General features: G+C 66.2%; 53 protein-coding genes. 26 read left to right on the forward strand and 27 right to left on the reverse strand.

What is annotated here, in order from left to right; all coding sequences use genetic code 11:
• Positions 1–256 precede the first annotated feature (256 nt).
• The 10 genes from NG696_RS08045 to NG696_RS08090 all read right to left on the reverse strand — a co-directional run bounded on the left by NG696_RS08045 (position 257) and on the right by NG696_RS08090 (position 12,816).
• Positions 257–721, reverse strand: a complete 465-nt coding sequence (locus NG696_RS08045) for a CPBP family intramembrane glutamic endopeptidase (RefSeq protein ID WP_252567898.1) — start codon at positions 719–721, stop codon at positions 257–259.
• Between the two features lie 353 nt (positions 722–1,074).
• Positions 1,075–2,346: an N-acetylglucosamine-6-phosphate deacetylase gene (gene nagA / locus NG696_RS08050; RefSeq protein ID WP_252575089.1), complete on the reverse strand. Its 1,272-nt coding sequence runs from the start codon at positions 2,344–2,346 to the stop codon at positions 1,075–1,077.
• Positions 2,343–3,026, reverse strand: coding sequence for an N-acetylmannosamine-6-phosphate 2-epimerase (locus NG696_RS08055; RefSeq protein ID WP_252575091.1), 684 nt, complete (start codon positions 3,024–3,026; stop codon positions 2,343–2,345). Before NG696_RS08055 ends, nagA begins: the two co-directional genes overlap by 4 nt.
• 85 nt (positions 3,027–3,111) lie before the next feature.
• Entirely contained in the window at positions 3,112–4,059 is a 948-nt protein-coding gene (locus NG696_RS08060) for an ROK family protein (RefSeq protein ID WP_252575093.1), read from the reverse strand.
• Between the two features lie 187 nt (positions 4,060–4,246).
• Positions 4,247–5,188 (reverse strand): dihydrodipicolinate synthase family protein, encoded by a 942-nt coding sequence (locus NG696_RS08065; protein ID WP_252575095.1) that lies wholly within the window; start codon positions 5,186–5,188, stop codon positions 4,247–4,249.
• 36 nt (positions 5,189–5,224) lie between these two features.
• Positions 5,225–6,040: an ATP-binding cassette domain-containing protein gene (locus NG696_RS08070; RefSeq protein ID WP_252575097.1), complete on the reverse strand. Its 816-nt coding sequence runs from the start codon at positions 6,038–6,040 to the stop codon at positions 5,225–5,227.
• Positions 6,037–8,172, reverse strand: coding sequence for a dipeptide/oligopeptide/nickel ABC transporter permease/ATP-binding protein (locus tag NG696_RS08075; protein WP_252575099.1), 2,136 nt, complete (start codon positions 8,170–8,172; stop codon positions 6,037–6,039). The genes NG696_RS08070 and NG696_RS08075 overlap by 4 nt, the downstream gene beginning before the upstream one ends.
• Before the next feature lie 3 nt (positions 8,173–8,175).
• On the reverse strand, positions 8,176–9,132 hold the full coding sequence (locus NG696_RS08080; protein ID WP_256472038.1) for an ABC transporter permease: 957 nt from the start codon (positions 9,130–9,132) through the stop codon (positions 8,176–8,178).
• A 164-nt stretch (positions 9,133–9,296) separates the two neighbouring features.
• On the reverse strand, positions 9,297–10,919 hold the full coding sequence (locus tag NG696_RS08085) for an ABC transporter substrate-binding protein (protein ID WP_252575101.1): 1,623 nt from the start codon (positions 10,917–10,919) through the stop codon (positions 9,297–9,299).
• Between the two features lie 142 nt (positions 10,920–11,061).
• Positions 11,062–12,816, reverse strand: coding sequence for a sialidase family protein (locus NG696_RS08090; protein WP_252575103.1), 1,755 nt, complete (start codon positions 12,814–12,816; stop codon positions 11,062–11,064).
• A gap of 66 nt (positions 12,817–12,882) precedes the next feature.
• Here NG696_RS08090 and NG696_RS08095 point away from each other — a divergent pair, with 66 nt between their 5' ends.
• On the forward strand, positions 12,883–13,821 hold the full coding sequence (locus tag NG696_RS08095; protein WP_252567916.1) for a PfkB family carbohydrate kinase: 939 nt from the start codon (positions 12,883–12,885) through the stop codon (positions 13,819–13,821).
• 45 nt (positions 13,822–13,866) lie between these two features.
• On the opposite strand, the gene NG696_RS08100 is transcribed toward NG696_RS08095, so the two are convergent.
• Positions 13,867–14,781 carry a DUF1905 domain-containing protein gene (locus tag NG696_RS08100; RefSeq protein ID WP_252575105.1) on the reverse strand — a complete coding sequence of 305 codons (915 nt, stop codon included), beginning with the start codon at positions 14,779–14,781 and terminating at the stop codon, positions 13,867–13,869.
• Positions 14,782–14,937: 156 nt separating this feature from the next.
• Positions 14,938–16,122 carry an ABC transporter substrate-binding protein gene (locus tag NG696_RS08105; protein WP_252567919.1) on the reverse strand — a complete coding sequence of 395 codons (1,185 nt, stop codon included), beginning with the start codon at positions 16,120–16,122 and terminating at the stop codon, positions 14,938–14,940.
• A 216-nt stretch (positions 16,123–16,338) separates the two neighbouring features.
• Here NG696_RS08105 and NG696_RS08110 point away from each other — a divergent pair, with 216 nt between their 5' ends.
• The 3 genes from NG696_RS08110 to NG696_RS08120 all read left to right on the forward strand — a co-directional run bounded on the left by NG696_RS08110 (position 16,339) and on the right by NG696_RS08120 (position 18,344).
• On the forward strand, positions 16,339–17,157 hold the full coding sequence (locus NG696_RS08110; RefSeq protein ID WP_252567921.1) for an HAD family hydrolase: 819 nt from the start codon (positions 16,339–16,341) through the stop codon (positions 17,155–17,157).
• A 104-nt stretch (positions 17,158–17,261) separates the two neighbouring features.
• Complete coding sequence (locus NG696_RS08115) at positions 17,262–17,510, forward strand: hypothetical protein (RefSeq protein ID WP_104060210.1); 249 nt, start codon at positions 17,262–17,264, stop codon at positions 17,508–17,510.
• A gap of 27 nt (positions 17,511–17,537) precedes the next feature.
• Positions 17,538–18,344, forward strand: coding sequence for a glycerophosphodiester phosphodiesterase family protein (locus NG696_RS08120; protein ID WP_374208686.1), 807 nt, complete (start codon positions 17,538–17,540; stop codon positions 18,342–18,344).
• 73 nt (positions 18,345–18,417) lie between these two features.
• Here NG696_RS08120 and NG696_RS08125 read toward each other — a convergent pair whose 3' ends face one another.
• The 3 genes from NG696_RS08125 to NG696_RS08135 form a co-directional block, all read right to left on the reverse strand.
• Positions 18,418–19,359 carry an EAL domain-containing protein gene (locus NG696_RS08125; protein ID WP_252575107.1) on the reverse strand — a complete coding sequence of 314 codons (942 nt, stop codon included), beginning with the start codon at positions 19,357–19,359 and terminating at the stop codon, positions 18,418–18,420.
• Positions 19,360–19,647: 288 nt separating this feature from the next.
• A complete protein-coding gene (locus NG696_RS08130; protein ID WP_252567925.1) occupies positions 19,648–21,186 on the reverse strand; it encodes a putative bifunctional diguanylate cyclase/phosphodiesterase in 1,539 nt (512 codons plus the stop codon).
• Positions 21,187–21,206: 20 nt separating this feature from the next.
• Positions 21,207–22,832 (reverse strand): sensor histidine kinase, encoded by a 1,626-nt coding sequence (locus NG696_RS08135; RefSeq protein WP_252567927.1) that lies wholly within the window; start codon positions 22,830–22,832, stop codon positions 21,207–21,209.
• Between the two features lie 134 nt (positions 22,833–22,966).
• Between NG696_RS08135 and NG696_RS08140 the strand changes: the two genes are divergently transcribed.
• The 3 genes from NG696_RS08140 (at position 22,967) to NG696_RS08150 (ending at position 25,429) form a co-directional block, all read left to right on the forward strand.
• The gene (locus NG696_RS08140) at positions 22,967–23,353 is read left to right on the forward strand and encodes a DUF7793 family protein (RefSeq protein ID WP_252567929.1); all 387 of its coding nucleotides are present in this window, start codon (positions 22,967–22,969) and stop codon (positions 23,351–23,353) included.
• A gap of 54 nt (positions 23,354–23,407) precedes the next feature.
• Positions 23,408–24,232, forward strand: coding sequence for a class I SAM-dependent methyltransferase (locus NG696_RS08145; RefSeq protein WP_252567931.1), 825 nt, complete (start codon positions 23,408–23,410; stop codon positions 24,230–24,232).
• 72 nt (positions 24,233–24,304) lie between these two features.
• On the forward strand, positions 24,305–25,429 hold the full coding sequence (locus NG696_RS08150) for a glycerate kinase (protein ID WP_252567933.1): 1,125 nt from the start codon (positions 24,305–24,307) through the stop codon (positions 25,427–25,429).
• 70 nt (positions 25,430–25,499) lie between these two features.
• Here NG696_RS08150 and NG696_RS08155 read toward each other — a convergent pair whose 3' ends face one another.
• Complete coding sequence (locus NG696_RS08155) at positions 25,500–26,162, reverse strand: DUF6766 family protein (protein ID WP_252567934.1); 663 nt, start codon at positions 26,160–26,162, stop codon at positions 25,500–25,502.
• A 50-nt stretch (positions 26,163–26,212) separates the two neighbouring features.
• A complete protein-coding gene (locus NG696_RS08160; RefSeq protein ID WP_252567936.1) occupies positions 26,213–26,707 on the reverse strand; it encodes a DUF6328 family protein in 495 nt (164 codons plus the stop codon).
• Between the two features lie 186 nt (positions 26,708–26,893).
• Here NG696_RS08160 and NG696_RS08165 point away from each other — a divergent pair, with 186 nt between their 5' ends.
• From NG696_RS08165 to NG696_RS08180, 4 genes are all read left to right on the forward strand, one after another.
• Positions 26,894–27,793, forward strand: coding sequence for an SDR family oxidoreductase (locus tag NG696_RS08165; RefSeq protein WP_252567938.1), 900 nt, complete (start codon positions 26,894–26,896; stop codon positions 27,791–27,793).
• Positions 27,794–27,835: 42 nt separating this feature from the next.
• Positions 27,836–28,351 (forward strand): hypothetical protein, encoded by a 516-nt coding sequence (locus tag NG696_RS08170; RefSeq protein ID WP_252567940.1) that lies wholly within the window; start codon positions 27,836–27,838, stop codon positions 28,349–28,351.
• Positions 28,352–28,473: 122 nt separating this feature from the next.
• The gene (locus tag NG696_RS08175; RefSeq protein WP_252575109.1) at positions 28,474–29,292 is read left to right on the forward strand and encodes a GAF domain-containing protein; all 819 of its coding nucleotides are present in this window, start codon (positions 28,474–28,476) and stop codon (positions 29,290–29,292) included.
• Complete coding sequence (locus NG696_RS08180) at positions 29,289–30,152, forward strand: SGNH/GDSL hydrolase family protein (RefSeq protein WP_252567944.1); 864 nt, start codon at positions 29,289–29,291, stop codon at positions 30,150–30,152. The genes NG696_RS08175 and NG696_RS08180 overlap by 4 nt, the downstream gene beginning before the upstream one ends.
• A 42-nt stretch (positions 30,153–30,194) precedes the next feature.
• On the opposite strand, the gene NG696_RS08185 is transcribed toward NG696_RS08180, so the two are convergent.
• Positions 30,195–31,547 (reverse strand): uracil-xanthine permease family protein, encoded by a 1,353-nt coding sequence (locus NG696_RS08185; RefSeq protein ID WP_252567946.1) that lies wholly within the window; start codon positions 31,545–31,547, stop codon positions 30,195–30,197.
• The gene (locus tag NG696_RS08190) at positions 31,544–32,545 is read right to left on the reverse strand and encodes a serine hydrolase domain-containing protein (RefSeq protein WP_252567948.1); all 1,002 of its coding nucleotides are present in this window, start codon (positions 32,543–32,545) and stop codon (positions 31,544–31,546) included. The genes NG696_RS08185 and NG696_RS08190 overlap by 4 nt, the downstream gene beginning before the upstream one ends.
• 233 nt (positions 32,546–32,778) lie before the next feature.
• On the opposite strand from NG696_RS08190, the gene NG696_RS08195 reads away from it, so the two are divergent.
• Positions 32,779–33,384: a malonic semialdehyde reductase gene (locus tag NG696_RS08195; RefSeq protein ID WP_056347654.1), complete on the forward strand. Its 606-nt coding sequence runs from the start codon at positions 32,779–32,781 to the stop codon at positions 33,382–33,384.
• A gap of 117 nt (positions 33,385–33,501) precedes the next feature.
• On the opposite strand, the gene pgm is transcribed toward NG696_RS08195, so the two are convergent.
• A complete protein-coding gene (pgm, locus tag NG696_RS08200) occupies positions 33,502–35,160 on the reverse strand; it encodes a phosphoglucomutase (alpha-D-glucose-1,6-bisphosphate-dependent) (RefSeq protein ID WP_252567950.1) in 1,659 nt (552 codons plus the stop codon).
• A gap of 287 nt (positions 35,161–35,447) precedes the next feature.
• Between pgm and NG696_RS08205 the strand changes: the two genes are divergently transcribed.
• Together NG696_RS08205 and NG696_RS08210 are read left to right on the forward strand one after the other, a co-directional pair.
• Positions 35,448–36,359 carry a nuclease-related domain-containing protein gene (locus NG696_RS08205; protein WP_252575111.1) on the forward strand — a complete coding sequence of 304 codons (912 nt, stop codon included), beginning with the start codon at positions 35,448–35,450 and terminating at the stop codon, positions 36,357–36,359.
• A 78-nt stretch (positions 36,360–36,437) separates the two neighbouring features.
• A complete protein-coding gene (locus NG696_RS08210; RefSeq protein ID WP_252575113.1) occupies positions 36,438–37,034 on the forward strand; it encodes a DUF4190 domain-containing protein in 597 nt (198 codons plus the stop codon).
• 91 nt (positions 37,035–37,125) lie between these two features.
• On the opposite strand, the gene NG696_RS08215 is transcribed toward NG696_RS08210, so the two are convergent.
• The 3 genes from NG696_RS08215 to NG696_RS08225 form a co-directional block, all read right to left on the reverse strand.
• A complete protein-coding gene (locus tag NG696_RS08215; protein ID WP_252567955.1) occupies positions 37,126–37,329 on the reverse strand; it encodes a hypothetical protein in 204 nt (67 codons plus the stop codon).
• Between the two features lie 83 nt (positions 37,330–37,412).
• A complete protein-coding gene (locus NG696_RS08220) occupies positions 37,413–38,867 on the reverse strand; it encodes an amidase (RefSeq protein WP_252575115.1) in 1,455 nt (484 codons plus the stop codon).
• A complete protein-coding gene (locus tag NG696_RS08225) occupies positions 38,860–39,603 on the reverse strand; it encodes a Type 1 glutamine amidotransferase-like domain-containing protein (protein WP_252567959.1) in 744 nt (247 codons plus the stop codon). Before NG696_RS08225 ends, NG696_RS08220 begins: the two co-directional genes overlap by 8 nt.
• A gap of 110 nt (positions 39,604–39,713) precedes the next feature.
• Here NG696_RS08225 and NG696_RS08230 point away from each other — a divergent pair, with 110 nt between their 5' ends.
• The 3 genes from NG696_RS08230 to NG696_RS08240 all read left to right on the forward strand — a co-directional run bounded on the left by NG696_RS08230 (position 39,714) and on the right by NG696_RS08240 (position 41,352).
• The gene (locus tag NG696_RS08230; RefSeq protein WP_056347663.1) at positions 39,714–40,040 is read left to right on the forward strand and encodes a rhodanese-like domain-containing protein; all 327 of its coding nucleotides are present in this window, start codon (positions 39,714–39,716) and stop codon (positions 40,038–40,040) included.
• A 39-nt stretch (positions 40,041–40,079) separates the two neighbouring features.
• A complete protein-coding gene (pheA, locus tag NG696_RS08235) occupies positions 40,080–41,018 on the forward strand; it encodes a prephenate dehydratase (RefSeq protein ID WP_252575117.1) in 939 nt (312 codons plus the stop codon).
• A gap of 124 nt (positions 41,019–41,142) precedes the next feature.
• Positions 41,143–41,352, forward strand: a complete 210-nt coding sequence (locus NG696_RS08240) for a hypothetical protein (RefSeq protein WP_252575120.1) — start codon at positions 41,143–41,145, stop codon at positions 41,350–41,352.
• A gap of 12 nt (positions 41,353–41,364) precedes the next feature.
• Here NG696_RS08240 and NG696_RS08245 read toward each other — a convergent pair whose 3' ends face one another.
• On the reverse strand, positions 41,365–42,423 hold the full coding sequence (locus NG696_RS08245) for a diacylglycerol/lipid kinase family protein (RefSeq protein WP_252567963.1): 1,059 nt from the start codon (positions 42,421–42,423) through the stop codon (positions 41,365–41,367).
• A gap of 90 nt (positions 42,424–42,513) precedes the next feature.
• On the opposite strand from NG696_RS08245, the gene serS reads away from it, so the two are divergent.
• The 5 genes from serS to NG696_RS08270 all read left to right on the forward strand — a co-directional run bounded on the left by serS (position 42,514) and on the right by NG696_RS08270 (position 46,633).
• Entirely contained in the window at positions 42,514–43,794 is a 1,281-nt protein-coding gene (gene serS / locus NG696_RS08250) for a serine--tRNA ligase (RefSeq protein WP_252567965.1), read from the forward strand.
• Between the two features lie 519 nt (positions 43,795–44,313).
• On the forward strand, positions 44,314–44,982 hold the full coding sequence (locus NG696_RS08255; protein ID WP_252575122.1) for a hypothetical protein: 669 nt from the start codon (positions 44,314–44,316) through the stop codon (positions 44,980–44,982).
• Between the two features lie 231 nt (positions 44,983–45,213).
• On the forward strand, positions 45,214–46,071 hold the full coding sequence (locus tag NG696_RS08260) for an HAD family hydrolase (RefSeq protein ID WP_252567969.1): 858 nt from the start codon (positions 45,214–45,216) through the stop codon (positions 46,069–46,071).
• A 53-nt stretch (positions 46,072–46,124) separates the two neighbouring features.
• Positions 46,125–46,481: a hypothetical protein gene (locus NG696_RS08265; RefSeq protein ID WP_252567971.1), complete on the forward strand. Its 357-nt coding sequence runs from the start codon at positions 46,125–46,127 to the stop codon at positions 46,479–46,481.
• A gap of 26 nt (positions 46,482–46,507) precedes the next feature.
• The gene (locus tag NG696_RS08270) at positions 46,508–46,633 is read left to right on the forward strand and encodes a DUF1761 domain-containing protein (RefSeq protein ID WP_252567973.1); all 126 of its coding nucleotides are present in this window, start codon (positions 46,508–46,510) and stop codon (positions 46,631–46,633) included.
• Positions 46,634–46,684: 51 nt separating this feature from the next.
• On the opposite strand, the gene NG696_RS08275 is transcribed toward NG696_RS08270, so the two are convergent.
• On the reverse strand, positions 46,685–47,284 hold the full coding sequence (locus NG696_RS08275) for a hypothetical protein (protein WP_252567975.1): 600 nt from the start codon (positions 47,282–47,284) through the stop codon (positions 46,685–46,687).
• 144 nt (positions 47,285–47,428) lie between these two features.
• Here NG696_RS08275 and NG696_RS08280 point away from each other — a divergent pair, with 144 nt between their 5' ends.
• Positions 47,429–49,864 (forward strand): phosphoketolase family protein, encoded by a 2,436-nt coding sequence (locus tag NG696_RS08280; RefSeq protein ID WP_252575170.1) that lies wholly within the window; start codon positions 47,429–47,431, stop codon positions 49,862–49,864.
• Positions 49,865–49,938: 74 nt separating this feature from the next.
• On the opposite strand, the gene NG696_RS08285 is transcribed toward NG696_RS08280, so the two are convergent.
• Entirely contained in the window at positions 49,939–51,264 is a 1,326-nt protein-coding gene (locus NG696_RS08285; protein WP_252567977.1) for a carboxylesterase family protein, read from the reverse strand.
• A gap of 107 nt (positions 51,265–51,371) precedes the next feature.
• A complete protein-coding gene (locus NG696_RS08290; RefSeq protein WP_056347687.1) occupies positions 51,372–51,860 on the reverse strand; it encodes an inorganic diphosphatase in 489 nt (162 codons plus the stop codon).
• 154 nt (positions 51,861–52,014) lie between these two features.
• Between NG696_RS08290 and dacB the strand changes: the two genes are divergently transcribed.
• The 3 genes from dacB to NG696_RS08305 all read left to right on the forward strand — a co-directional run bounded on the left by dacB (position 52,015) and on the right by NG696_RS08305 (position 56,254).
• Positions 52,015–53,499: a D-alanyl-D-alanine carboxypeptidase/D-alanyl-D-alanine endopeptidase gene (dacB, locus tag NG696_RS08295; protein WP_252575123.1), complete on the forward strand. Its 1,485-nt coding sequence runs from the start codon at positions 52,015–52,017 to the stop codon at positions 53,497–53,499.
• Between the two features lie 511 nt (positions 53,500–54,010).
• Positions 54,011–54,988, forward strand: a complete 978-nt coding sequence (locus NG696_RS08300) for a hypothetical protein (RefSeq protein WP_252567980.1) — start codon at positions 54,011–54,013, stop codon at positions 54,986–54,988.
• A 132-nt stretch (positions 54,989–55,120) separates the two neighbouring features.
• Positions 55,121–56,254 (forward strand): Rv3626c family coenzyme F420 biosynthesis-associated protein, encoded by a 1,134-nt coding sequence (locus NG696_RS08305; RefSeq protein WP_252567982.1) that lies wholly within the window; start codon positions 55,121–55,123, stop codon positions 56,252–56,254.
• Positions 56,255–56,345 lie beyond the last annotated feature (91 nt).

Below are 56,345 nucleotides of genomic sequence, written 5' to 3' on the forward strand. Positions count from 1 at the left end.
AAAAGGCCGGCACCTTTCCAAGACAAGGAAACCGGCCTCGGGCCATTACGGCTCAAACCTGAGGAACCCTCAAACAATTACCGACCCACGCACCTAGCGGTGAGGCCATTTTTCCTCCTTGCTTGAATGGGGTGGCCTGGTCCTGACCGGGACTATAGGCGCCGTTCGCAGGGCGACTGTTGCCCGCCGTCGTTCACCTGGGTCGCCTCCTGAGGGAGAAGCGCCCGACGGCGGTGGCCGGGCGGGGTGCCTTGCGCTAGGCCCGGCGATCCAGCGTCAAAGTGGCCAGAACCGCGAGAACAACGACCACGAAGTAGATCAGTTCCGCGCGGTCGGCACCGGCGCCGGTGAAGCCGAAGGAACCCGTCGTGAAGGTGCCCTGGCTGTTGTGGAACAGAAGCGTCAGCAGGACGCTGCCGCCTGTGCGGTTGAAAAGCCAGACGTAGAGGAAGGTGATGGCGAACGTCGTCGGCAGGCCGATCAGGCTTAGCCCGCCAAAGAGGACCAGCGGCAGGTGCCACAGAGCTACGAGGACGCCGAGAATGGCTGCGGACAGCAGCGGGGGACAGGACACCTGAAGCAGCGGGAGGGCGTAGCCGCGGAACCCGGGTTCTTCGCCCAGTGGTCCGTCCAGCGGATTGACCAGCCGGACGGCGAAGACAGTAAGCAGCCCGCTCCACGTCAGCTGTGCGAGGCCCGGAGCGGAGGCCCCGACTGCCATGGTGATGAGCCCCGCGACCAGGACAAGGACGGCGGGCAGGAGAAGCGCGACGGCGTACCAGATCCACCCGACGCGCCACCGGATGAGTCGCCGTCCCCAAGCACTGAAGCCAGGGAGGCCCTCGGCCAGGGCGATGACGATAACGGCCGCAGCAAGCGGGCCACGATGCCCAGGAAATCGCGTAGGTCAGGACAAAGAATGCCAAAAGCCTGTGGTGTTTTAGCCAGCCCGTGGAACGGCGCATGATGGCTCCAAACGGTCGCTGCAAGGTGCTCCAGTTGTCCGCCCCTGCCCGCGTGCGCGCCAGTGCTGGACGCTGGCCTTGACGGCGTTCCCGCAGTCCAGAGCCGGCGCTAAACTCCGACGGCGGGGCGGCCCAGGGTGCGCCCCTCGCGCAGGACCAGGACCCGGCGGAAGTCGTGGTCCACCACCACGACGTCGGCCCGCAGCCCCGCTCGGAGGCTTCCGATTTCCTGCTCCTGGCCAATGATGGCCGCCGGAACCGCGGTGGCTGAAAGGACGGCTGCGGCTGGCTCCACACCGGAGTTAATGGTCCGCCGCACCACGTCCAGCATTGTGGCCGTCCCGCCGGCGAGGGTGCCGTTGCTGAGCCGGGCCACAGCACCGCTGACAGAGACGGCGGCGGGACCCAGCTCGTAGTCGCCGTCCGGCAGTCCGGTGGCGGCCATGGAGTCGGTCACCAGGACCACGTTTTCTGCACCCACCAGCTCGAAGACCATCCGGACCGTTTCGGGGTCCAGGTGCGCGCCGTCGGCGATGAGTTCCACGGCAATCGTTCCGGCCCCGGCCAGCCGGAGGCACGCGGCGACGGGTCCGGGGCTGCGGTGATGCAGCGGCGGCATGCCGTTAAAGAGGTGTGTGACGGTGGGGCGCGATACGGTATCCAGGCCGGAGGCCGCCAGCAGCTCCGCCGCCGCGGTGAGGGAGGCCGCCGTCGTCCGCGCGTCCGCGTCAGTGTGGCCCAATGACGGCGTGACGCCGTGCTCGGCGAGGGTATGCACCACGGCGTCGGCGCCGGGAAGTTCGGGCGCGTAGGTCATGGTCCGCAGGTGGCCGCCGGCCGCGGCCAGCAGCTCGCCCAGCATGGGGAGGTCCGGCTCGCGCAGGTACCGCGGATCCTGCGCGCCGCAGCGCGCGTGGGACAGGAACGGGCCCTCGGAGTGGATGCCCGCGATGAGTCCTTCGTCGGCGAGCTGCCGCAGGGTTGCCAGGCCGTGCATCAGGTCCTCGCGGGACGCCGTGACCATGCTTGCCAGCAGTGTGGTGGTGCCGCTGCGGTGCAGGAAGTCCACGGCGGTCCTGGCAGCCTCCTTATCACCGCTGGGGAAGTCGCCGCCCACGGCCCCATGGCAGTGCAGGTCCACGAGGCCGGGCAGAATCATGCTTCCCGGTGGCAGTTCGAGTTCTTCAAGGCCGGTGAGCGCCGCCTTAGCCAGACCAGCGCGGGGCCCCACATACGCGATGCGGCCGTCCGCGACGGCCACCACGGCGTCGTCCTGGACCGAACCGTCGGTCAGGACTGTGCCGGCCAGCAGGTAGTTCCCGGACCCGGCGGCGGTGTGCTGTGTTTTTTCCGGCTGTGCTCGTTCCGGCGGCGGAGTCACTTCAGGGCCTCGGCGAACCAGCCGGTGATGGTGGCCGGGTGCGTGATCGCGGTACCGACGACGACGGCGAACGCGCCGGCGTCGAGGCACTGCCGGGCCTGGGCGGGGGAGTGGAGGCGGCCTTCGGCGATTAGCGGCACGCCGAAGCCGGCGGCCGCGATCTGCTCCAGCAGTTCCAGGTCGGGGCCGTGCGTCTTGGGGCGCTCGCCGGAGTAGCCGGACAGCGTGGTGCCGATCAGGTCGGCTCCGGCCTCGACAGCCGCGGCAGCGTCGTCGAACGAGCCGCAGTCCGCCATCACCAAGGCGTGGGAATCCTGGTGGATGCCCGCCACCATCTGGGCCAGGGTCAGGCCGTCCGGTCGCTCCCGGCGCGTGCCGTCGATCGCCACCACGTGGGCGCCCGCGTTGGCCACAGCCAAAGCGTGGCGGAGTGTGGGAGTGATGAAGACGCCGTCGTGCCCGTCCTTCCAGAGCCCGATCACCGGAACCTCAACGGCTGCACGCGTGAACTGAACATCGGCCAGGCCCTGGACACGGACAGCAGCGGCGCCGCCGATCACCGCGGAGGCGGCCATCTGCGCCGTGGTGCGCGGGTCCCGCAGGGGCTCGCCCGGAGACGCCTGGCAGGACACGATGAGTTGCCCGCGCAGGGCTTCGAGGGCTTCGGGGGTCAGAATCACGGTCGGTTCCTCTGGAAGGTTGGCGGAGCGGGCTGAAGATCGGGGTGGGGCGCGGTGGTCAGGCGAGGTGCTTGGGACGACGGTGTCAGGACGGAGTGGTGAGGACCAGGCGCGCGGCGCCCACCATTGCTGCTGCGTTGCCGAGTTTAGCGGGCAGGACGGGGAGGCCGAGCAGTGCCGGCAGGAGTTCGGCGCGCAGGGCGCGCTCCATGGGGCGCCACCAGGGGGCTCCGGCGTCGGAGAGCCCGCCGGAAACCACCACCACTTCGGGGTCCAGGATGTTGGCGAGTCCGCCCACGGCCTGGCCGGCCGCGGCGGCGCCCATGCTCACGGCTTTGATGGCTATGGCATCGCTGGCGCCGGCGAGGGCAAAGACGCCGCGGGCGTCCAGCACCGGCTGGTTGCCGCCCAGACGCACGTACGCCTCGCGGATGGCGGGTCCGGAGGCTATCGCCTCAACGTGCCCGGCCCCGCCGCAGACACAGGGGACAGCCTGGCCCTCGTGGAACGCATATGGGGAGGCGAAGTGGCCCACGTGGCCGCCCGCGTAGCGGTGTCCCAGGACCGGGTGCCCGGTCAGGACAAAACTGCCGCCGACGCCGGTGCCGAAGGCCACCAGGAGCGAACTTGCAGTCCCTGCGGCGGAACCCGTCCACGACTCACCCAGGGCGTGCGCGTGGACATCGTTCACCGCCCGCACAGCCGCCGGCGCCAGGCCCAGCCGGCGGGCCAACCCTGCGGTCAGCTCCGTCCCGGCCCACCCGAGGATGGCATCGGTAGCGGACACCACAACACCGTGAGCGGCGTCGATGACCCCTGCCGAGCCAACCCCGACCCCCACCACGTCCAGGCCCTCTGCTTGAGCCCGGGACATGAGGGAAGAAACCAGTGCCGCAGTAGCGTCCAGGATCGCGTCGCCACCATCCCGGTTCAGGGTAGGAATGGTCTCCGAAAACAAGACCTCCCCGTCCCCGGAAACAACCCCGGCAGCAGTCTTAGTACCCCCAAGGTCAACACCGATCGCGTACTGCATTTCTGTCCTTCTGTCCTGTCAGTTTCGTTGTGGCCGGGTCGGTGCCAGTCCGCGGCCTTGCCGGCGCTTAGACGCCTCCCGGCGTCGTCTTCCGGTCGCGGGGCGACCTGCAGACGACTCTGGTCGGCGATGCGCGCCTACGCAAGACCCCGGCCCGGCACCTAAGTGCCTCGCCCGGCAGCGATGACTAGACCAGGCCGTTGCGTTCGAGGATGACCTTGATCGCGGCGGTCTCGTCCTCGTCCAGGGAGAGCATGGGGGCGCTCATGACGTTCGTCTTGATGATGCCCATGAGCTGCAGGGCGGTCTTGAAGGCGCCCAGGCCCGCGGCGTTGCCGGACATGCGGCCGGCCTTGGGGGTGTAGACGATCTCGAAGACGTCAGCCAAGCGGTCCTGCTCGGCTGCGGCCTGGGCCCAGTCGCCGGCCTGTGCGGCGTCGAACAGGCGGCGGTAGCCGGCCGGGTCAACGTTGCCGAGGCCCGGAACAACACCCTGGGCGCCGCCCAGGAGGGCGCCGTCCACAACCACTTCGTGGCCGGTGAAGATGTCGAAGTTGGGGATGTCCTTGGCGGCCAGCAGCAGCTGGCGGAACGAGACGTCGTCGCCGGAGGAGTCCTTCACCCCGGCAATGACGCCCTCGCGGCCCAGCTCGACCAGAAGGTCTGTGGGCAGCTTGAAGTGGGTGCGCACCGGCACGTCGTAGGCGAAGACGGGAACGTCGACGGCGGCGGCGATGGAGCGGAAATGCGTGCCGTTCTCCTGGGCGTTGGAGATGGCGTAGTACAGGCTGGTGGCCACGATCGAGTCGGCACCCAGCGCGATGACGCGCTTGGCTTCTTCGATGACGCGGTTGGTGGTCTGCTCTACAGCGCCCACGATCACCGGCACCTGGCCCGCGTTCACGCCTGCCACGGTCTGCACGACAAGGTCGCGCTCGGTGTTGGTCATATGGGTGACCTCGCCGGAGGAACCCAGCACGAACAGGCCGCTGACGCCGCCGTCGAGCAGGTGCTTGGTGACGTTTTCCAGCGACGGTACGTCGATGGCGCCATCGACGGTGCGGGGGGTTACGACGGGCGGAATGACGCCCTGGAAACGGGAAGCGACGGTGGTCACAGTGTTCTCCAAATATTGATGGTTAGACGAAAATTTGAGGTGGGAAAGCTAGATGTGGAGCAGGCTCGGGGCGGCGCCCAGGAGCTTCTTGGTGTAGTCGTTGGTGGGGCTGTCGAAGACCTGGGTGGCGGTGCCCTGCTCGACGATCTTGCCGAAGTACATAACGCAGATGCGGTCCGAGACGTAGCGGACCGTCTGGATGTCATGCGAGATGAACACCATGCCGAGGTTCAGCTGGGTCTTCAGGTCCGAGAGCAGGTTCAGCACCTGGGCGCGGACGGAGACGTCCAGGGCCGACGTCGGCTCGTCTGCCACGATGATGTCCGGGTCCAGTGCCAGTGCGCGGGCGATTGCCACACGCTGGCGCTGGCCGCCGGAAACCTGCGACGGCGTGACCTCGGCCGCGGACTGCGGCAGGCCCACCAGGGCCAGGAGTTCCTTGACCTTTGCCGCGCGCGTTGCTGCGGTGCCGATGCCGTGGATCTGGAGGGGGTCCGTGAGGATGTCCTGGACGGTCATGCGCGGGTTCAGCGCCGTGGCCGGGTCCTGGAAGACCACGGACACGGACCGGCCGAATTCCTTGCGCATGGCGGCGTTCCGCTTGATGGCGGGCTTGCCGTGGAACAGCACCTCGCCCGACGTCGGCGTCTGCAGTCCCACGAGCACGGACGCGAGCGTGGACTTGCCGCAGCCGGACTCACCCACGATGCCCACGGTTTCGCCGCGGCTGATGCTGAAGTCGACGCCGTCGACCGCCTTGACGATGTTCGGGCGGAAGAGCCCGCCGCCACGTGCGTGGTGGTAGACCTTGACGTCCTTGAGCTCGATGACCGGCTTTGAGTCTTGCTGCATTGACTGACTCATTTTGCATCCTCCTTCAGGTGGCTCGCCCAGTAGTGGTCAGCGTCCCCGCCATTGGCGGCTCCCACTGACGTCAGGACCAGCTGCTGGTTGGGGTCGGCGTCGGACCGCAGTGAACGCGGGGCGAAGCGGTCGCCCGGGGCGAAGTCGCGCGGGGACGGGACGGTGCCGGGGATCTGGTGCAGGCGCACGGCGTCGGCCTCGATGGAGAGGACAGCGCCGAGCAGGCCGCGGGTGTACTCGTGCTTGGGGTTCTGCAGCAGCTCCGAAGCCTGCGCGGATTCCACCACCTGGCCGGCGTACATCACCGTGATGCGGTGGGCCAGGGAGGCCACCAGGGCGAGGTCGTGGCTGACGAAGACCATGGCGAAGCCGAGCTGTTCGCGCAGCTCGTTGAGCAGGTCCACTACCTGCTTCTGGACGGTGACGTCCAGGGCGGTGGTGGGCTCATCGGCAACCACGATCTTCGGCGAACGGGACAGGGCCATGGCGATCAGGACGCGCTGGCGCTGGCCGCCGGAGAGCTCGTGCGGGTAGCTGGCGAGCGTCCGGACGGGATCAAGCTTGACCAGTTCCAGCAGCTCGGTGGGGGTCTTGCGGCCGCCGCGCTTGGTCAGCTGCTCCATCTGGTCCTTGATCTTCATGGACGGGTTCAGGGAGCTCAGGGCGTCCTGGTAGACCATGGCGATCTGCTCGCCGCGCAGGCCTTCGTAGGCTTTGATGCTGCTGTGGCTGGTGGCCGGATCCAGCAGTTCCTTGCCGTCGAACTTGATGGAACCGGTGACCTGCGCGGTTTTGGGCAGCAGGCCCATGACCGCGAGGGACGTGATGGACTTGCCGCAGCCGGATTCGCCCACCAGGCCCATGGTTTCGCCTTCGCGGACCGTGAAGGAGACGTTGTCCACAATCGCGGTGTCGCCGAAGCGGCCCGGGAAGCGGATGGACAGGTTCCTGACCTCCAGGACGTTGCGGGCGCCGGCCGGTACCTGGGGGAGGCGGTCGGTGCGCGTGGCCTCGATGGCGGAGAGCAGTTCCAGTTCCTTGTCCAGCAGCAGGTGCGGGTTCGCCGCGGCCAGCTTCGGATCGGAGAGGATGGCTGCCTCGTTGTAGTGCTCCTCGGTGAGGACGTCGCCGTAGGCGGCGCGCACGCCGTCGAGCTCGTGCTCTTCCACCACTGACGGCTGGGCCACGGAGGTCCCGATCTGGGTGTCGACGCCGGCACCCACCGCTGCGCCGGCAACGACAGCTGCCGAGCCGTCGTCGTCCTTTACTACAGGTGCCTTGCGCAGTTTCGGGTTCACCATGGCGTCGGTGAGGCCCTCGGCGAGGATGTTCAGGGACAGCACGGTGAGCAGGATGGTCACACCGGCGAAGGTGGTGGCCCACCAGCCGCCGGACAGGACCAGGTTGCGGCCGTAGGAGATCACGTTGCCCCACGACGGGGCGGGGTCCTGGACGCCGGCGCCGAGGAAGGACAGCGAGGCTTCGAGGATGATGGCGTCAGCCACCATGACCGTGGCGAACACCAGCACGGGGGCGGCGGTGTTGCGGACGATGTGCTTGAGCAGGATGTAGAAGCGGCCTGCGCCGATCACACGCTCAGCGCGGACGTAGTCTTCGCCGTACTGGGAGAGCACGTTGGCGCGGACCACGCGGGCCAGTTGCGGGGTGTAGATGATGGCGATCGCGATGATGATGGTGGGAACCGAGTTGCCGAACGCGGCCAGCAGCACTGCGGCCAGGGCGATGCCCGGGAACGCCATCAGGATGTCCATGAGGCGCATGATCAGTTCGTTGACGGCCTTGCTGGACGTCGCGGCGAAGGAGCCCAGCAGGGCGCCTACCAGGATGGCCAGGATCACGGCGCCGAGGCCGATCATCAGCGAGGACTGGGCGCCGAAGAGCAGTCGGGAGAAGATGTCGCGGCCCAGCCGGTCCGTGCCGAAGAAGTGCTCGGCGCCCGGCGGGGTGGCGGGGATGAAGGTCTCCAGCGGATCGTGCGGCGCGATGACCGGCGCGAACACGGCGGAGAGGACGATCATGATGAGGAAGAGGAGGGCGATGCGGGAGCCCCAAGGCAGGGCCTTGAAACGGATGCCCGGGGCACTCAGCCGTTCAGCAAGCTTGCTACGCATGAGCTATACCGTCCTGATTCGGGGGTTGATGAGCAGGTACAGGAGGTCCACCACGATGTTCACCAGAACGAAGGTGACGGAGATGGTGAGCACCACGCCCTGGACCAGGTTGACGTCCAGATTGGTGATGCCGTTGAGGATCAGCTGGCCCATGCCGGGCAGGGCGAAGATCATTTCAATCACGACGGCGCCGCCGAGCAGGTAGCCCACGCGGAGTCCCAGCACGGTCACCGGAGTCACCAGCGCGTTGCGCAGGACGTTCTTGGAGACCACTTCGCGGTAGGGGACACCGTTGCCGATGGCGGTGCGGACGTAGTCGCGGTCCAGCTCCTCCACCATCGAGGTGCGGACCACGCGGATCAGCGAGGCGGAGACAGGGATGCCGAGGGCCAGGGCCGGGAGGGCCATCGAGTTGAGCCAGCCGCCGAAGCCGGATTCCGGCGTCGCGATTCCCCCGGAGGGGAACAGGGGGCTGGCGCCGAGGGCGAACCACTGGATCAGGAGGATGCCCAGCCAGAACGACGGCGTGGCGATCGCGGCGATCGAGAAAACGCGGACCAGCTGGTCCTGCCATTTGTCGCGGTAGAGGGCGCCGAGGATGCCGAAGGTCAGCGACAGGACCACGGCGACGATCACGCCGAGGAAGGTCAGCTGCAGCGTCAGGGGGAACGCGGAGCCGATCATGGAGGCCACCGACTTCGCCGGCGGGGTGGTGACGCCGAGGTCCAGCTGCAGGAGCTTGCCGAGGAAGCTGAAGTACTGGATGACCAGCGGATCGTTCAGGCCGTTTTCCTGGCGGTACTGCTGCTTCGCTTCTTCGCTGGCGCCGTCGCCGAGGGCGGAGCTTGCCTGGTCGCCGGGAGCGGCCTGCAGGACTAGGAAGACGAGCAGGGTGATGCCCAGGATCATCAATGGCAGTGCTGCGAGTCTGCGGCCAAGCAGACGCAATATCGTGACCAATTTGTTCTCCGGTTTGTTTGGTTGTGCCGCGGGGGGAGCGTCACGGGGTGGTGCTTCTCAGCCCAGAGGGGCCATGGCCAGCGGGCCACAGCCCCTCTGCTGCGTCGAGTTGGTGATGCCGTTTCCAGGGAAGTCCCGGGTGATGCGCTGGTTCTCAGCGCAGCTTAGGCGGTGCGGCCGACGTCGATGAACGACATGCCGGTGGTGGGCAGCGGCTTGAAGCCGTTGAGCTTCTTGTCGTCCCAGGCGGAGGGCAGCTGGCGGTGGAAGATCGGGTACAGGGGAACTTCGTCGGAGACGAGGTCCACGATTTCGCCGGTGATCTTCTTGGCGTCTTCCTTGGCGGACTGGGAGCCCTTGTTCATGAGTTCCTGCAGCTTGGCGCGTTCCGGTGCGGTCCAGTAGGCGCGCTTTTCCATCCAGGTGGCGCCCGAGTAGAACCAGCTCAGGAGCAGGTCCGCGTCGTTGCCGAAGACGGAGGGGTCGCCCGGGGCTGCGACCACGGTGTAGTCGCCCTTGCCGACGCGGTCGGCGTACAAGGCGCCGGACTGGATGCTCTTGACGGAGACCTTCACGCCCGGGATCTTGTTCCAGGATTCGAGGATCAGCGGGGCAACGTCCTTGACCCAGGCGGTGTCCGTGGTGAGCAGTTCGAATTCAAGGCTCGTGACGCCGGCCTGCTTCAGGAGGTCCGCGGCCTTTGCGGCGTCGTAGCCGTAGACGTTCTTGGCCTTGACGTAGTCCGGGTGGCCTTCCTGGAAGTAGGAGCTGGCGGCCTTGGCGTTGCCGAACAGGGCCTTCTTGATGATGGCTTCCTTGTCCAGGCCGTAGTGCAGGGCCTGGCGGACCAGCTTGTTGTTAAACGGCGCCTTGGCGCAGTTGAACATCAGGAACATCAGGCCGAAGGACTGGACTGATTCAACCTTGACCTTGGACTTGAGGCCGTCGATGTCCAGGTAGGGGACGTCCTCGATGGCCTGGACACGGCCGGACTGGACGGCGGTGACGCGGGCTGCGGCGTCGGAGAGCAGGAGCCAGGTCATGCCCTTGGCCAGTGCCGGCTTGGGGCCGTTGTAGTCTGCGAACGCTTCGAAGACGATCTTGTCGTCCTTGGCGGCGGAGATGAGCTTGTAGGGGCCGGTGCCGACGGGCTTGGCGTCGAAGGCCTTGAGGTCCGTGGCCAAGGCCTTGGGGACAACCTTGACCACGGAAATGCGCGGTCCGAAGCCGGGGAAGGCGTACTTGAGGGTGAACTCGACCGTCTTGGCGTCAATGGGCTTGACTTCCTTGATGAACGGGATGAACTGCGAGAAGAGGGACTTGTTCGCCGGGTCCATCACGCGGGTGAAGGAGAAGGCCACGTCTTCGGTGGTGACCGGGGTGCCGTCGTGGAACTTGGCGCCCTCGCGGATGGTCACCTGGTAGGTAGTGTCATTGACCTTCTTGGGGTCCGAGGCCGCCAGCGCGTTGTACGGCACGCGGGTGGCCGGGTGCAGCTCGATGAGGCCTTCGAAGATGTGCAGGTTGGCGGCCATCGGGGTGGCGCCTGAGGAGCTCAGCGGATCGAAGCCGGTGGAGAGGGCGTAGGAGATGCCCGCTTCGATGGTGAGGTCCTTGTTGACTGCCGCAGCGCTTGCCGAGCTGCCGGTGGTGGTAGCTGCCGGGCTGCCGCACGCGGCGACAGAGGCGGTGAATGCTGCAGCGGCGCCCATGGCACCGGTGAGCTTGAGGAAGTTCCGGCGGCTGGCGTCATTGACCAGCGGCAGGTTCTTGGTGATGTTGTTCATGAGGGCCTCGCCATTCCAGAAGGTTTATCGGATGTAGGACGTCCGAGCTCGTATGTCGACTGTAAGCGTCATCACAGGTTCACGTCAAGCGCCACTCTTGCAACGCTCTCTCACTTTCTGTGGGTTTTCGGCGAACGCTCTCTCACCCGGGCGCGCTGACGTCGCCGGAGACAGTGTCAAACCTGAAAGCACGACGGCGGCGCTCGGCAGTGCCGCAGCGCTCGCCGGTCATTTCAAATGCCACCTCGTAGGCCACCTCGGCGTAGCCGCGCGCCACATCGGCGGCGGTGACGGTGTAGCCGGGAGTGAAGTAGAGGGCTTCTTCCCCGGGGCCAAGATCCGCGACGGGGAAGGCGTCCGAGCCGGGACCGGACAGCTGGACCGAGGTTGCCGGCAGGGGGCCGTCATTGCGTGCCCGGCCCGTGAAGGCCAGGATGTCCCCGGCCTTGTAGCCGGGAATGGTGGGTCCGTAATTCAGGTCCTGCGCCTCCCGCGTGCCGATGACCTGTGCAGCTTCGGCCGAGTAGCCCTGGCCGATTTCCTTCCAGGTGTGCACGCCCCAGTCCCCACTGCCGGACTTCATGACGTGGAACTCGCCGGCGTTTTGCCAGGCCTTCGGGCGGCCGGGCGTGATGGAGCGCAGAACCATGTCGAATACAAGACCCGCGCCGGGCACGCGGGCTTCGCCGGCGGACTCAGGCGGGATAATCCCGGCGGCGCTCCCAGTGGCGGCGGGACGGGCGGTGAGCTGTTCGGTGAGTTGCTCCGCGGGCACGGAAACGAACACGATTTCCCGGTAGCCCTGGCGCTCGTAGAGGATGCCGATGTTGCCGTCGGGGAGCCGGGCGGCCGTCGAATATGCCGAGCTGCCCGGGCAGAGGACTATCTTCGCGGGCCAGCTGAGGCCGTTGTCTGTGGACAGGCTGATCGCCGTGTTCCGCCGCAGGGCCGTGTCCTGGTTGTTGGTGGCCAGAAGCCATGAGCCGGTGGACTCGTCGGCGAGGGAGGTCACGGACGGCAGGCCGTCGAAGCGGACCAGCGAGCCGTTGTCACCCGGGTCCGGGAGGTCCGCGACAGGTCGCAGTGCGTTCCAGGTGGCCCCGCCGTCGTCCGATATTGCGGCAAGGCGGCGCGGCGTGCCGCGGCTGTGCAGCAGGAGACGGCCATCCTGGAGGGCGGCAACCTTGTTTTCGTTGGGGGCGTGACCGTGCGTCCGGGCGCCGATGAGCTCCCCGAGGGTCCAGGTGTCGCCGTGGTCGTCACTGTACGCCGAGGCGGCCATGATCTCGCCGCCAGCCAGGACCACAAACTGCTGCACCAGCCGGCCGCGGTAAAGGCCGGCGTGGATCTGGATGCCCTGCCCGGCCGCGGCGAAGATTCCGGTGATGTCCGGCTCGCCCGTACTTGGCCCACGCGTGTGAACCGGCGGGCGGAGCTTGAGCTGGGCGGTGATCCTGCGGTGCTGCCAGGTCAGGCCGTCGTCGTCCGAGTAGCTGAGGTCGCAGTGCTGGACGTTGTCATCGGGTTCCAGCCCGGCCGCGGCTTCAAAGAATCCGGCGCGCGTTCCGGCGGCGTGGAACATCAGGATCCGGTCGGTCTCCACGTCCACCAGGAGGCTCGGATCGCCGTAGCCGTTGAGGCCGCTGCCCGTCCTTACTACCTGCTGCGCGCCCCACGTCCGGCCGTTGTCCGTGCTGCGGCGGAGCAGGAGGTCGATCGGGTTGGGCAGGTCATCAAGGTTAGGGCGGCCGTCGTAAGCGGCCAGCAGGGTGCCCCGGCGCGAGACGGCGAGGGCGGGGATCCTGTATTGCCGGTAGCCGCCAGTGCCGCGGACCGCGAGGACGTGTTCGACGTCGGGCATGGCAGCCGCCGTTGGCTGAAGGACATGGGATGTCATATCTCCATGGTAGGGGACACGTAACACGCGTGTGTAGGCGGGCGCATGTCTGGCAGAGTTATGACCATGCTCACAGTTATTGGCGAAGGCCTTGTTGACGTTGTCCAGCGCGCCTCCGGAATCGAAGCCCACGTGGGCGGCAGTCCGCTTAACGTCGCGGTGGGCCTGGCCCGCCTTGACCATCCCGTGCAGTTCGTTGGCCGCTACGGCCGTGATGCCTATGGGGATTCGGTGGCGGCGCACCTGCGCTCCAGTTCGGTCATGCTGCCGCTGGGCCCCGACGAGCTGCCTACCAGCGTGGCCACCGCCGTAATTGACGACGACGGCGCCGCCACCTACACGTTCGACCTCGCCTGGGAGCTTCCCGGCCTGGCGGACCGCCTCGCCTTTATGCTCCAGGGAACCACCCTGCTGCACACCGGCTCCATCGCCACGATGCTGGCGCCGGGCGCCGCGGCGGTGCTGGCCGCCGTCGAGCACGCCCACCCCGCCGCCACCATCAGCTTCGATCCCAACTGCCGGCCCAGCATCATCACCGACGTGGTTTATGCGCGGACGCAGGCGGAGAAGTTTGTCACCCTCTCGGACGTGGTCAAGGCCTCGGACGAGGACCTGGAGTGGCTGTACCCGGGTGTGGATGTGCTGGAATCGGCGCGGCGTTGGCTGTCGCTGGGCGGTTCCGAGGGGCCGGCTTTGGTGGTTGTCACGCGCGGTGCGGCCGGACCGTGGGGCATTACGGCCGCCGGTGAAGCTGCCATTGACGCGCCTCGCGTGGAAGTGGCTGACACCGTGGGTGCCGGTGACTCCTTTATGGCCGCGCTGCTATCGGGGATCGTGGACCGCGGCCTGGACGGCGCGCAGAACCGGAAGGACCTGCGCGAACTTCCGGCCGAGGGCCTGGCCGAACTCCTGGCCCACGCAGCCCGCGCGGCGGCCGTTACGGTTTCCCGCCCGGGCGCCAACCCGCCCACGCGTGCCGAACTGAACGCGGTCCCGGGGGAGTAACGCGGGACGCGACGCCCAGGCCCCGACGTCCAGGCCCCATGACCGCTAGGCCGTCGGGCTGCGCAGATGATCCTGGCAGCCCACCGCGTAGGCCTCACGGAGCCAGGCGGCCAGTTCGCCGGCGACGTCGGATGGCTCGGTCACCCGCACCGTGTAGAGATGCGTGTACGGAGACAGCATCTCGACCCGTCGGAATCTGGGCGACTCAACCCGGCGCGTGAGCCAGAACTCCACATCGAGCCACTTGTTCGCGGGTTTGACCCCGGCGAACCGGACCCGAACCATAAAGGCGACACGGTCCCTGTACGGAACCAGCGTTACCGGACCGATCGCCTCAACCGTCCGGCAAACCACCTCGAACAGCCGGTGAATGCTTTCTGGCCTGTCACGGAACGGCTCGTCGAGGGTGTGCTGTGAGCAGGAATGGTTCATGTTCCGCGTGACAAACTGCCGTCCGCAAGACGGGCAGGTCCACAAGGCGCCGCCGGTGCGCAGGCCCGGCGGCCGGACGTCCTGGCCCTGCACCAGGGCCACGAGCTGCTCAACCCGGCGTGCCCGCGTCGACGGGGTCCGGGCGTCCTCAAGGAAACGCGTCAGCTCCCGCCGGTGCGAAACGGGGAGCTGCCCCCAGCTGTCCGACGCTCCCACCGCTGCGTCCAAGGCGGCAGCCAAATCTCCGGGTGGGATGACCTCGTTGGCGTTGAGCGCTTGAACGTCCACTGTGACCGTTTCCCCGACGCGCACGCCCGTTGCCGTCCGCAGGCCGCCGGAAAGATACAGGACGTGCCGACCGGACCTGACTGGCGTCACCGTGGCATTGAACTCCGTGCCCCTGAGCGTGCCGGTCACCCTGATCCGGCCATGCTCGGCAAGCGGCAGCAGCTCAGCCGCAGCTGCCGTCGGGACGTCCACGAACGGATTGGGACCCCGCAGCCGAACGGTGGCGGTGAAGCGAACCATACGGTCATTATCGACCCGGCCGGTCGGCTCGAAAAGGAACCCCGCGGGTTGAACGCGGCCCCGGCGGAGTACGTGGGTTCTGCCTCATCGACTGCTCCGTAGGCGCCGTTTTGAGGGGTCAAAAGGGCGCCTACGGAGCAACCGATGAGGTCCTGGCTACTCCTTGCCGAGCCTGGCCGCGGACGTCTTCTGCCCGGTGACCTCGTTGAGGGCCGTCAGGTCAAAGATGCCGTTGATGTCCGCCTGCTTGGTGGTGCCGGCTTCCACGCCGTCCTTGAGCAGCTTGGGGTAGGTTCCGGCGAGCGGATCCACAGTGAAGACGATGTTCTTCAGGGAACGCTCGATCACGTCGGCCTTGAGTTCGGCGCCAGCCGCTTCCTTGAGGGCAGCGTTGATGACGCTGGCCTTCTCGGCTGCAGCCGCGCTGTTCAGCCAGTCAACGGACTTAGCATGGCCCTTAAGGAGCGCCTTTACGGTGTCCGGGTGCTCGGCAGCGAACTTCTTGTTCACAATCAGGATGGTGGTGGGGAACTCGCCCGCCTTGCCGGAGAGTGAGCCGTCCCAGAGGTCCTTTTCGTCCACCAGGACCTTGGCCCCGGCGGTCAGCACCAGGCGGGACGCCCACGGCTCAGGCAACCACGCGCCGTCGAGCTTTCCGTCCTGGAACAGTTTCAGCGTCTGGGCGTTTTCGGTGGGGTTGATGGCCACGTCGCCGCTGCCGTCCACGTTGGTTTTGTAGCCCCGGGTGGCGAGCCAGGCGCGGAGCGCCACGTCCTGCGTGCCGCCGAGCTGCGGCGAGGCGAGCGTCTTGCCCTTCAGGTCCGCGGCGGAGGTGATTTCCGGCTTGACCACCAGCTGCGCACCACCGGCGGCCGCTCCGGCAATGATGCTGATGGACTCCCCGCCGCTCTTGACGAACGAGTTGATGGCCGGGTTCGGGCCGATGTAGGTGGCGTCGATGGCTCCGGCGTTCAGGGCCTCAATCGCGGCGGGCCCGGCGTTGAAGACCTGCGTGCTCAGTTTGGTATCGCCCAGCTCCTTGGGGATGTAGCCCTGGCTGACACCCACCAACGCGGTTGCGTGCGTTACGTTGCCGAAATAGCCGAGCTTAAGCTCTGCTGCCGGGTTGCCGGCCGGGGCGGCAGAGGACGCTGCGGAGGTGCCGGCGTCGTTGCCGGAGAAGGCCGATGCCACGGCCACGCCGCCGCCGACCAAGGCCAGAATGCCAGCTACGATGCCGATCTTCAGGCCGAGCGGACGCTTCGGAGCGGAAGCCTGGCCGGCCACGATGCGGGTGGCGGCCGGTTGGTTTTGCGGAGTGTTATCCGGGGGAGTTGTCACGGTATTTCCTTTGCTTGCGGAAGATGTTGAAGATGAAGTTACGGACGGCCCCCACGCCCCACAACGGCACCGGACACGGACGTTCACGCAACGACGTGCAGGCTCAACAGAACGTAGCGCGGCGTCAAAAAACGTCGCCGGGCGACTCCAACAGGCCAGCCCCAGGGACGAAGCTTCACGGCCCGGGAAGCCTCCTGCCCCACGTAGACTGGCAGGATGCGGCTGGTAGCAAGTGATATTGACGGAACGATTCTTGGGCACGACGGAAAGATCAGCGACCGCACCGTCCGGGCCTTCCACGCCTGCCGGGACGCTGGCATCGAGCTCGTTTTTGTCACTGGCCGCCCGCCGCGCTGGCTCCACCCGCTGGAGGAACAGCTTGGCCACACCGGCACGGTCATCTGCTCCAACGGCGCCGTGGTGTGGGACCTCGAAGCGGACCGGCTGGTTTCCGCCCGGACGCTGGGCATGGACGCGGTGCTGGAACTGCGGCGGATCATCAAGGAACTGCGCCCGGCCGCTCTCTTCGCCGCGGAAACGCTGACCGGATTCCATCTCGAGCCCGGTTTCATCGAGAACGGTTCCAGCGAGCTGCTGGTCGAATTTACCCCCGCCCCGCTGGCCGAAACGCTCACCCCGGACGACGCCGTCGTGAAGTTCCTGGCGATTGTCAGGGATGGCACCGCGGACGACTTCCTGGCCGCGGTGCGGCCTGCCGTCGCCCATCTGGCGTCCGCCACGCACTCCGCGCCCACCGTGGCGATGCTGGAACTGTCCCTCCCCGGCGTCAACAAGGCCGTCACCCTGGCCGAATACGCCAACTCCCTGTCCATTGACGCGGCCGACGTCGTGGCGTTCGGGGACATGCCCAACGACGTCGAGATGCTGCGCTGGGCAGGCCACGGGTACGCCATGGCCAGCGGCCATCCGGACGCCATCAGCGCCGCCGGGCAGCAGGCACCCCACTTTGACGACGACGGCGTGGCCCAGGTTCTCGAGGCCAGGCTCGCGGCGCTGGGCGTAGAGCTGTCCTGACCCCCGGCTCTGTAGCCGGAAATTCACAGCTTCCGCTCACCTTCCGTTCACGTTTGCCGCCTACCGTGGGCTACGGATACACATCCGCGGCTAAAGGGGAAGTCATGGCAAGGAACGGCAACCAACGCGCGGCCGAAGCGCCGCTGCGCCCGGCAGAGCCGGCAGCGCACTGGAAGGCACTGAAAGAGGGCGACCGCGTGCGCGTCCGCCTCACCCAGGGATACGAAACCAGCGGTTTCGTGGACGCCATCACCTGGGACCACACCGCTGTGTGGGTGGATCTGGACAACGGCCACGGCCGCACACTGCTGCACTGCAGTGACGGCGTGGAGATTGTGCCGCAGGACACATAGCCCAGCGGCTCCGGTACGCTCGCAAACGTGACTGAGCCGTTTTTTGATGCTTCCGGCGGTGCTGCCCGTCCCTCGCATCCCATTGCCATGGCCCACCGCGGATTCTCGCGGGAGGGGCTGGAGAACTCGATGGCCGCCTTCCGGGCCGCCGCCGAACTTGGCTATGTGTACCTCGAGACGGATGTGCACACCACCTCCGATGGCGTGCTGCTGCTCTTCCACGACGACACCCTGGACCGGGTCACTGACGGCCGTGGCCGGATTTCCGAGCTGACCGCCACAGAGGTTTCCACCGCGCGGATCGGCGGGCGCGAGCCCGTGCCGCTCTTCGATGACCTGCTGATGGCCTTCCCGGCCGCCCGGCTGAACCTGGACGTCAAAGACTGGAACTCCGTGCAAAGCCTTGCCGCCGGCATCGAACGGCACGGCGCGCATGACCGGGTCCTGGTGGCCAGTTTTTCAGACCGCCGACGCCGGGCGGTGCTGAAGCTGCTGAGCCGTCCGGTGGTGTCGTCGGCAGGGATGGTGACGAACGCGCTGTTCGTCCTGTTGGGTCCGGTGCTTCCGGCCGCGTGGCTGCGCTATGTGCTGCGGGGTCCGTTGCGGGATATCCAGGCGCTGCAGGTTCCGGTCCGGTACGGGGCGATCCGCGTGGTGACGCCTGCCTATGTGCGGCGGGCGCACGCCCTGGGCCTGGTGGTCCATGTGTGGACCATCAACCATCCCGCTGAGATGCACCGGTTGCTGGACCTGGGCGTGGACGGGATCGTGACCGACCGCGCGGATCTGCTGAAGCAGGTCCTGCAGGAGCGAGGCGAGTGGCCCGGCAGCTGACCCGGATTCGAGCCTGCTGTTTTCGAGCGTGCCGGCACGCGCTGTGCCGCCGTATGCCGCCGCGTGGTCTACGTCAGTCGGAGCCGCCGGAACCGTCGGGACCGTGATCGGCTGCGGCGGCGAGGTGGCGGAACCCATCGGGGTCGAGCGGCGTATTCCATGCCGCCCAATCCTTCGGCCGCACTGAGGGCCGGCCCAGCAGGTAGCCCTGGCCGGCGCTGAAGCCCAACTCGGTGAGGACCATCAGTTCCTCGGTGGTTTCAACACCTTCGGCCACAAGAACACTGCCGATCTGCTCCGCGAAGTCCACCAGGCACGCGGCCAGGGCGTGCTGGGAGGTATCCGTGTCCACGCCGCTGATCACATTCCTGCCCAGCTTGATGAAGTCGGGCCGCAGATGGAGCATCCGGCTCAGGGCGCCGGCGCCGGGGTGTGAATCATCGATTGCAATGCGCAGCCCGCGTTCCCGGAGCGGCGTAATTGCGGAAACGAAATGCGAGTATTCCTCGTCCGGAATTCCGTCTGTTAATTCGAGCACAATGCGGTCTATTGGCAGCTCGATGTGGTCAAACAATTCGGGCAGCCGGGGATCCAGGCATGACGTGGGGGAGATGTTCAGGGAGACATAGAGATGCGGGGGGAGTTTCGCGGCAGCGGCGGCTGCGGATGCGAGGGCCGAGAATTCCAGGTTGGCGCCCAAGCCAACGGCGGCAGCCTCGGCGAACCAGAGTTCCGCGCTTGCGCCGTCGTCGCTGACAAAGCGCGACAACGCCTCTACGCCCACAACGGCCTTGGACTCGAGGCCGTAGATGGGCTGGAACGCGGTCATCAGCATCTGGTTTTCCAGCAGCGCGCTGATCCGTGACAGGCTGCGCAGGGAGTCCAGCTGCTCGGCCACCTGTGGCGGCATGGCGCTGAGAGGCTGCGGGAAGCGCGCGGTGTCGGGCGTATCCGCCTCGGTGGTGTCCTGTTGCCGGCGTTCCAGAAGATATTCGAGCAGGGCCCGTTCCGGCATGCCGGGGTTTTCCCCCAAGCGGTTGCTAAGGCGCTGACGTATTGCCGCCCCGGCAGGATCGGAATCCGCCAAAACCGCCGCAATAACTCCCCAAGCTTGTACCCGAACCGTCATTAGCAACGCCCCCAGTTGACGAAGTAATGGCTCCTTGGACCCTTTATTTTCAAATTTCCAGATGCCTTCGGAATTCGCTACTTCTGATTAATGCCGATCTTCCTGGCCTCGAAGAATCGGATACCGCAACTTGATGGTATATCGGGATGATCAAAAAGCGCAGCCCTTAATCGATCAACCTCTACTACTTTCGGAAGAAGTTTCCGCCAGCAGCGCAGGAATCCGTTCGGGCGGGACGGGTTTGCTGAAGAAATAGCCCTGTGCGCTGAGGCACCCGAGGTTCCGGAGATGCTCGGCCTGTTCCGCTGTTTCCACGCCTTCCCACACGGCTTCGAGCCCGCAGGCGCGCACCAACTGCAGGACTGCAGCCACCAGTGCCGGCTGGCTGGGGTCTGTGCCCAGGCCCTCGATCAGGGACCGGTCCACTTTGACCCGGTCCACGGGGAGCCGGCGCAGGTAGCTGATGGAGGAGTATCCGGTACCGAAGTCGTCGATCTCGATCCCGACCCCCAGCCCGCGCAGCCCGCCCAGGGAATACCGGTCCAGTTCGTTGCCCCTGACGATGGCCGCTTCGGTCAGCTCCAGGACAACCTGCTCGGGACGGACGCCTGTCTGCTTGAGCACGGCGCGGACGTCCTCGATGAACTGCAGGCTCTGCAGATCCGTTGCGGAGATGTTGATCCGGACGGAAAACCGGCTGTCCACCAGGTCGGCATCAATCCAGGTGCGTAGCTGGCCTACAGCGGTGCCGAGCACCCACAGACCCAGTTCGGAGATCAGGCCGGCATCTTCTGCCAGCGGGATGAACTCGTCCGGCATGATGCGGCCGCGGGTGGGGTGGTCCCAGCGGATCAGGGCTTCCACCCCTTCAATGCGGCCGGTGCCCAGTTCAACCACGGGCTGGTAGTGCAGTACCAGCCCGTTGCCCTTGATGGCGGCCCGGAGATCCTCCAGGAGTTGGCTGCGGAGCCTGCGGATGAGCAGGAGCCCGGGTTCGAAGACGTGGAGCCGGTTCTGGCCCTCGGCTTTGGAGGCGTACATGGCCACATCGGCCTCCATCAGCATGTCCTCGGCCCTCTGCCCGGCCGCCCCGACGCTGAGTCCTACGCTCGCCCCGCAGTGGACGGTCCGGTCAGGCAGGTCGATGGGTTCCTTGATGGCTGCCAGGATGCGCTGGCCTACGACGGCGGCCTGGTCGGCGCCCGTGGCCGGCATAACGATGGCGAACTCGTCCCCGCCCAGCCGGGCAACCACGTCGCTGGTCCGGACGGCGCTGCGGATGCGTTGCGCCACGGTGATCAGGACCTGATCGCCGGCAGTGTGACCGAGGGTGTCGTTGATGGATTTGAAGGCGTCAAGGTCAAGGAGGAGGATGACGGGCTGGCTGAGGGGATCGCCGTCGTGGTCCTGGGCGGACTTCAGCGCGGACAGAAGCGCCGAGCGGTTGGCGAGGCCGGTGAGGGGATCCTGCATGGCCATCATCTGCATTTCGCGGTGGGCTTCGTGCAGCAGCTGTGTGCGGACCTCAACACGCTGCTCAAGCTCTTCGTAGATGATCTGCAGGTCCTCGGCCAGGAGGTTGGTGCCCATGATGATGGCGTCGAGCTCGTCCCGGGCCGGCGATACTTCTATCCGCGACTGGAGGTCTCCGGAGGCGAGCCGGACGATGCCATCGAGCAGCTGGGAGAGCCTGGGGTCATCGTCAGCGAACATCTGGTGCCTCCTTTTCGGGTTCAGGTTCCGTGGGACGCGTGGGCTCCAAGGCGGAGGTTCACGGTGACAGTGGTGCCAACGCCCAGCTCCGAGGTTACGTCAATGCGGCCGCCGTGGCGTTGGACGATGTCCTGCGTGATGGCGAGCCCAAGTCCGGTGCCCGGAACCGCCCCGGACATCGCGTTCGAGGCGCGGTAGAAGCGGGTGAAGATGTGGGCTATCTCGTCGCTGGAGATCCCCATCCCGGTGTCCGAGACGCTGACCGTCGCCCAGCGGGTGCCGTCTGCATCTGCCCGCGTCAGGCTGACGACATCGATCTGTCCGCCGCCGGGGGTGAACTTGATGGCATTGGAGACCAGATTCGTGAAAACCTGCTGCAGCTGAACCTCATCGGCCAGGATTTCCTGATCCTCCGATGCGGGGGCCATCACAATGGCGACGTTCTGCACTTTCGCGAGCGGCCTGAGCGCAGCGGTGACGATCTCCAGAGTCCGAGCCAGCCGGACAGGGGTCAGGTGCAGCGGGCTTTGTTCATGCCCGTTGCGGGAAACGCTCAGCATGTCTTCGATCAGCAACCGCAGCCGTTCGGTGTTCCTGACCACGATGTCCAGCATCTGGTGGACCTCGCTGGACACGGGATCGGTCGTTTTCTCCTGGATCATGTCCAGGTACGCCATGATCGATGTCAGCGGCGTGCGGAGCTCATGGTTGACGGTGGCCAGGAAGTCTGTTTTGGCTTTGTCCAGCTGCTGGAGCTGCTTGACCACCTGCTGCTGGCTGGTGATCAGGTGGCTTTGGATCAGGCCGTGGGCGGTATTGCCGGCCACGTGCTGGATCAGTGCCAGCTCGGCCCGCGACCATTCCCTGGGCGAGTTAAGCAGGGCGATCCAGATAATTCCCAAGGACGAGCTGCCCTCCCCCATCGGGACGGCCACGGATGCGGCTGCGCGCAGTTTCGCGAGTTCGGCCGGCAGTTGGACGTCGCCGGTGCCCAGCGGTGCGAACGCTCCGTCGGCCGTCAGGGCTTCAGCCCGCGACCACAGCACGTCGGCCGTCCTGCGCACCGGGGCTTCGTCCGTGAACAATCGTTCGGGCAGCGGAGCCAGGCCGGGCCGCTGCCACTGGGCGGTGATGGGTGGCACCCTGTCGTCGTCGAATGTGGTCAGCCAGACGCGGTCCGCGCCGAACGTCTCGCCGAACCCCCTGACCACAAAGTCGGCGATCTGTTGCGGATGGTTGGTTCCGCGGACCGCCGCGGATACCTGCCGCAGCCTTTCGCGGAGCGTCTCCGCTTCCTGCCGCGCTTCATTCCGGCGGGAGACCAGGTTGATCAGGGCTGTGGCGCGGTGGACGAGTTCCTTGGCAGCAGGCGGCTTGGCGATGGAGTCCCGTACGCCGGCATGCTCCACTGACTTGACCTCTGCCGGGCTGTCGAGATCCACGAGGACCAGCACAGGGGCGGTCGCGTCGACGTCGGAGAGTGAACTGTCCAGGATCAGGACGGAGGGCTCGCGCTGGTCCAGAAGCGCCGACAGGCTGGCGGCGTCGCCGGCAGTGTTGACCGTGAAGCCCGCCGCCTCCAGTGCCGCCGTGGTGAATTCCCGGCGCCCGGCGTCGGGGTCCGCAACGACAGCCAGGTATGGCACGGTTGCGAAATGTGGTGTGTTCGCTGGCAAACCTGCCCCCTTCGCTCCTGAGTGAGCACCCGCTTGCTCCTGACTGAGTACATTGTAGGGTGGCGGAGCACACCTGTTCCTATAAGAATGCGCGGAGGGTAATCGTGACGAGTCAGCCTGCAGAAGCAGCCAAGGCGGACCTGACGCTGGATGGACAGGGTGTTATCCAGCTGAAGTGGCCGCGGGGTGTGTCCATCACGGAATCCGACGCCGAGGCGGCCATGCAGAAGGTTAATGACCTGTGTGGGGCCCGCCGACACCCCATGCTGGTGGATATGGCCGCCACGGCCCAGGTCAGCCGGGGAGCCCGTGCCGTTTTTGGCCGCCCCTGCCAGGCCTCCCGCATTGCGCTACTGGGGGCGTCGCCGGTTGACAAAGTACTGGCCAACTTCATCCTGGGCATCAACAAACTGCCCTGCCCCACGCGGTTCTTTACGTCCCGAGACGACGCCATGGCCTGGCTGCTGAAGGAGCCCGCGGCCACAGCCTGAACGGACCAGCCCGGCCAAACGGCCGCGGCGTGTTTGGCGTCCTATATTTGTACGATGTCATCCCCAGCGAAACCGGTGCTAGCCGCCTTGCGGAAGTACCTGATCCTGCCCAAACTGATCAGGCTGTCCTGGTCGGCTCCGAAGAACAGGACCATGGCCTGGGACAGGTATTGGGCCGGAATCGCCAGGACGGGCGCCCGGAGTGACGTGCTGTGGGACTCGGGCACTGACCACGAACTGCTGGGCTACCGGGACGTCCTGCAGCGGCACTTCGATCCCAGCCTTCCCGTGGTGGATGTGGGGTGCGGGCACGGCGCCTTCAGCCGCGCGCTGACAGCGTTTTCACCCCAGGTCCTGGGCGTTGACGTGTCTGCGAACGCGGTGGCCCGTGCCCGGGACGAATCGGCGGGCGTTGAGGGTGTCAGCTACCTGGCCCGTGACATGACCGAGCTGGGGGCGGCTTCCGGGCTGGTGGGATCCACGGATGCCAACGTCTTTGTCCGTGGCGTGCTGCATGTCCTGACCCCGGCCGATCAGGCCGCGCTTCTGGAAAATCTGAGGGAGCTCGTGGGCGCCCGTGGCACAGTCTTCCTGGCGGAGACGAACTTCCAGGGCAATCCGGTGGAGTATGTCGCCCACCTGGGTGCGTCACTGCGGAGCATCCCGGCCGCGCTGGAGCTGGCGATCCGGAAACTGCCCATGCCGGGCCACTTCGGACCGGAGGAGCTCGCCCGTGTGATGCCGAAGGACCGGTGGACGCTGGTGGAGGACGGGGCCGCCACCATCGAGACGAACCCGCTGATGGACGCTGCGGGGAACAGCCGCGTACCGGGCTACTTTGCGGTGCTCAAGCCCAAGGATCCCGACGCCGACCGGTAGGGGGCGTCCCGTGCTGTCCGCATGCCGGATTGGGCAAGCGCTTTCCTGGACTTGGCTGGCATGATGGACGGCATGCGCATTCTCATTGCTCCGGACAAGTTCAAGGGCTCGCTCACCGCCGCGGAGGCCGCCGCCGCCATCGCCGAAGGTGCGCTGCGCGTCTACCCGGACGCTGTCGCCAACCAGTTTCCAATCGCCGACGGCGGTGAAGGAACCCTGGAGGCTGCCTTTTCGGCCGGCTACGAGGAGCGGCTCAACGCCGTCGTGGGTCCCATCCTCGCCCCCGTGGGCGCCGCCTGGGCCATCCGGAAGAACGCCGGTGGCGGTGCTACCGCCGTCATCGAGACGGCGCAGGCCTCCGGCCTGGCCGAGATGGAGCCCACCCCCGCCAACGCCCTGCGGGCCCACAGCTACGGCTGCGGACAGCTGATCGCCGCGGCCCTCGACGCCGGAGCCACCGAGATTGTGCTGGGTCTGGGCGGATCGGCCATGACCGACGGCGGCAGCGGGGCCCTGCGCGCGCTGGGCCTCAAGCCGCTGGACGCCGCCGGCAACGTTGTCCCGCTGGGCGGCGGATCACTCGCCGACGTCGCAGCCTTGGACACCACCGGACTGGACCCGCGCCTGTCCGCCGTCTCTTTCAGGATCGCCGTGGACGTCCAGAACCCGCTCTATGGCCACACAGGCGCGGCCCACGTCTTCGGGGCCCAGAAGGGCGCCGACGACGAGGCAATGGAAGAGCTCGACGCCGGTCTCCGCAACTGGGCGTCCGTGCTCCGCGAGGCCACTGACCGGGACGTCAACATCCCGGGCGCCGGGGCGGCGGGCGGCTTCCCGGCGTCGTTCCTTGCCTTCACCAACGCCCGGCTGGAAGGCGGGTTCGAGCTCGTCGCCGGGCTCACCGGCCTCGCGGGCCAACTGGACAACGCGGACCTGGTGATCACCGGCGAGGGTTCCATGGACTCGCAGTCGCTGACCGGCAAGGCCCCCATCGCGCTCGCTGACGCAGCCCGGGAGCGCGGGATCCCGGTGATCGTGGTGGCGGGGCGGATCCTGGTCACGCCCGAGGACCTGGCCAGCCACGGCGTGGTAGCCGCAGCGCAGCTGCTGGATGTCGCGGCCAGCCCGGAAGACGCCGTCGCCAACGCCGCAAAATACCTGGCCTGGGCCACCAGCCAGGTCCTGGAAGGCGCCTGAAGCCCGCCCCCCCGGCGGCAAGCGCCCCCAGCGGCACCGGGCTTACTGCGGCGGCCTAGGCGCGCGCTGCTCAGGCCCCGGTCTCGTAATGCGGCTCGGCCACCGGCTTGGACTCCGGTGAGCCCTTTTCACGGAGGTAGACGGAGGCGCCCACCAGGACCGCCACGGCGAGGAATTCGCTTTGCCAGTTCTGGAAGGATTCGAACCAGAACCTGCTGGTGGCCAAGTACTGCAGCACGGTGATGGCGGGCTGGCCGTGGGTTTGCTGCTCCTCGTTGTAGGCCGACGTTCCGCCGGCGGCGTGCAGGCTGAACGAGGCAACAAACAGCAGCAGCAGGAGTATGGACAGGGAGTGTTCATACAGCTTCAGCACCAGGCCGCCGCGCTTCACCGGCCACGGCGTGGCCTTACTGATGGTGGCATCGCGCGGATCTTGGTCCTGCGGCGCAGCCTTGCCCACGGGCTTGGATTCGGAGGACCCCTTCTGGAAAAGGAACACGGTCAGGATCACGTACATGGCCATCTGCAGGAACTCGGATTCCCAGTTTTCAAACGTGGCCTCCACAAAATTGCCCGTAGACAGGTACTCCAGAACCGAGACTCCCGGCTGCCCGTGGGCCGCCTGGTCCTCGCTGTACGCGGCAGCTCCGGAGAGGATCATGCCAACAAAAAACGCCAGGAACAGTCCGGCGTTGGCGAGCAAAAGCCCGTGTTCCTTGGCCCACGTGCGCATGTGCACTCCTTCGAATGGATCCCCTGCAGCTTGCTGGCTTGTTGGCCTGGTTATTGTTCGGCTGCGCGTTTATTGAGCCGCAGCGGGACGTAGACCAGCAGCACCAGAAGGACCGCCAGCAGGATTCCGCCGGCGGTCAGGCCGGCGGTGCGGCCCGCTGTCACGTCGAAGACCAGGGCGGCTGTCCCGACACTGAGCATCCCCACGCAGGCCAAGGCAATTTTGGTAATGGTGTCTGCGCTGGAGACCAGGGTTTCCTTGAGCCTTTGGCGGAAGAGCCGGCGGTGGACGCTGACGGGAAGCAGGATAAAGGCGGTGGTCAGCGTCGCGATCACCACGTTGACGAGGTAGAGGCCCACCTGGAAATTGTCCAGGTCCTCGAACCGCTGCTGGAACGGCAGCGTCAGGAGAAAACCGGCCAGGATCTGGACCCCGGTCTGCAGCACCCGGAGTTCCTGCAGCAACTCAGCCCAGTTCCGGTCAAGCTGCTCCTCGCGGGTTTCATTCCGGCCGGTGCTGCCGGTGAAGTCCTCCACATCCGACATGTTTCTCCTTGCTCCGGGGCTAGGCGTGTGCTCCAAAACTAGGCGGAAGTTCCGCCAAGGGCAACGTTTGCTAAGTTTACTGATTGTTTCCTCCGGGCGATGGACTTGCTCCTCCGGGCGGGATAGTTTCGAAGTGCCGGTGCCGGCCGGAGCCCTTCGAAAACCGATTCAATGAAGAGGTGGACTATGAGCGACACGCAGAAACGGACAGACACGCCCACAGACCCCCGGGACGGCTATCACTCCGGGCCGTTTCCGAAGCAGGAACAGAAGCAACCGGGACTCACCGCGCCTATGGATCCCAAGCCGGATCATGGCGAACTCAGCTACCAAGGGCGCGGCGCGCTGCAGGGTAAGGCCGCGCTCATCACCGGCGGCGACTCCGGGATCGGCAAGGCGGCGGCCATCGCGTTCGCCCGCGAGGGGGCCGACGTCGCAATTTCCTACCTTCCGGAAGAAGAGGAAGATGCCCAGGACACGGCCGCCTGGATCCGCAAAGCGGGCCAGCGCGCGCTGCTGCTGGCCGGGGACGGACGGGAGGAGGAATTCAGCACCCGGATCGTCGCTGATGCCGTGGCTGAATTCGGCGGTCTGGACGTGGTGGTGCTCAACGCCGCCTACCAGAAGAACCGCGAGAGTTTCGAGTCCCTTCCTACCGAGGAATTTGACCGCGTCTTCAAGACCAATCTCTATTCCTTGATCTGGACGGCCCGGGCCGCGGTTCCGCACCTGAAAGCCGGCGCCTCGATCATTACTACGGCTTCCATCCAGGCCTTTAAACCGTCGCCGGGGCTGATCGACTACGCCATGACCAAGGCGGCGCAGGTTGCCTTCACCAAGGCAATGGCCCAGGAACTCGGACCAAAGGGAATTCGCGTCAACGCCGTGGCCCCCGGTCCCATCTGGACCCCGCTGATCCCGGCCACGGAATGGCCGGACAAGCTGCCCACCTTCGGGCAGGACACGCCGTTGCAGCGCGCGGGTCAGCCGGCGGAACTCGCCGCGGCTTATGTGCTGCTCGCGTCCGATCAGGGATCCTACATCTCGGGGGCAGTGCTGCCGGTGACCGGCGGCAAGGGCCTGTAGCGAAGTCTGCACGTCAGATTCACATCCACAACAGGAGGAACCATGAGTCAGGACAACCAGCGCACGGAACCGGACGAGGAAGTGGGCGGCTACGGCACGCCGACGGCGGAACAGGAGGTGGGCGGCGCGGAGAACAAGCAGGTCGCCCAGCCCCGCGACGAAGAGGACTTTGATGCCGCCGGCCTGAACCAGAACAGCCCCGACGGTGAAACATTCGCCACGGGCACGCCCAATCTCAGCCACTTCGATGAGGAGGACAAGGACAGTGCCGGCGAGCCGGGTGCCGGCCGTTTCGGCGGCACCGATGACCAGCATCATGCCGAAAGTGACACGAACGATCCCGGCTTCGAGCCGGGCGAACCGCCTATCCCGCGCGACGCCGACGTGCCCTCCGCCGAGGCGGAGATCAACGACGCCAACGCCGATTCGCAGGGTTCTGAACCCTTCTCGTCGGAATCCGGACAGGATGCTGCCGGCCTGCCGGACGGCAGCGGAACCGACCACGCCAAAGACAAATCACCGAAGGACGACGGCGACGCAAGTTTCGACGCCGGGTAAGCACTGATCTATGCCCGACTGCGGTTTTTATGTGGCTGGACCACACCCTGGGGGCCTTCGCCGGACGTATCCTAGAAGCAGGTTTTGCAGTGGGCCACGCGTTTCGAACCTAGGCGTGGAACATGGCCGCGGAGACACCGGGAGAGCCGGGCTGGGAATCGCTTCCCGCCCCCCAGGATGTGGTGTTCGACAGCACGGATGTTGAAGACTTCCTTGCTGCGGTCACCCGCGAGTTCATGCGTGACATTGACGGCGATTCCCGCGGGATCAGCTGGGCTGCCACCTTCTTCCGCCCTGGCTCTGCCCGGACCGCCGCCGCCGGCACCCCCGCGGCCCGCGCGGCAGACGAAGAACAGTGCTCGTTTGCCGACGGACCCGTACTGGAGGCCGTACGCACGGGGGATTTTGTGCACCTGGCCGACGTCGCCCGCGACCGGCGATGGCCGGGCTATGCCAGTGCTGCCGCGGACCACGGCGTCAGGTCGCTGCTGTCCATGCCCATTGCGGCCGCTGCCGGATGGAGCGCCGCACTGAGCCTCTACGCGTCCACTCCCTACGCCTTCACCAGCGAGGACATCATCAGGACGCGCCGGTATGCGCGGCAAGTGGCCCGGTCGCTGTGGATGGTGGTGCGGGTGGCGGAGCGGGCCGAAGCCGGCGCGCAACTGGCGTTAGCCCAAAGCTCCATGGTGCTTATGGACCTGGCAGTGAGCACCCTCAAATCCGATTACGGGCTCGGCCATGAGGCGGCCCTGCAGTACCTCCGGACCGTCGCGCGGCACACCCGCCAGGGGCTTCGCGAGACCGCCCTGAATATTGTGGCTGCCTCGCGCCCGGACCCTGCCGGACGTGGCCAGGAAAACGCCCCTTTCCGGGGACTCACTGGAATTGAAACCTCCTCCCTCAGCGAGGGACCCTACAAAACAGGGAGCACGGCATGAACGTCTGGAAACAGGACATTGCAGCCAAGAACACCGCTGTGGAACCGGCGCCCCACCCATGGCACCGGCTCGTGGCACTGGGCGATTCCTTTACCGAGGGGATCGGGGATCCCGAGCCGCGCAGCGAGGGTGGTTTGCGCGGCTGGGCGGACCGTGTGGCCGAGGAGCTCAGTGCGAACCAGTCTGATTTCGCCTACGCCAACCTTGCCGTCCGGGGCCTGCTGGTACAGCAGATCCTCGACCACCAGCTTGCCGCGGCGGTCGCCCTGAAACCCGACCTGGTCACGCTCTCCGCCGGCGGTAACGACATTGTTTTCCGGCGCAGCGATCCTGACCGGCTCGCAGAAAAAATCGACGACGGTGTGGCACAACTGGCAAGGTCCGGCGCCACCGTGGTCCTCTTTGCCGGGCCGGACTGGGGTTCGACGCCTGTCTTTAGCCAGATCCGCGGCAAAGTGGCCATCTTCAATGAGAACCTCCACGCGGTGGCGGCCCGCCATGAGGCGGTCATGGTTGACCTGTGGTTCCTGCGCGAACTGTCGAACCCGGGCATGTGGGATCCGGACCGGCTGCACTTCTCACCGCTGGGGCACCACACCATCGCCGCGGCCGTGCTGAAGGCCCTGGGTGTCCCGCACACGCTGGAGCCGCTGGCGCCCAAGCCGCCGCTGCCCCGCAGTTGGAAGGAAGCCAGGACCGAGGACCTCATCTGGGCGCGGGAATACCTGGTTCCATGGGTGATCCGGCAACTGAAGCACCCCGCAGAAGCGGAGCTGACCGCCAAGCGTCCCGAGCCGCAGCCGGTCTTCGGCATCGGAACCCCGCCCGGACCATTCATCGGCGGCGGTCACGCGGCCTGACGCAGGCGTCTGAGGCAACCGCCGGACGCAGGTGCGGACGGGTCAGCGCTTCTTCTGCGCGCGTTTCGCTGCTGCGTTGACGGCTGCCTTGACGGCGGGAGGCAGGCCCGCCTGCTCCGTTTCCGGTTCGGTCACCGAGCCGCGGACCTTCGCGATGGCTTTCATGCCGTGGTACATCACCAGGGCGGCGGCTGAGCCTAGGGCGATGCCCGTGAATGTTAGTTCCCCGATGGTCCACGTGTAGTCGGCAATGCCGATGATCAGGGCGACGGCGGCCGTGGTCAGGTTCACGGGGTTGGAGAAGTTCACCTTGTTCTGCACCCAGATCTTGACGCCCAGGATGCCGATCATGCCGTAGAGCATGGTGGCGGCGCCGCCCAGCACGCCCGGAGGGACCGTTGCAATCAATTCGCCGAATTTCGGCGAGAAACTCAGCACAATGGCAAAGACGCCGGCAACCCAGTACGCCGCCGTCGAATAGACCTTGGTGGCCGCCATAACGCCGATGTTCTCCGCGTAAGTGGTGGTGCCGGAGCCGCCGCCGATGCCGGCGAGGACCGTGGCGGCACCGTCGGCCATCAGCGCGCGGCCGGAGACGCCGTCGAGGTTCTGGCCGGTCATGGCCGCCACGGACTTCACGTGCCCGATGTTTTCGGCCACGAGGACCAGTACCACGGGCACAAAGAGGCCAAGCACGCCCACGTGGAACTCGGGGGTCTGGAAGTGCGGGAGGCCGAGCCAGGCGGCGGCTTCCATTTTTTCGTAGCTCACTTCGCCGCGCAGCATGGCCACGAGGTAGCCCACCACTACGCCCACGAGGATGCTGAGCCGGCCGACGATTCCGCGGAAAAGAACGCTGACCAGGATGATGGTGGCCAGCGTGATCACGGCGGTGACGGGGGCGGCGTCGAAGTTCATTTTCGCCGCGGGCGCAAGGTTCAGGCCGATCAGCGCCACGATGGCGCCGGTGACGATGGGTGGCATCAGCCGGTTGATCCAGCCCGCGCCGAACTTCTGCACGATCGCACCGATCAGGGCCAGTGCGACGCCGGCGAGCACCACTCCGCCCAGCGCGCCGGGCACGCCGAACTGCTGCTGGGACGCCATGATGGGCGCGATAAACGCGAAGCTGGAGCCGAGATAGCTGGGCACACGCCCCTTGGTGATGACCAGGAACAGCAGCGTGCCGATGCCGGAGAAGAAGAGGGTGGTGGCCGGCGGCATTCCGGTAATGATGGGCACCAGGAAGGTGGCTCCGAACATGGCTACGACGTGCTGCATGCCCACGCCGATGGTCAGAGGCCAGGCCAGCCGCTCATCCGGAGCAACCACGTGGCCGGGCTTAATCGATTTGCCGGTGCCGTGGAGCTTCCATTTCATTCCGAGCATGCTCATGGTCGGGGCCTTTCAAAGGGGGTTGCCGCTGGGGCTGGGATCTTCCGGTGCAACAATACCGCGCGCCCGGTCCGGGTTAAGCAAGTGCTATCGAGTGCCTTCCTCGCGATCCTCATTACTTCCCAGGCCAGCTCATTGCTGGGCGCGTAGGCGGTGAGGTTTAGCGGTCCAGGTGGATGCGCCAGGTTAATGGTGAGCCCGGCCAGGTACGCCGTGTCCAGCCGAACGCCGTCGATAGTGATGAAGCCATGGTCCATGTTTGCGGGTGCCGGGCCGGGGCCGGTCATATGCGTGCCGGTCAGCTTGTGGGGGTCGATAATGTCTGACCGGAAGATCTGGGCGATGGGCTGGCCGCGCAGGCGCTGCACCATGAGGCCAAGGGCAATGTAGTTCGCGTTGGCGTACAGCATGCGGTCGCCGGGCGTCAGCACCCAGGGCACGCTGGCTGTCAGGGCAAGAATTTCTTCAGCCGTGATGGGCTGCGTCAGCGCCTGCTGCAGGGTGCGCGACGTCAACTGCGTGTCGTGATAGTTGGGCGTGCCGCTCGTGTGCCGCAGGAGATGCTCCACCGTGACAGGGCCTGGCGGCTTCATCAGGCTGTCGAATTCGGGGAGGTGCCTCCCAGCCGGACCTTGGAGCTGGATGATGCCTTCCTCCACCAGTTTCAGGACCGAAACGGCAACCATGGATTTGGTGAAGCTGGCGACGTGGACCGGGTCGGTGACCTCGGCCGGCGTCGACGTTTCAAGGCTGCGGACCCCGCCTGCCGACGAAAAGGTCTCGCCATCGATCCGCGCCTCGATCAGGACTGCCGGGGCTCCGAGGTCCAGCATCCTTTTGCTGAATTCCTCCAGGATGGTCCGGTATGTCACGGACGCTCGGGTGACCTGGACAGGCGCCGGCGGCGCCGCTATGCAGCCCGTCAGCACTACTGCCACGATGGCGGCCAGAACGGCTGAGAACCGGACCGGTGATGGGCGCTTCCTAGGCTCCGACATGTCTTCACGTCCCTGCTGGGGTCGGGCGGCGCAGGGAGCACGATCAGGCAGGCTGCGCCTGTACTGCCCATGTTCCTCAGGCTCTCTGGAGGGGTCAATCGGAATTCCCGCCTCCGCTGTGGTGAACGTCACCTGTGTATTGGGAAGACGTCCGGCCTGCTTGAAGTTACAACTATGGAAAGCAGACCGCCGGCCCATCGATTGCGATGAGCTGGCCCAGCGAAAGGTACGCCATGACTATTGCCCACGAAGAAGCGGTTATCGATTCGGCCGCCGTCGACGCCATTTTTGCCGAGGCCCGCACGGCCAACTCCTTCACCGGTGAGGTGACCGAGGACCAGGCCCGCGCCATCTACGAGCTCACCAAGTTCGGCCCCACGGCTTTCAACTCCCAGCCCCTCCGCGTGACCTACGTCCGCTCGGACGAGGCCCGCGCCACGCTGGTCGACGCCCTGATGCCCGGCAACAAGGCCAAGACCGCCTCCGCGCCGCTGGTTGCCATCCTCAGCTACGACACCGCCTGGGCCGAGCAGTGGGACAACTTCCTTCCCGAGTACAACGCTCCGAAGGCCATGTATGACGCCGCCCCGGACCTGGCCGCGTCCACCGGCAACAACAACGCCCACCTGCAGGCCGGCTACTTCATCCTGGCCGTCCGGTCCCTCGGCCTCGCAGCCGGCCCGATGACCGGAGCCGACTTCGGCGCCATCGACGCCGCGTTCTTCCCGGCCGGCGACCAGAAGAGCTTCCTGGTGGTCAACATCGGCCAGGCCGGCGCAGACGCCTGGGGCGCAGCGAAGCCCAAGTTCAGCTACGAGGACGTTGTCCGCACCGTCTAACGCTCTCTCACTTTTCGCAGCTTAAACGCCGACGCTCTCTCACTTTCCTGAGGAAAGTGAGAGAGCGTCGGTCATTTAAGCGCATTTAGTGAGAGAGCGTTCGTATTTCTCGGCAGGCTAGGCGATGACGCCGTCCACCAGCGCCTTGGCTTCCGCCTGGACCTGCTTGAGGTGCTCCTCGCCCTTGAAGGACTCGGCGTAGATCTTGTAGACGTCCTCGGTCCCGGACGGGCGCGCGGCGAACCAGGCGTTCTCCGTAACCACCTTGAGCCCTCCGATGGACGCGCCGTTGCCGGGCGCCTCGGTCAGCTTGGCCGTGATGGTTTCGCCAGCCAGTTCAGTTGCAGTGACGTCCGACGGCGAGAGCTTGCCGAGTGCCGCCTTCTGCTCCCGCGTGGCTGCTGCATCAATGCGCGCGTAGACCGGGGCGCCGAACTGGTCGGTCAGGCCCTTGTACAGCTGGGACGGTGACTTGCCCGTAACGGCGGTGATCTCGGAGGCCAGCAGCGCCAGCAGGATGCCGTCCTTGTCGGTGGTCCAGACGCTGCCGTCCAGCTTGTTAAAGGAAGCGCCGGCAGATTCCTCGCCGCCGAACGCGCCTTCGCCGGACAGCAGCCCCGGCACAAACCACTTGAAGCCCACGGGGACCTCAATCAGTTTGCGGCCCAGGCTTTCCGCCACCCGGTCGATGATCGAGGACGAAACCAGGGTCTTGCCCACCACCGAGTTGGGGTTCCAGCCGCTGCGGTTGCGGTAGAGGTAATCGATGGCGACGGCGAGGTAGTGGTTCGGGTTCATCAGGCCACCGTCGGGGGTCACGATCCCGTGCCGATCGGCGTCGGCGTCGTTGCCGGTGGCGACGTCGAACGCGGCTGAACTGCCGCCGTCGGACATCCTGTTGATCAGGGAAGCCATGGCGAACGGCGAGGAGCAGTCCATCCGGATCTTCTCGTCCCAGTCCAGGGTCATGAACGCCCACTGGGGATCCACGGTGGGGTTCACCACGGTCAGGTCCAGGTGGTGGCGCTCGCCGATCTCGCCCCAGTAATCCACTGCAGCCCCGCCCATGGGGTCGGCGCCGATGCGGACACCGGCCTCGCGGATGGCGTCCAGGTTCAACACAGACGGGAGGTCGTCAACGTAGCTGCTGAGGAAATCGAACTTGCCGGTGCTGTCCGCGGCCAGGGCGTCGGAGACGGGGACGCGCTTCACGCCCCGCAGGTCGTTTTCGAGGAGTTCGTTGGCGCGGTTGGCGATCCAGCCCGTGGCGTCGGAATCGGCCGGGCCGCCGTGCGGAGGGTTGTACTTGAAGCCGCCGTCTCCGGGCGGGTTGTGGCTGGGCGTGACCACAATGCCGTCCGCTTCCGGAGTGCCGGGCTGGCGGTTGTTGTTGTATTTGAGGATGGCGTGGCTCAGTGCCGGTGTGGGGGTGTAGCCGTGCCGCGCGTCGATCAGCACGTGTACGCCGTTGGCTGCGAGAACCTCCAGGGCGGAGTTCTGCGCCGGCTCGCTGAGGGCGTGGGTGTCCTTCGCCAGGAAAAGCGGGCCGGTGATGCCCTGCCCGGCGCGGTATTCCACGATTGCCTGCGTGATCGCGACGATATGTTTTTCGTTGAACGACGCCTTGAGGCTCGAGCCGCGGTGCCCGGAAGTGCCGAACGCCACGCGCTGGCCGGGATCACCCAGATCCGGCGTGATGTCGTAATACGCGTCGAGGAGCGCAGTGATGTCAACAAGGTCCTGGGGTTGGGCAACTGTGCCCGCGCGGCTAGCCATGGCACCAGCATGCCAGACGTGGGCTGGAGTCAAAACGCGCGGTCCATAATCCGGTCCCTATGACGCGGAAAAGTCCCCGCCGGACGCTTGGCAGCAAGTAGCTAAAGCAAGTACTCGCCCCAAAAGTACCTATATACCGGCTCCCCGCGACGCTGCTACGTTCGGAAAACTCAGGAATGAATGCTCGACGGCGGGGAGCGCCGCCGTCGGGCTCTGCAGTAAGTGTCTGGCACTGCAGTAAGTCGCACACTGCAGTGAGTTGGCATGCGGGAGCCAGGGGGTAGGTCATGGGGACAGGAGACGGCGCGGCCGAGCGGTCGAGGCTGGCTGCAGAACGAGTGCAGCGGCTGAAACGCCAGCTCGATCAGGCCGAGCGTGCCACGAAGTCGTGGGATGCCGGTGCGGTTGGCGAGCGGCTCGTGGCGGACAGCCTGAGCGGGCTCATTCCGCACGGCTGGTACCTGCTGAACGATGTGCACTGGCCCGGCCGGCCCAAAGCGAACCTTGACCATGTGCTGGTGGGTCCCGGCGGGGTGGTGGTGGTCGATGCCAAGAACTGGACCGGCGAGGTCCGTGTTTCCGCGGGCGTCCTGTGGCAGGGCCGTTTTGCGAGGACGCAGTCCGTGGACGGGGCGTTGGCGCAGTGCGCCGCCGTCGCGTCCGTGCTGGCGCCGCCCCACCGGCGGTTCGTCCGCCCGTTGATCTGCCTCGCCGGGCAGCCGGGCCTCTTCGGCATCACCAATTCCGACGTCGCCGTTGTAGGTGCCGACCGTGTGGTTGGTGCCGTCCTTGCGCTGCCCCCGGTGCTCAACCAGCAGACGGTGGTGGGCCTGTATGCGCACCTCGGCGAGCAGCTCACGCAGGAATCTGCGGCTGAAAGTCCTGCGGTGAACTCGCTGTCCGTGAAGTCACCGACCGTGAAGCCGGCGGCCGGTCGGCCGGTGGTGCCGCGGCCGCCGGTGGCGGGGCCGCCGCGGTCCGGGCAGGCAGGAGGCCGGCCCGCGCCCCGGCAACTCGCCCCTGGCACCGGCACCGGCGCCGGTACTGGCCGTGGGGCGCGTAGTGGGGCGGGCGGCGGCTCCATACGTGCCAGGAAGTCGAAGGCGCAGCACCACGCCGCCAGCGGAATGACCCCGTTGATGTTCCTGGCTGCCTTTGTGGTTTTTGCTGTCTACGTGCTGCCGTATTGGGGGCGGTAGGACTGGACGGCGGCCGCTGTAGGCCGGTACAGCAGGCGGCTGTAGGCTGGGAAGCGAAGACTTCGAATGGGGAAAACCATGACTGACCAGCCAACTCCGCGCCCTGATTCGCAAGGGTCCGGCGCCCAAGGACCAGGCGATTCGCCGGCAGGCTACGAGCCGCCCCAGTTTGTGCCGCCGCAGGGCCCGAGCATTCCGGCGCCGCCTCTGTATGACCAGAATCAGTACGGCCAGAGCCAGTACGGCACAGGCCAGTACAGCCAGCCGGGCCAGTACAGCCAACCTGGCGCGTACAGCCAGCCCGGGGATCAGTACGGCGCGACGTATGCCCAGCCTGCAGGTCCTTACGGCCAGGGTGCCAGCCCTTATGGCCAGCCGGCGTACGGGCAACCCTCGTACGGCCAGCCTGCCTACTACGGCATGCCGGCGCAGGAGCCCAAGGGCCTGAGCATCGCCAGCATGGTCCTCGGCATTTCCTCGGTCATTCTTGGCTGGTTCACGATTCCGCAGATCGCCGCAATCATCACCGGCCATCTGGCCCTCCGCCGTGAACCCTCTGGCAAGGGCATGTCCATCACCGGGCTGGTCCTGGGCTACCTTTGCCTGCTGGGTTACGGAGCGTTCTGGCTGCTCCTCATCATCGGGCTGACGTACAGCTCCACCTACGGCTACTGAGCGGTCGCAGCCGACCCAGGCTAAGAGACTGCCGGGCAGCGGAAAGGCCCCCGTCAGGGGGCCTTTCTTCAGGTGGGCCTGACTGTCAAAATCAGACTCTCTCGCGCCTGCGCTCAGCGGCCGGTTCCTGGGCTTCGTGGGTCCTCCGGCGACGCGGGAAGGCCCAGAAGGTGAAGTCCTGGGCCGTGTAATGCGGCTCCGGACGGTCCGGCGGTGTTTCCTGGCGCGCTTCGGGTTTCCGGTCGGCTTCCTTCTTGGTACGCCACCCGAAATCCTCCATCGATGAATAGCACATCACAGACCTCCTCATAGTGACTGCCCCTTAATCGTCCTCCGGATCGGCCCCGGAGTCGACACCCAGAGCCGTTCAAACGGGCATCAGAGGCCGAGCTGGGCCGCTACTTGGAGAAGGAGCAGTTCGGATCCCGCCGGCCCCACGAGCTGGATGCCCATCGGGAGGCCATGAGCCGGTTGCCCGCCGGTCCAGTGCACGGGAAAGGTGATGGCAGGCAGGCCGCAGACATTCACCATGGAGGACCACGGGGCGAATTCGCACTGCCGGCGGTAGTCGCCGTCGGCGTCCCCGGGCCATTCTGCTGCCGGCCACGGTTCGTCGCCGTGCGTGGCGCCGGTAAACCAGCCCACGGGGCGTGGCGTCTGCGCCAGGGCCGGCATCAGCATCAGGTCCCAGCCGCCGTACTGCGTGATGGTGTCGCGTTCGAATTGCCTCAGGAACGCCAGTGATTCATTGAGTTTTGCGGCGCTGCGCTGCTGGGCCCGGCGCCTGAACGTGCGGGTCAGCGGGGCCAGAAGCGCTTCGCGGTGCGGACTGATCCGGGCAGTTCCGACGGCGGCGGTCCACGCGGTGGTGAAGGCGTCCGGGTAGCGGTTGTCGTAGCGGATGGCGGCTTCGCTGACGGCGTGCCCGGTATGCTCCAGCATTTCGAGGCCCGTCTGCAGCGCGGCCAAGGCTTCGGGTTCCGGCGTGAACGGAAAGGTGGTGGACCAGGGGCTGTCCAGGGTCAGGCCGATTCGCAGAGGACGCGGTTCGTGTGCCACGGCGTCGAGATAACTGCTGCCAGCGGACGGCGCCAGAGCATCCATCAGGAGGGCCGCGTCGGCTGCGCTGCGGGCCAGGGGCCCCGCCGCCACCAGTCGGGCGGGATCGCCTGAACTTTCGCCCGACGGCACCACGCCGCGGCCGGGTTTGAGGCCCACCAGGCCGCAGGCGGCGGCCGGGATGCGGACGGAACCGCCGCCGTCGGTCCCCGGCGCGAACGGAAGCAGGCCGGCGGCCACGGCGGCAGCGCTGCCTCCCGACGAGCCGCCGGAACTCCGGCTCGGGGCATGGGGATTGCGCGACGGCGGTGCGATGCGGTTTTCGCTGTACGCCGTCAGTCCAAACTCCGGAACCTGCGTCTTGCCCAGTGAGACAACGCCTGCGGCCTTGAGGACTGAGGCCAGGGCGCCGTCGGCGGGCGCCGGTTTGTGGTCAATAGCAGCGCTTCCGTGCGTGGTCACCACGCCGGCGACGTCGGTCAGGTCCTTGAACGCCACCGGCATGCCGTGCAGGAGCGGCAGGCCGTTCGCGCTGCCTCCGTAGTCCCTCGGGGAGTCGTTTCCGAAGTCTTTTCGGAGCTGGACGAACCGGGCATCGGCCGCCGCAGCGTCGGCCATCGCCTGATCTGACGTGACCGTGACAAAGGCGCCCAGCAACGGGTTCTGCTCTGCGATCCGGGCCAGGAAATGGGCTGTGGCTTCCCGCGCTGAGAGCTCTCCGGTGCGGAGCGCATCCCGGAGCCGAACAGCCGGCAGGTCGTGGATGTCAGCCAAGGAAGCGAGGCTCCAGGCGCCTCTCGGAAGCGGTGGCTCCATTCTCTCCACCGGCTTCCGCGGTGACGATGTAGGCGCCCTTGCCCCGTACTTCGGCAACCGCTTCCACAAGTTCCGTGCCGTGGTAGACCAGCCCCACGCCGTCGTCCGTGCAGTGCGTTTCCCCCAGCACTCCGTCAGCCACGAGCCGGTGCACCAGCGGGCGCCGCCTTTCCTCTGAGTCGTAATGGACGCCATTGGCGTACGGGAGGAAGGCCAAGCCATTGGTCACGGCACGCAGCTCCGGCCCAAACGAATCAGTGGTGCCGCCCTGGTACCAGCAGATTGATCCGGCCGAAACCCCCGCCAGCACAACTCCGTGCTGCCACACGCGGTGGAGGATGCCGTCCAGCCCGTGGGCACGCCAGACGGCAAGCAGGTTCACCACGGAGCCGCCGTTCACCCACACCACGTCCTGTTCCAGCAGATGCGCCTCCGGGTCTGCGTGGTTTGGCATGGTGAAGAGGTTGAGGTGGCTGAAGTCGAAGCCCGCCAGCCGCGCTGCCTCATCCATTTCCGCATTGAATCCGCGCTGATCCCCTGCGGCCGTACCCACGTGGGTGACCCGCGGCGGCCGTCCGCTGGCTCCGGAAAGCTCGACGGCATAGTGCAGCAGGCGGTCAAACTCCAAGCGTGTTCGAACACCTTGCCTGTAGCCTCCAGACGTGGCCAAAATGGTGGGCTGCTCAGCGGGCAAGGATCCTCCTACGGGTCTTCAACAGCGTAACTTGTCCTGGTTTCGGGAGCGGCGCGATCGGCTGGCGCTAGGCTGGAAGGAGACCCGTGATTCTCCGAAAGAGGACTCCTATGAGCGATTTTGATACCGTGCCCGTCAACGACGTCCCAGCCGATGCCGTGATTCTGGATGTCCGCGAAGACTACGAATGGGTAGCCGGACACGCTGAGGACGCTGTGCACATTCCCCTGGACCAGCTTCCGGCGCGGCTTGACGAACTGGACCCGGACCAGGACGTCTATGTCATCTGCCGCACTGGCGGACGGTCCTTCCGCGCCGCACAATGGCTCACCGGACAGGGCTATACAGCCATCAACGTGGCCGGCGGCATGGACCAGTGGCTCGAGTCCGGCAAACCACTCGTGTCCGACAACGGCCTCAAGCCGCTCATTCTGTAGTTCAGCCCGAACCTGCGTCCCGTCACCACAGAGGAATCCATGCCCGCGACACCTGTTACGTACACTTTCCTCGGGCCTGAGGGCACGTTCACCGAGGCGGCACTGATGCAGGTTCCGGATGCCGGAGAGGCCACCCGCATTCCGGCTTCCAACGTCAACGCGGCGCTGGACATGGTCCGCGACGGTTCTGCGGATGCAGCGATGGTCCCCATCGAGAACTCGGTGGAAGGCGGCGTTACGGCCACCCTGGACGCCATTGCCGGCGGGCAGGAACTCCGAATTATCCGCGAAGTCCTGGTCCCCATCAGCTTTGTCCTGGTGGCCCGACCCGGTCTGCGTATTGACGACATCCGCCGCATTTCCACTCATGGCCATGCCTGGGCGCAGTGCCGCCTCTGGGTGGACGCGAATATTCCGGGTGCGGAATATGTTGCAGGCTCCTCCACCGCGGCGGCCGCAATGGGGCTCCTGGGCGGCGACGCCCACTACGACGCCGCTATCTGTGCGCCCATAGTGGCCCAGGAGCAGCCGGGGCTGACCGTCCTGGCGGACAACATCGGCGACAACCCGGGTGCGGTGACGCGTTTTATCTTGGTGAGCCGGCCGGGCGCCCTGCCCGAACGGACCGGTGCGGACAAGACCACGGTTGTAGTCCCGCTTCCGGAAGACCGCCCGGGTGCGCTGATGGAAATCCTGGACCAGTTCGCCACGAGGGGAGTGAACCTCAGCCGGATCGAATCCCGGCCTACGGGTCAGTACCTGGGACACTACTTCTTCAGCATCGACGCTGACGGGCACATCGCGGACGCCCGTGTGGCAGATGCACTGGCAGGGCTCCACCGCATCAGCCCGGCCACCCGCTTCCTGGGCTCGTATGGGCGGGCTGACGCCCTAAGCTCCAGCGTCGCGCAACACACCTCTGACGAGGCATTCCGGGCGGCGCATGAATGGGTCGGGCGGATTCTGCATGGGGAATGAACGCAGCTTGACGCCGCCCGAGGCTTCGCCCACAGCGTAGGCCAAGGTACTTCCGCGGGATAGTTACTGTGCGTATGCTTGCTTGATCCACTTGGGGGATGGCCCCTAATGAAGGGAACAGGTCATGAGTACCAGCAGCACAGACAACGACGGCCAGGGCATGATCGTTAATCCGAAGCCCACAGCCGACAACCAGGACTGGGACGGGGATGACGCTGACCGCGCCGACCGCCTGCGCTTCGAAGAGGAGCAGGCCATGATCCGTGAGCAGTCCGAGGCACGTGCCGCGAAAGCTGCTGCAGAGGCTGGAGTTGCCAAGAAGGCAACCGCCTGAGGCGGGACCGGCTCAGGCGGGTTGGCCCTTGACCCTTATCAGGAGCGAGCGCGGTTCCACGCGGACCGTGAGCTTGGTGGCCAGCCCGGACGTATCGCCGTCGATTTGTGTGGGCATGGGCTCCGGGCACTTGATGACGATTCGGCCGGCCCGGTACATCGTCATGATGGGCAGGTTGCCCTTGTGTTTGAAGAGGATTTTCGCGTACATGGCCAGCCAGCCGATGGCGCTGCGGGGGCTCATGACCACCACATCCAGCATGCCGTCATCGATCATGGCTTCCGGGATGAAATCGATCCCGCCCGGGACCAGCCCGCAGTTGGCAAAGAGGACGCTGCGGATGTTCCGGACCTGCTCGGGCTTGTCATCCAGCGCGACTGAGACCTTCCTTCGCCGCCCCGGCAGGTGACGCATTCCGGCTTCGGTATAGGCGAGCCAACCCACGGCTTTCTTTAGGCCGGCATTGGTATCAGCGAGTATTTCGGCGTCCATGCCGATCCCGGCGATCACCAGGAAGGCGTGCTCGGATGAGTGTCCCGTGCGGGAATTCTCGATGCCCATCCGCGCGGTATCGATGTAGCGCTGGTGGCCGAAAAGAGCTGTCTGTATGTTTGCGTGAAGGTCGTTGACGTCCAGATCCACGTTTCGCGCCAGAAGGTTTCCCGTCCCCAGCGGAATCAGGCCCATGGCCACATCCGTGTGTGCGAGGGACTCTGCCACCACCCGCACAGTACCGTCGCCACCGCCCACCAGAACGACGTCGGCCTTGTAGTCCAGCGCCGACCGGGCCTGGGAGTATCCTGGGTCCTCGGCGGTCGTCTCCAGGAAGAGAGGTTCGTCCCACCCGGCTGTCAGGCAGGCGCGCTGGATGGCTTCCTTCGCTTCGGGGGCACGTGCCTTGACGGGGTTGAGGATGACGACCACGCGTTGCTGGGTGAGGCCGGATTCGTGTGCTTCTTCGTGGACCGCGCTGCGGATGTGCAGGGCCTTGAGCTTCCGGACGCCCCACCAGCTGGAGACGGCGAAAGCCAGCGCCGCCGCGCTCAGGACGTAGAGAAGCCAGTCGTTCATGGTCTTCCAACAGTATCCCGGCCGCGGCGCCGCGATTCCCCCCGTCCGGCCGGGCAGTGTTGGTTCCGCCGGATTCGATACTCTTGTCTGGTGATCGACGTAAAAGACCTCAGCGAAAACCCGGACAAGTTCCGTGCCAGCCAGCGCGCCCGCGGCGCAGACGAATCAGTGGTGGACGCGATCATCGCCGCAGACTCCGCCAGGCGTGCCGCCCTGATCCGGTTTGAAAACCTCCGCGCCGAGCAGAACGTCTTCGGCAAGAAGGTGGCGCAGGCCAAGGGCGATGAGAAGAAAGCCCTGCTCGCCGAGGTTAAGGAACTGGCCAACACTGTAAAGGCCGCATCGGCCGAAGCAGACGCTGCCCAGGCCAAGCAGGACGAACTGCTGCGCAGTATCCCGAACCTTATTGAGGCCGGGGTCCCCGAGGGCGGCGAGGACGATTATGTGGTAGTCAAGACCGTTGGCACGCCCCGCGAGTTCCCCGATTTCGAGCCGAAGGACCATCTGGAAATCGGTGAGCTGATCGGCGCGATCGACATGGAGCGCGGCGCGAAGGTGTCCGGCTCACGCTTCTACTTCCTGCGCGGCGTGGGTGCGCGCCTGGAGATGGCGTTGCTGCAGATGGCCATGGACCAGGCCATCGAGGCCGGCTTCGTTCCCATGATCACCCCAACGTTGGTGCGCCCCGAAACCATGCAGGGCACCGGCTTTGATGTAAAGCACGACGCCGAGATCTACCGTCTCGCCGAGGACGACCTTTACCTGGTGGGCACCTCCGAGGTTGCCCTGGCCGGTTACCACGCGGACGAGATCCTGGACCTGACGGCCGGCCCCATCCGGTTCGCCGGGCAGAGCTCCTGCTACCGCCGTGAGGCCGGCTCGCACGGCAAGGACACCCGCGGCATCATCCGCGTCCACCAGTTCAACAAGGTGGAGATGTTCGTTTACACCACCGTGGAAAAGGCCGCAGCCGAACATGAACGGCTCCTGGCCTGGGAAGAGGAGATGCTGGCCAAGTGCGAGCTCCCATACCGCGTCATTGACACTGCCGCCGGAGACCTCGGCATGTCCGCGGCCCGCAAGTTCGACTGCGAAGCCTGGGTTCCCACCCAGGGCGCCTACCGTGAACTCACGTCCACCTCGAACTGCACCACGTTCCAGGCCCGCCGGCTGAACATCCGCGAGCGTGTGATCAACGACGAAGGCGTAGCCAAGGGAACCCGCGCCGTGGCCACCCTGAACGGCACGCTGGCCACCACCCGCTGGATCGTGGCCATCCTGGAGCACCACCAGAACGCCGACGGCTCGGTCAACGTCCCGGCCGCGCTGCAGAAGTACCTCGGCGGCATGGAAGTCTTCCCGGTCCTCTAGATTTCGCTCCGCGGCGCGGCGCCATTCCTAGGCTTGTTCGTGGATCTGAACGTTGAAGGTTCGGATCCGCGGATACGCCTAGGAATCTTCTTTCCGAGGCCGCCTCCATCGCCTGGCTTGTCCACATAGGGCCCGCTGCCTGCTGACAGGGGCCCTTGCAGGCAGCCCGATGGCATGGAAATCACGCCCGGACTGATTGATTCTGCCGCCATGCTGCGGACACAGGCCGGCATTGACGCCATTCACCGTGACTTCAGGAGAGGAAAGCTGGTCAGAATCCGGCGCGGATTCTACGTCCCCACGTCTGAGTGGCTTCGGGCCTGCCCCTCGAGCGCTTCGCCTGGTCGACGACGGCGGTTGCCAGATCAGTGAAAGGGCGCCGTGCTGTGCGGAGAAAGGGCTGCCCTGGCCAACGGCCTGCCCACACTCAGGACACCCGCGTTTGTCGAACTTGCAACGACACTCCCCGGACGCAGCGGGACGCGACGATCACCGCTGATGGTTCTCGGCGAGGAAGCTATGGCCAAAGAAGTGCGGGAAACGCGCTCCTATCCACTTCGGTACCGGCTGAGGACGGCGGTGGAACCCGTCGTGCAGGGTGAATTCCGATGCACGGGCCTGACCCAGACCGCCGTGGATGTCATGGTGGCGAGCAAGCTGAGCCAGGCTCTGGTGGTTGCTGACGGGCTGGCTCGACGGCTGCATGACGAAGGCGTCCTGCCGGATGATGCCAATCTGCTCAGCGTGGCCGACATTCGCCACGGCATCGCAGCCCATCCGTTCGAGGCAGCCCGGCGACGCGCGGAGCATGTTGCGGGGCTGGCTGGTCCTCTGGCGGAGTCGGCGGGCGAGTCCTACAGCAGGGCCGCTTTCGATTTCCTCGGCTTCGAGCAACCCGTACTCCAGCACCAGTTCAGGGATGACGACGGCTTCATCGGCCGCAGCGACTGCTGGTGGCCGGAGCACGGTGTTGTGGGTGAGTTCGACGGCAAGGCCAAGTACTTGGATGTTGATATCCGTGGCGACATGACCGCCGAGGAAGCTGTGTACCGCGAAAAGCTCCGCGAAGACCGGATCCGCGCGCTTGGATATGGGTTTGCTCGCTGGAGCTGGGCCGATGTGGATAACCCTGACCGGCTGAGGCGCAAACTCCTGGCCGCGGGCCTGCGTCCACGGCACCGGAGCTAGTTCGCGCATCTGAGCGTTCCAGGTTCGGATTTGCGAACAAGCCTAGGAATCCCGTGTCATGCGGCGGGGAATTGACCACCCGGCGGGGAAAGCTACGGCTGGCAGGAGGGCGGAGCGTGCCGAAGGTTAACACTCACACCGGGGATAACCCTGTGAGTATTTACCGGGAGTTCATGCGCGCTGTGGCCTGCGTCCTAGCCGGTTTCAGGGGGTCTCTGGTCTACTGGATGTATGACTACATTGACTGAGACCACAGTCGCTGGCATCGATGACCAGCGGATCGAAAGCGAAAACAGCACCACCAAGTTCATGGTTGCCCTGGACGTGGACGGAACCCTGGTGGACCACGACGGCCACATGTCCGTGCCTGTCCGTGAGGCCGCCCAGGCCGTGGTGGCCGCGGGACACGATGTCCTCATCGCCACCGGCCGCTCCCTGAACGCCACGCTGCCCATCATCGAGCAGATCGGCATCGACCGCGGCTACGCCGTCTGCTGCAACGGCGGCGTGACGCTCCGGCTGGATCCGGACCTGACTGACGGCTACGAAATCATCCACAAGGCCACCTTCGATCCGGCCCCGGCGCTCCTGGCATTGCGGCAGAAGCTGCCCACTGCGAAGTATGCGCTGGAGGACGAGGACGGCAACTTCCTGTCCACGGAACGATTCCAGGACGCCAGCTTCGGCGTCGAGGCGATCGGCGTCGACTTCCAGACTCTGCTCGAAGCCACCGCCGTCCGCCTTGTGGTGTTCAGCACCGAAAACACCCCGGAAGAATTCACCGCAACCATCCAGGAGATCGGACTGGCCGGCGTCACCTATTCGGTCGGCTGGACGGCGTGGCTGGACATTGCCGCCGCCGGTGTTACGAAGGCCAGCGCGCTGGAACGGCTCCGCGGCCAGTTGGGGGCTGAACCCCACCGGACCGTGGCTATTGGCGACGGCCGGAACGACATCGAAATGTTGGGCTGGGCCGGGCGCGGAGTCGCTATGGGCCAGGCCCCGGAGGAAGTTATCGCCGCCGCGGATGAGGTCACACATTCAGTGTTCGACGACGGCGCCGCGCACGTGCTGCGCAGCCTCATTTAGAGGGCCGGCAGTAGCGGCAAGTGGCTCTTGAGCGGCAACCCTAGACTGGGGCTGTGCACTTCAAGGAGTGCCCGGCGCCGCCCGGGCTGTGGCCGTTCGTCACGGGTTTCTGGTTCATCCGGGCCAGCCCCGCGGCACGCTATGAAAAGATCCTGCCCGGACCTTCGGCCCACCTGGTCCTGAACCTCTCGGATCCGTACCGGCTGATCGACCCCGCCGGTTCCGACGGTCCGGCGCAAGAAGTCGCCGCCGGGTTTTACTCGGGACTCCAGCGCACCTACCTCATCAGTGAAAACCCCGCGCAAATTTTCAACGTGGGATCGTTCCTGCTCGCAGCGGTGATGTCCGTGGTGCTCGCGGCGTTTATCGGCGACGGCGGTGCCGGATTCGGTGCCCTAGCCGAGCCCTAGCCGGGCTGGCTACCGGCGCGGCCTGGGTGGCAGCCGCGTTGGGTGTCAACTACCTCTTCGAACGCCGCAGCCTCACGCTGTTCGCCATCAACGCCGGCTACAACATCGTGACTTTCACGGCGATGGGGGCAATCATTGGCGCCATGCAGTAGGGGGCGCCCTGCAAGAGGCCTTCAGCAGCAGGCGGCGTGAGCCAGCTGTGTTCAGCGCACCTCAAGGATGAGCGCCAGCAACCGTGCGGCGGCGGGGCGGGCAGCGTGTTCCTCGTTCCATTGGGACCTGGCCACTGCTTTGCTGACGGCCTGGGTGGTGATGCTGAGTTCCTGGGCCACGGCTTTCTGCTGTCCGCGGACGCCGGGGGTCATGAGGTCCAGCACGCGCCATTCAGCCCCGGATCTGTCCCGCACAATATGGCCCAAAAGCCGCAGCACGGCCTCGGCTTCGTGGGCGATGTCTGCCAACGGTCCTTCCACGGCAACCGGGATGCGTTCCTTGCTGTTCCGGAGCCGGTCCACCGCGCGCCGGGCATAGATCAGGCCGTGGCCGGAGGCATCCTTGATCTGGTTGGGAAGCGGCTCGTTGACCGGTCCGACGCCGAGCCCCACGTACCAGGAGCCGCAGCGCAGGGCGATCAGGGCAGCCTCCACGGCCTGATGCGGGCAGTCCACAATGCCCTGGACTTCATCCTCCACCGACCGGTCGAAATCGAGGCGCGCTGGTAGGTGCCGCAGGTCCTTCAGCAGCTGAGGGACGCGGTCGCCGTCGCGCCGGCTGTCGGTCTGGTTGATGGTCAACGTGAACATGTGAAACACAGACTACCGGCTGGTCTCTGTCTCAAGGCAAGTCGGCGAGCAGTTCCTCAGGGGGCAGGGTTGTGCCGCGTACCGATAGGTGTTGCGATGGAGGCTCAGCTGCCGACGGCGGCGCGCCGCTACGTGAGGATGGTCATGGACGGAAGCATGGGGCAGGACAGTTTGGGGCAGGAAACACTGGACCTTGTGGACCGGTGGTGGCGGGCCGCGAACTACCTTTCCGTGGGACAGATCTATTTGCGCTCCAACCCGCTGCTGAGGGAGCCCCTCGCGGCGGAGCACACCAAGTCCAGGCTCCTGGGCCACTGGGGGACCACTCCGGGCCTGAACTTCGTCTATGCGCACATGAACCGCGTGATCCGCCGGGACTCGCAGGAAATGCTCTTCGTTGCCGGCCCGGGCCATGGCGGTCCTGCTGTTGTGGCGAACGCCTGGCTTGAAGGCACGTACTCGGAAATCTACGGCCAGGTGGGCCCTGACGGGGCAGGCATGGCCGAACTCTTCCGCCAGTTTTCCTACCCCGGCGGCATTCCCAGCCACGCGGCTCCGGAGACCCCGGGTTCCATCAGCGAAGGCGGCGAACTCGGGTACGCGCTGGCCCACGCCTACGGGTCCGTGTTCGACAATCCCCAGCTGATCACCGCCGTCGTGATCGGCGACGGCGAGGCCGAAACGGGGCCGCTCGCGGCGAGTTGGCATTCGCACAACTTCCTGGATCCGGCCGCGGATGGTGCGGTGCTTCCCATCCTGCACCTGAACGGCTATAAGATCGCCAACCCCACCATCCTGGCGCGCATGCCGCAAGAACAGCTGGAGCAGTTGCTGCGCGGTTACGGTCACGAACCGTATTTCGTGACCGTCCAGGACTCGGCCAACACTGAGCAGGCGCACAGGGACTTCGCGGCCGCCGTCGACACCTGCCTGGCCGGGATCCGCGCCATCCAGGACTCCCGCCGGGGCGGGGCGGACGTAACAGGCGGGAAAACGCGCGACCGAGGCACTACAGCCGGTGCCGCAGGAAGCGGCGTTGCGCCGCACTGGCCCATGATTGTGCTGCGCTCGCCCAAGGGCTGGACCGGGCCGCGGATAGTGGACGGACTCCAGGTGGAGGGCACCTGGCGGAGCCACCAGGTCCCGCTGGCGGAAGTCCGCACCAACGGCGCACACCTGAAACAGCTGGAGGAGTGGCTGAAGTCTTACCGTCCGGAGGAGCTGTTCGACGCCGACGGCCGGCTCCGGCCCGAGGTAGCCACGAATGCGCCCACCGGGAACCTCCGGATGAGCGCCACCCCGCACGCCAACGGCGGACTCCTTCGCACACCGCTGAAGCTACCCGCCTACGCCACCCACGCCGTCGACGTTGCGGAGCCGGGAACCGAACGGATCAGCCCCATGATCACGCTGGGCTCGTGGATGCGGGACGTCATCTCGCTGAACATGGAGAACTTCCGCCTCTTCGGGCCGGATGAGACGGCATCCAACCGGCTTCAGGCCGTCTACGAAGTGACCGACAAGGTCTGGCAGTACCGGATTGACGACGTCGACGAGCACCTCGCCCGCTCCGGCCGGGTTCTGGAGGTGCTCAGCGAGCACCTGTGCCAAGGCTGGCTGGAAGGCTACCTCCTTTCCGGCCGGCACGGATTATTCAGCTGTTACGAGGCCTTCATCCACATCGTGGATTCCATGTTCAACCAGCACGCCAAGTGGCTCAAGGTCCACCGCAAGCTGCCCTGGCGCCAGCCCGTGGCGTCGCTGAACTACCTGCTCTCGTCCCATGTGTGGCAGCAGGACCACAACGGCTTTTCGCACCAGGATCCCGGCTTCATCGACCACGCGGTGAACAAAAAAGCCGAGGTCATCCGCGTGTACCTGCCGCCGGACGTGAACAGCCTGCTGTCGGTCATGGAGCACTGCCTGGCATCCACCGACTACGTGAACATTGTGGTCAGCGGTAAGCAGCCATCGCCCACCTGGCTGGGGCCGGCCGACGCCGCGAACCACTGCCGCCGGGGTCTGGGGATCTGGGAATTCGCAGGTTCCGAAGTGGCGGGAGAGGACCCGGACGTTGTTCTGGCGTGTGCTGGGGATGTGCCCACGGTGGAGACGGTGGCCGCGGCCGAACTGCTGAAGCGGGGTGTTCCGGGGCTGAAGGTCCGCGTTGTCAATGTGGTTGACCTGATGCGGCTCCAGGACGTTAGTGAGCACCCGCACGGCCTTCCGGCGTCGGACTTTGACGGCATTTTTACCCCGGACAAACCGATCATCTTCGCCTACCACGGCTACCCGTCGCTGATCCACCGGCTGGCCTACCGCCGCACCAACCAGGAGGGCCTGCACGTGCGCGGCTACAAGGAGGAGGGGACCACCACCACGCCGTTCGACATGGCCATGCTTAACGGGATCGACCGCTTCCAGCTGGCCATCGACGCTATTGACCGCGTACCTGGCATGGCCGAAAAGCACTCACTGCTGCGGCAGACCCTCCAGGACCGCCGGATCCAGGCCCGCGAACACACCCGCACGCACGGTGAGGACCCGGAGGAGATCCGGAACTGGGTGCTCAACGCCTGAGACCTAGAGTTTTTGTCCACTTATAGCGGCTTTGCCCCGTGCGAAAGTCTCGATATCTGGACAAAGAATCGGGTTTACATCGTGCGGTACTCGAGCGCGCCGGGAATCCCGCCCGTCTCACCCAATCCATCGCCGCGGGCAAACGCGGCCCACAGCCGGCGCATCTCGCGGCCCACGGCGTCGATCTCGTCCCAGGTTGCGCCCTTGAGGAGTCCGGCAGCGGCCCAGGTCTGTTGGTTTCCGAACAGCAGCGGCAAGTCAACAGTGTGTGCGGCGCGGTAAGAGTTTTCGGGTGCGCCCCACGACAGCAGGTAGCTGTAGGCCTTTCCTCCGGCGCGGGCGTGGCGGCGGGCAAACTTGCGGGCGGATCTGCCGTAGACCGCCTCCGTCACCGCCCAGTTAATCGCCCGCACGGCGCCCGCACCCAGGCCCGGGATCTTGCCCAACCGGCTGACCACGGGATTGCGGGGCAGGAACAGCCGTGCCTCGTCGGAGGTGTGCCCGATCAGCACTTCGATGCCCGGGGCCGTGGCGTTCCAGGCGGCCTCGACGCGTGATTCCGGCGGCAGTGGGGCGTGCCCGTACTGGGTGCCGAACGGCATGGCTGCCATCAGGCCAAACTTCCGGGCCACTTGTGACACGTGGTCTTCGATGGCCACAACGTCCAGCATCGGGGTGTCTTCCGTGACGGCTTCGGCCGCGATGCCCATGGCACGGCTCATCTTGTGCCGGCCGCGGGTGATCCCCAGCGGTGCACTCTGGATGATGGCCCGCTGGAACAGGGACGGCGCTTCGGGCGTCGCCATGAGGTGGGCTACGGAGTCGCCGCCTGCGGACTGCCCGAACGCGGTGACGCGCCCCGGGTCCCCACCGAAGGCCAGGATGTTGCGCTGCACCCACCGGAACGCTTCCAACTGGTCCAGCAGGCCGAGGTTCGCCGGCCGGCCGGTGCCGGTAGCCAAATACCCGAACAGGCCGAGCCGGTAGGTCACGGAGACCACGATGACCCGGTTCTCGGACACCAGCGACGTGGCGTCAAAGATTGCCAGGTCGCCGGAGCCGGACGTGTAGGAGCCGCCGTGCAGCCACACCATGACGGGGACCTGTTCGCCGTCGGCAAGCCCGGCCGGAACGGTGATCGACAGGCGCTGGCAGTCCTCACTTCCGGGGAGTTCGCCGTACCGCGTACCCAGGACGTCGTCCAGGAACGGAACGGGGCCCTGCGGGCAGGCGGGCGAGAGGGTAGTGGCGGCGTAGCTGGCGGTCCAGTCGGACGCTGCCACCGGAGGTTGAAAGCGGCCCGCGGTGGCGTAGGGGATGCCGGTGGCGCGAACCACCTCACCGTCCCGCCACCCGCTGATCGGACCGCACGGGGGACTAAACGAAGGCTCGGAACTCACAGGGCAACGATTCCACAGTTTCCTGGCAGCCCGCGCCGGGGAGCTGATTAAACAACGACGGCGGGTGCCGGGCTCTCGCGAACCCGGCACCCGCCGTCGGACTGACGCTAGTGCGCTGCCGGCACGTAACGCTTGATGGAGGCTTCCAGCTCGGCCTCGGCGGCGGCGCGGTCGCCCCAGCCCTCAGCCTTGACCCACTTGCCCGGCTCCAGGTCCTTGTAGCGGGTGAAGAAGTGCTCGATTTCCTTGATCAGGAATTCGCTGACATCACTGATTTCCTGGATGTGGTCGAAGCGGGCGTCAACCGGGACGCACAGGACCTTGGCGTCTCCGCCGCCGTCGTCGGTCATGTTGAAAACGCCGATGGGGCGCGACTCAACGATGACGCCGGGGTGCAGATCGAAGTCCTGCAGGAGCACCAGTGCATCTAGCGGGTCGCCGTCTTCACCCAGGGTGTTCTCGAAGAATCCGTAGTGCGTGGGGTACTGCATGGAGGTGAAGAGGACGCGGTCCAGGCGGACGCGGCCGGTCTCGTGGTCAACTTCGTACTTGACGCGAGATCCCTTGGGGATCTCGATGGTCACGTCATGCTTCATGGAATGCTCCTCGGCAATTGCAGGGGGTTCGCGGCACGGGAGACGAACAACAAAAAGGAGTGTCGGTGCCGCCGACTACTATTGAGGATATAGCGAGAGGCCCAGGTTTCAGGAACTTGCGGGGAAATTTCAGGACTTGAGGACCAACAGCAGCATGAAGGAAACATCGGGCCCCGGCGCATTCCGGCACACCCTCCGGCGCGGGCTGCGAGCCTGGCCCACCGCGCTGCTCCTGGCAGTGATCGTTATGCTGGCCCTCCCCGCCGCATGGCTGGTTGCCCCTGCTTTCGTCAGCCCGCCTCCTGCGGCGACACCCGAAGTGCCCGCCTGGCAGCAGGCCCCCACCGCGCTTTCCGCAAGAATGGGCCTTTCTCCGCTCACGGAGTCGGCGCCCGTGCCGCTGCCCTCCGCGGTCGCCGCTCAATTGGACGGATTGTTAAAGCCCGACGGCGACGGCAGCTTCACGGGGCTGGTCCAGGATGCGCTCACTGGCCAGGTCCTCTTTGACCGCGGCGGTTCGGAGAGCCGGATCCCCGCCTCCAATATGAAGCTGCTCACTGCCGTGGCCGCCCTCCGCGCAATCGGGCCGGACCACCGTTTCAGCACCAAGGTCCTGGCCGGGCCCGCTGCCAATCAGGTGGTGCTCACCGGCGGTGGCGACGTTCTCCTGGGTGCCGGGGAATCCGCGCCCAACCAGGTGATGGGCCACGCCGGACTCGCCAACCTCGCCACCGCCACCGTGAACGCACTCCAAACCGCAGGAACAACCGGCGAGCTGACGGTCCTGGTGGACGACTCCCTGTTCACCGGCCCAGCGCTGAACCCCGCGTGGGCAGACGGGGACGTTGCCGGGGGCGAGGTTGCCCCGTTGTACCCGCTTGCGCTGAACTCGGCGCGCTTTGACCCGGCCGTGACCACCGGACCCCGCCCGCAAGACTCAGCAATCACCGCCGCCGAGGCGTTTGCCGCGCAGCTCAAGACGGCGGGTGCCGCTGCGGGAATCACGGTAGCGGCCGGCGTCGAACGTTACACCGCACCCTCGGGCGATGCGCCCCCAGCAGAAGAGCCGGCGGTCCTTGCCGAGGTCCGGTCCGCCACGGTCGGCCAGCAGGTGGACCTCATGCTGCAGACCTCGGACAACAACCTGGCGGAGGTCCTGGGCCGGATGGCCTCGGCGGCTGCGGGTGAGCCCGCCAGCAACGACGGCGCCACCGGAGCAGTCCGCGCACAGCTCGCGGATTTGGGCATCCCTACGGACACGATGCGGCTCGCGGACGTGTCCGGGCTGGCGCTGGCCAACCAGGTCTCTGCCCGCCAGTTCGCGAAAGTGGTGCGTGCCATCACCAGCGGGACCGACACCCGTTTGCGGGCCGCGCTGGATGGATTTCCGGTCGCGGGGCTGACCGGAACACTGGACACCCGCTACGTCGACGGCTCCACGGCCCGCGGCGCCGGCCTGGTGCGGGCCAAGACCGGGACCCTGAATTCGGTCATCGCTCTCAGCGGCTACGTGGTGGACGCCGACGGCCGGCTCCTGGTCTTCTCCTTCATCGGCAACGACCTGAAGCCTGGCGCCGCCGGGAACAGGGAAGCCCTGGACCGGGCCGCCACGGCGCTCGCTGCCTGCGGCTGCCGCTGACCTGCTCCTACCGCAACCGGGTTCCTACCGTAACCGCTGCCCTGCGCCGCATTAGCGGTGCCTGGCAACACCGTTCGTGCGGGTCCCGACCGCTGTTATGCGGGCAGGATCTTTTAGGAGCACGTACTTGCGGCGCGGCGGGCGGAAAAACAAGTACCGGCTACTCGTGACACTTGACGGAGGCCAGCCCTAGGCTCAACCACACGAGGGGCTCCGCGTTTGGCAACGCAAAGAACATCCGCCGTCGAAACGTCATGAAGGGGTGAGGCTGGTGTCCATTTCCGATCAAATTCCGTGATGCCGCCCCGACCCACTCCCGCCAAGACGCGGCACGGCATGACCTTGGGCTTGAGGCCGCGCGTTCGGCGGCTCGCCGCGCTCCGTAGGGGACGTCTTCGGATCGCCTCAGGCCCGGCGCGGTTTCGACAGCGCTGCCCCTCGGTGAGCTCCGAAACGGGGCGCCCGTGGCAGTTGCTGAAAGCAATAAATTCCGATAGCGAAGGCCACAATCATGCTCCAGCCAAGTAGGCGACTATTAGCCCTCAGTTCCGCGTTCACGCTGCTTCTGGCGATGTCGACTGTGGCGTCGTGCGCGGCGCCGGTTGCCGGGCAGGCGCAGCCCAGCTCCACCGCCACTTCGGAGCCGGCATCGCCGTCAGGGTCACCGACGCCGACAGCGACGTCGCAGGCGCCAGAGCTGTGCGGGCCAGGGTCTGCGGTCAATTTCGACAAGACGGCTTTCCAGAGCTCTCCAACGATCGACAACAAGTGGTTTCCGCTGAAGCCAGGCACAAAGTACACCACCACTGGCACGGTCCAGGCTGAAGATGGCACCACCGAGCGGAGGGTCACACACACCGTAACTGGCCTGACCAAGGTTATTGACGGCGTGAAAACCCTGGTGATGTGGGACCGCGACTACGAGGACGGGGCGCTGGTTGAATCGGAGCTTGCCTTCTTTGCCCAGGATAATGCCGGAGCGGTTTGGCTCTTCGGTGAGTACCCCGAGGAGTTCGAGAATGACAAGTTTATCGGGGCCCCCAACACTTTCATCCACGGGATTTCGGGGAGCCAGGCCGGAATTGCAATGCAAGCGCGGCCACGGACCGGCACGCCGGAGTATGTTCAGGCTCACGCGGCTTCAGTGGGTTTCCTCGATTGCGCGCGTGCCTACGAGGAAAACGTAGCGCTATGCGTCCCCACCGGCTGCTACGGAGACGTGCTGGTGATTGATGAGCACAATCCGCTGGAACCGGATGTAGGCCACCAGCGTAAGTTCTATTCAGCCGGCACTGGGCTGGTAAAGGTGACAGCCGAGGGTGGTGTGAAGCAGGAAACCCTGGACCTCGTCAAAATCGAACAGCTCACCGGCGCCCAACTTGCCGACATCAATAAACGAGCACTCGAGCTCGACCGGCACGGATATGAGGTCAGCAAGGACGTCTATGCCGACACGGCTCCTGCCGAAGTTGCCACGAAGACTCCGTGACGCGAGTGAAGGACAGCGCAACCGGCCGATTTCTGAAACGAACTACAGGGGCAGGTCACCGGATGCCCCGAGTCGTTCGCCGGTCAGCGAACTTAAGGACCATCCGCCGTCCGCTGTGATGTGATGGGGTCTATGGAGTCCACTGCGCGTGATTCGTCAGCCCCGGCATCATCCAGCCCGGCCCAGGCCCTGATCAACTGGGACCTGGCCGCGTCCACGGCCGCCCGGCTGGCCTCCGCGGGGCCCACCCTTAACTCGGCGGAAATCGGCGAAGCCGTGGACAGCCTGCGCCGCTTGGCGGACGCCTCCGTCCCGCACGTCCACGAAATCACAGGCCTCGAAGCCGCACGCGACCTCCGCGACTCCGAGGTCCTGGTGGTTGACCGGGCCAGCTGGGCCAAGGCCAACACGCAGAGCTTCGCAGTGATGCTCAAACCCGCCATGGAAAAAATGCTCGAAAGCCGCCGCGGCAACGTCAGCCCGGCGGCGGCCAGCGTCAGCGGCGCCATCACGGGCAGCCAGCTCGGCGCTGTCCTGGCGTTCCTGTCCAGCAAAGTCCTGGGCCAGTACGATCCATTCGCCGCGCTCGCCGAAGGTTCCAAAGCGCCCGCAGCCGGCCGGCTGCTGCTTGTGGCGCCCAACATCGTGGCGGTGGAACGCGAGCTCAACGTCGCGCCGGAGGATTTCAGGCTCTGGGTCTGCCTGCACGAACAGACGCACCGCGTGCAGTTCGCGGCCGCGCCGTGGCTCCGCCACCACATGCTTTCCGAGATCGACAACCTCAGCGGGCACCTGCTGGGCAACGTTGATTCGCTGATGGAGCGCGCGTCCGCCGCCGCGCGTTCCCTCAAGGACCGGACCGCCACCGGCAATACGCCTGGCCGCGGCGCCATCCTGGACCTGCTGCAGAACCCCGAGGAAAAGGCGTCCCTGTCCCACCTCACGGCAGTGATGAGCCTGTTGGAGGGCCACGCCAACGTTGTGATGGACGCCGTCGACGCCAGCATCGTCCCCTCCGTCAGGACCATCCGGCAGCGCTTCACCGACCGTGGCAAGGACCGCGGCGTGATGGAGAAATTCATCCGCAGCCTCCTGGGCCTGGACGCCAAGATGCGGCAGTATTCCGACGGCGCCAAGTTTGTCCGCGCTGTAGTGGACGTGGCCGGGATGGAGGGCTTTAACCGGGTGTGGGAATCCGCGGACAACCTCCCCACCGAGCCCGAAATCCACGACGCCAAGCTGTGGGTTGACCGGATGGGCTTGTAGGTGCCGCACGCCCCAAAAGTGCCGGAAGCTCGCACGGCTTCAAGCGGACGACGACGGCCTGGCCGGCTCGCGCCCGTCGTCGGCAAGGCAC

This window comes from Pseudarthrobacter cellobiosi (assembly GCF_023913755.1).
GTDB classification, from domain to species: Bacteria; Actinomycetota; Actinomycetes; order Actinomycetales; family Micrococcaceae; genus Arthrobacter; species Arthrobacter cellobiosi.

Bases quoted from the DNA above. Each gene is read 5' to 3' on its own strand.
- NG696_RS08095 (WP_252567916.1), top strand. From the start codon at position 12,883: ATGCTCACAGTTATTGGCGAAGGCCTTGTTGACGTTGTCCAGCGCGCC.
- NG696_RS08090 (WP_252575103.1), bottom strand. From the start codon at position 12,816: ATGACATCCCATGTCCTTCAGCCAACGGCGGCTGCCATGCCCGACGTC.
- NG696_RS08205 (WP_252575111.1), top strand. From the start codon at position 35,448: ATGGGGACAGGAGACGGCGCGGCCGAGCGGTCGAGGCTGGCTGCAGAA.
- NG696_RS08150 (WP_252567933.1), top strand. From the start codon at position 24,305: ATGCGCATTCTCATTGCTCCGGACAAGTTCAAGGGCTCGCTCACCGCC.
- NG696_RS08290 (WP_056347687.1), bottom strand. From the start codon at position 51,860: ATGAAGCATGACGTGACCATCGAGATCCCCAAGGGATCTCGCGTCAAG.
- NG696_RS08255 (WP_252575122.1), top strand. From the start codon at position 44,314: ATGGCCAAAGAAGTGCGGGAAACGCGCTCCTATCCACTTCGGTACCGG.
- NG696_RS08190 (WP_252567948.1), bottom strand. From the start codon at position 32,545: ATGTCGGAGCCTAGGAAGCGCCCATCACCGGTCCGGTTCTCAGCCGTT.
- NG696_RS08195 (WP_056347654.1), top strand. From the start codon at position 32,779: ATGACTATTGCCCACGAAGAAGCGGTTATCGATTCGGCCGCCGTCGAC.
- NG696_RS08060 (WP_252575093.1), bottom strand. From the start codon at position 4,059: ATGCAGTACGCGATCGGTGTTGACCTTGGGGGTACTAAGACTGCTGCC.
- NG696_RS08210 (WP_252575113.1), top strand. From the start codon at position 36,438: ATGACTGACCAGCCAACTCCGCGCCCTGATTCGCAAGGGTCCGGCGCC.
- pheA (WP_252575117.1), top strand. From the start codon at position 40,080: ATGCCCGCGACACCTGTTACGTACACTTTCCTCGGGCCTGAGGGCACG.
- NG696_RS08185 (WP_252567946.1), bottom strand. From the start codon at position 31,547: ATGAGCATGCTCGGAATGAAATGGAAGCTCCACGGCACCGGCAAATCG.
- dacB (WP_252575123.1), top strand. From the start codon at position 52,015: ATGAAGGAAACATCGGGCCCCGGCGCATTCCGGCACACCCTCCGGCGC.
- NG696_RS08155 (WP_252567934.1), bottom strand. From the start codon at position 26,162: ATGCGCACGTGGGCCAAGGAACACGGGCTTTTGCTCGCCAACGCCGGA.
- NG696_RS08075 (WP_252575099.1), bottom strand. From the start codon at position 8,172: ATGCGTAGCAAGCTTGCTGAACGGCTGAGTGCCCCGGGCATCCGTTTC.
- NG696_RS08130 (WP_252567925.1), bottom strand. From the start codon at position 21,186: ATGTTCGCTGACGATGACCCCAGGCTCTCCCAGCTGCTCGATGGCATC.
- NG696_RS08170 (WP_252567940.1), top strand. From the start codon at position 27,836: ATGAGTCAGGACAACCAGCGCACGGAACCGGACGAGGAAGTGGGCGGC.
- NG696_RS08125 (WP_252575107.1), bottom strand. From the start codon at position 19,359: ATGCCGGAACGGGCCCTGCTCGAATATCTTCTGGAACGCCGGCAACAG.
- NG696_RS08165 (WP_252567938.1), top strand. From the start codon at position 26,894: ATGAGCGACACGCAGAAACGGACAGACACGCCCACAGACCCCCGGGAC.
- NG696_RS08240 (WP_252575120.1), top strand. From the start codon at position 41,143: ATGAGTACCAGCAGCACAGACAACGACGGCCAGGGCATGATCGTTAAT.
- NG696_RS08280 (WP_252575170.1), top strand. From the start codon at position 47,429: ATGGACGGAAGCATGGGGCAGGACAGTTTGGGGCAGGAAACACTGGAC.
- NG696_RS08275 (WP_252567975.1), bottom strand. From the start codon at position 47,284: ATGTTCACGTTGACCATCAACCAGACCGACAGCCGGCGCGACGGCGAC.
- NG696_RS08215 (WP_252567955.1), bottom strand. From the start codon at position 37,329: ATGTGCTATTCATCGATGGAGGATTTCGGGTGGCGTACCAAGAAGGAA.
- NG696_RS08245 (WP_252567963.1), bottom strand. From the start codon at position 42,423: ATGAACGACTGGCTTCTCTACGTCCTGAGCGCGGCGGCGCTGGCTTTC.
- NG696_RS08160 (WP_252567936.1), bottom strand. From the start codon at position 26,707: ATGTCGGATGTGGAGGACTTCACCGGCAGCACCGGCCGGAATGAAACC.
- NG696_RS08070 (WP_252575097.1), bottom strand. From the start codon at position 6,040: ATGAGTCAGTCAATGCAGCAAGACTCAAAGCCGGTCATCGAGCTCAAG.
- NG696_RS08115 (WP_104060210.1), top strand. From the start codon at position 17,262: ATGGCAAGGAACGGCAACCAACGCGCGGCCGAAGCGCCGCTGCGCCCG.
- NG696_RS08145 (WP_252567931.1), top strand. From the start codon at position 23,408: ATGTCATCCCCAGCGAAACCGGTGCTAGCCGCCTTGCGGAAGTACCTG.
- NG696_RS08175 (WP_252575109.1), top strand. From the start codon at position 28,474: ATGGCCGCGGAGACACCGGGAGAGCCGGGCTGGGAATCGCTTCCCGCC.
- pgm (WP_252567950.1), bottom strand. From the start codon at position 35,160: ATGGCTAGCCGCGCGGGCACAGTTGCCCAACCCCAGGACCTTGTTGAC.
- NG696_RS08300 (WP_252567980.1), top strand. From the start codon at position 54,011: ATGCTCCAGCCAAGTAGGCGACTATTAGCCCTCAGTTCCGCGTTCACG.
- NG696_RS08305 (WP_252567982.1), top strand. From the start codon at position 55,121: ATGGAGTCCACTGCGCGTGATTCGTCAGCCCCGGCATCATCCAGCCCG.
- NG696_RS08110 (WP_252567921.1), top strand. From the start codon at position 16,339: ATGCGGCTGGTAGCAAGTGATATTGACGGAACGATTCTTGGGCACGAC.
- NG696_RS08180 (WP_252567944.1), top strand. From the start codon at position 29,289: ATGAACGTCTGGAAACAGGACATTGCAGCCAAGAACACCGCTGTGGAA.
- NG696_RS08260 (WP_252567969.1), top strand. From the start codon at position 45,214: ATGACTACATTGACTGAGACCACAGTCGCTGGCATCGATGACCAGCGG.
- NG696_RS08045 (WP_252567898.1), bottom strand. From the start codon at position 721: ATGGCAGTCGGGGCCTCCGCTCCGGGCCTCGCACAGCTGACGTGGAGC.
- NG696_RS08085 (WP_252575101.1), bottom strand. From the start codon at position 10,919: ATGAACAACATCACCAAGAACCTGCCGCTGGTCAATGACGCCAGCCGC.
- NG696_RS08230 (WP_056347663.1), top strand. From the start codon at position 39,714: ATGAGCGATTTTGATACCGTGCCCGTCAACGACGTCCCAGCCGATGCC.
- NG696_RS08100 (WP_252575105.1), bottom strand. From the start codon at position 14,781: ATGGTTCGCTTCACCGCCACCGTTCGGCTGCGGGGTCCCAATCCGTTC.